This is a genomic window from Pseudomonas wadenswilerensis (assembly GCF_900497695.1).
Classification (GTDB): Bacteria; Pseudomonadota; Gammaproteobacteria; order Pseudomonadales; family Pseudomonadaceae; genus Aquipseudomonas; species Aquipseudomonas wadenswilerensis.
Genome location: NZ_UIDD01000008.1, coordinates 1 through 55,679, shown reverse-complemented (window position 1 = coordinate 55,679; position 55,679 = coordinate 1). Strand labels below are relative to the sequence as shown.

The window sequence follows — 55,679 nt, the reverse complement described above, 5'->3', positions numbered from 1 at the left end:
CCAGCGGGTAGCTGAGCAGGTAGCCGTCCTTGTAGCGCTTGATGATCTTTGGGTCGTTGAGGGCGTCGTGCAGTTGCGCCAGGCTGATGCTGCCGCCGCGCACCATTACCGCTTGCGGGTGATGCGCCTGGTAGCCGGCGATGGCGCGGAACAGGCCGTTGTTGACGAACGGCTCGAACGGCCAGCTGCCAGCCTGGGACGAGAACATCGGTTGCAGGCTGACACTGGCGCGACCCGCTGGGCGCGGGCGTTCGTTGACCTGCAACTGCACGGCCTGGCTGACCTGTTGCTGCAACTGCTGCAGGTCGCGCTGGTGTTCGGCGCTGCTCACGGCGCTCAGCGATTGCTGCAACGGCAAGCTCTGGCTGGCAGCCTGGGCCATCGCGCTGAACAGCAACGCGAGGCAGGAAAGGGTAAGCGGGCGGGCAAGCATGGCCATGACGGTTCGTCCTTGATTACGGCAGTTTGGGATAGAACGGCTTGAGCGGGCCGCCGATCTGGCTGTAGTTGTCGACCTCGCCATCCTCGCTGTCATACAGCTGGCGGGCCAGGCGGTTGCCCGGGGCGCGCTGCAGGAAGGGGATCAGCCAGGCCAGTTTGTACGGGGCGACGTCGGTCTGCGACTTGCCCTTGAGCTCGGGCAGGTTGTCGGGGTCGAGGATGCTGCGGGCGGCGAAGTTGGCCAGCAGTTCCAGGGTCTGCTGATCGTCGCTGCTCCACGGCAGGCCGTTGGCCCGCGCCGACTCGGCCAGCAGCACCAGCGGCACCAGGGCGTACTGGCTGTAGGTGGCGGCCAGCTTGCTGCGCGCCACTTCCAGTGGCAGGTAGGCGTAGCTGCCATCGCTGGCTTTCACTGCTTGCTGCAGGCCACGGCGCAGGTTGCCGTCGGCCCACTGGATGAAGTCGTCGCGCTGCACCAGCATGCCGGTCGCCGCCACGGCCCAGGCCGCCCAGTAGTCATGGTTGTTGAACCAGGTAAAGCCCGGCGTACGGCGCGGCTGGTACTCGGCGATGATGCGTTCGCCCAATTGGTTGAACCAGGCCTTCTGGGCCGGCGACAATTGCAGCTTGGCGTCGCTGGCCGCCTGGGTCATCAGCAGGGTCGAGGCCATGGCCGCTACCGCCCATTTGCGTGCAGCCATGCCGGTGCTGCTGGCGTCGGGGTTGAGCAGCGCACCGGCCTGGGCCCAGCGCTCCAGCCACTGGTCCTGGCAGGCCAGGGCCATGTTCGCCTCCTGCGGATTCTTGGCCCGCTGGAAGCGCTTGCTGGCGTAGATCAGGCCGCCGATGAACTGTTTGACCTGCTTGCCGATCTGTTCGCTGTTGGCGTCCGGGCTGCTGCGCAGGGTCGACTTGCTGGCGTCGCGCTGGTCGTACTTGCTTTGCAACTGCAAGCTGCCGGTGTAGGGCGCGGGCACTTCCTTGCTGCAGCTCAGGGTCCGGTAGTCGGCAATCATCGCCGACTGCGCGGTGCCCCGCGGCGGCCAGATCGAGCTGGCCGCCAGGCTGTCGGCCAACTGCAGGCTGGCGCACAGTCCCAGGCCCAGCGCTGTCCAGGTCTTTACAGGCATACACGGGTTTCCACTTGGGTGGCGGCGGTGCCGGGCTTGGTCGGTTCCATGAACACCGACAGCAGGTTGGCGCCGGCAAACGCCTTGGCCCGGCTCAACTCAAGGTAGTACTGGCCGCCGGTGACCACCGCTTCGCGGCGGAACCAGACTTTGTCGCGGGCACCGTTGTCGTAATAGACGATCACGTAGAAATCCTTGACGTTCTTGTCGCTGATACGGATATCGAGAAAGCCCTGGCCGTTGCTGAGGTTCCTGCGCCCTTCACCGGCGTTGCTGAGCAGCTCGATGCGCTCGTTGACCCGCAGCGGCGGGCGCTGCACACGGTTGGCCAAGACCTCGGTGGACACCGGGCAGCCGCCCTTGATCGCCGGGATCAGCTGGCGGTACATCTGCTCGGACTCCAGCTGGTAGTTGGCCGGCAGCTCCCAGATGATCAGCTTCGGCGGCGCCTTGGGTTTGTAGTTTTCCGACAGCAGGTATTCGAGCAGCGAGCCGTCCTGGCCGACGCCGGGCAGGGCGTAGTTGAGGATGTCGACCTCCAGGTACTGCTTGAGGTAGCCGTCGAAGTTGAACTGCTTGCTTTCGTCTTCACGGGCGGCGGCGTTACTGTCGCCGACCAGGATCACCTCCGGGTCCGGCGCGTCGTCGAACAGCGCGTCGGCGCCGTCGGCTTCGGGGATGGTCTGGTAGCCGCGCACGTACTGGAAACCATAGTTGTTGCCGCAGATATAACTCAGCGCCAGGTTCATCGTGCCGTCCTTGGGCACCATGACGCCGGGTTCGGTGCGGTAGCGCTTTTTGCTCAGCTGGGCATAGAACGGCTGGCGCCGTACTTCTTCGGCGACCAGCCGCGCCGTGGCTTCGGCGCCGGCCGGGGTCCAGTGGTGGTCACGACGAAAGAAGAACTCGCCCTTGGGCGGGGTGTGCACCAGTTGCATCAACGGCGGCACCACCGCGCCAGCGGCGCGCAGTTGCTGCAGGTAGCTCTCCAGGTTGCCGCTGGCGCGGGCAAAGTCGAAGCCGTGCAGCTTGTCGGCGTAGAGCTTGTCGCGGTGCATCAGGCCGCGGGTCGGTTGTACCGCCATGGCCACGTGGATGCCCTGCTGGCGAAAGGCGGCCATCAAGCGGGCGAACTCCGGACGCATGGGCGCCGGGATGCCGAAATCGTTGGTCAGGTCGACCGCCGAACGGAACAGCCAGCGGTCCTTGGCCGGGACGATTTCGCGCATCAGCTTCATGCGCCCTTCGGCGTAGTTCTGCGGGTCGCTCAGGCCCGGGCAGACCATGCACTCAAGGCTGGTGCAGTTGGCCTTGCCTGGTTCGGCGGCCATGCCTGGCGCACTGAGCAGCGGGCCCAGCAATGCGGCCAGGCCAAGGGGAAGAAAGCGCTTCATGGCCATGCGTCACTCGCTCGGGTCGATGCTGTTGGCCAGGCTCATGCTCTGATAGCCGGCGCCCTTGGGCAGCAGCACGTAGCTGTAGGAGCGGCCTTTTTTCAGGAACAGCTCATCGAACCTGGCCACGTTCTGTTCATCGACGTAGGCGGCAAAGCCGATCTTGATCTCGTTGACCATGCGGCTGCCGGTCTGGTCCTTGCCCAGCGGGTCGACGATCACGTGCTTGCCGTCGACGGTCTTCAGCGCCGCCTGGGCCGGGGTCAGGTTATAGAAGGCGACCTGGGCTTTCTTCGGCTCGTTGACATACTTGTCGGCGATCAGGGTCAGCTTGTTGCCATCGTAGACCACGGTGCTGGCGGCGTTGGCCTTGAGCTGCGGCTCGATGGCGGTGCCGCCAACGGCGATCTTGTGCGCACCGGCCGGGGTGAAGCGGTAGCCGCTGAGCTGGCCGGCGGCGACCCGTTGCGGGGTGATCTTGCCGCTCAGGGTCACGTCGATGTTGGCGCCGGACAGGTTGAGCACGCGGACGAAGGCCGAGTCGGCCGGGGCCACGGCGTCATACAGGTCGGCGTTGCCTTCGGCAGCATGAGCGGCGCTGCTGCCCAGCAGCAGGGCGGAAGTGGCGAGCAGGCGTTGCAGTGCAATGTTCATCAGTCTCTCCTTAGAAATGTTGGGTCTGGCCGGGGCGGCTCAGGGAGCCGAGGCGGTGGGCGAGCAGGGTGCGCAGGGGGAATTCCCAGACCACGGTGTCGATCTCGGGGTTGCTCAACTGGTCGCTGGCGAGGAACTGGCTCATGGCTTCGAACGGCCCGCGGGCTTCCACCGAAACACTGAGCAGGTCGCGGTTGAGCGCCTCCTTGAGGAAGCCGACGAAGTTCCAGTCATCGATCTTGCTGTAGCTGGTCCCCACCAGCATCAGGCTCTGTTGTTCGCTGGCGAACAGGTCGCTGGCGCTTTGCTCGGCCTTGAGGGTTTCGTACAGGGCGATCTGGTTGGGGCCGAACTGCGGCGCCAGTTGCGCGTGGTTGAACTGGATATAGTTCATCAGGTCGCCCTTGACCGTCTTGTCGGCGACCTTGTGCGACAGGTAGCGCTCGTCGCCGAGCAGTTCCGGGCGCTGGCGCGCCAGCTCGTAGGCGCTCAGGCGCGCGCCTTCCGGGCTCCAGTGAGTGTCGGACTTGAGGAACAGCCCGGGGCCGGCGAGGTTGGCCAGGAACGCCGAACGCAGCGGCGTGACCGCAATGTTCTGCGCCTGCAGGCGCTCGACGAAGCGGTCGTACAGGCTGATCGCCCGCGGGTCGACAGCGCGCTCGGTGTGGGCGGCATACACGTCGACTTTCATTGGCAGCGGCAGCAGGATCAGGCGCTTGTTGTGGGCCTTGAGGCGTTGCTCGATCTCGGCGATCTGCTTGAGCTGGCTGTCGAGGTTGGCCTCAAGATTGTTCGGTACGCGGTATTCCTGGTTGGTGTAGAGCCAGCCGTCCTTGCCCAGCACCACGCCTTTGGTGCCTTCGTCGAACAGCCGGTACTGGGCATTGGCCCACAGCTGCACCGACGGTTCACGGAGGAAAAAGCGCTTCTCGTAGACCTGCTCGAACTTGCGCAGCAGCTTGCCGTCGACGAACAGGTTCCAGGCGTCGGTCTGGTTGCGGGCAAAACTGAACACTGGCGGCAGCGAGTAGACGAACATGCCCGCCAGCAGGACGCCGAAGGCAATGCCGTTGACCTTGCTGGCCGAATTCATGACCGGGTACATGGCGGTCTCCTAGAACTGAAAGTACAGAAAGGGCGAGAACGAATGCGCCGCCAGGCTGCTCAGCGCCAGGGCGAACCCGGCCCACAGCAGCAGGGCCTTGAGGCCGCCGACATGGCGCATGAAGTACTGCTCCTTGTTGCCGGCGTAAAAACGCACGTTGTTGCTGCCGGCCAGCACCAGCCAGCACAGGGCAATGGCGGCGAACGACATGGCCATCTTCGAGGCGCCGAGCACGTACAGGTCCAGCGAGCCCAGGCCGTTGAGGCCGAACAGCGCCTGGTAGATGTCGATGCTGTGGCGCAGGTCGTTGGTGAAGAACAGCGGCATGCTCAGGATGATCAGCACGAAGGTGCGCAGGTTGCGGCCCAGGTGGTAGGGCGTGGTGACCTTGGTGGCGAGGTTGAACTTGCGCTCGATGACCATGCCGAAACCGAAGAACAGCCCCCAGCAGATAAAGGCGAAACTGGCGCCATGCCACAGGCCCGACAGCAGCATGGTGTAGACCAGCGCCGGCAGCGCCCCGGCGATGCGCTTGCGCACCAGCGGCATGTACACGTAGTCGCGCAGAAAATGCGCCAGGGTCATGTGCCAGCGGGCCCAGAACTCGGTGATGCTCTGCGACACATAGGGTTGGTTGAAGTTTTCCGGAAAACGGAAGCCCATCATCAAGGCCAGGCCCAGGGCCATGTGGCTGTAGCCGGCGAAGTCGAAGTACAGCTGCAGGGTCGAGACCACCAGGCCGAACCAGGCATCGCTCAACTGCAGGGTGCCTTCGCCGATGAACAGCACGTTGATCGGCGCCAGCTGGTCGGCGATCAGCACCTTCATGATGAAGCCGAGCATGAAGCGGCACACGCCCAGGGAGAACAGCTCCAGCGAGTGAGTGCGCTGGCGCAGCTGCGGCGCCAACTGGCTGTAGCGCAGGATCGGCCCGGCCACCAGGTGCGGGAACAGCGCGACGAAGGCGGCGAAGTCGATGAAGTTGTTGGTCGGCGTAGCGTCCTTGCGGTAGATATCGACGATGTAGCTCAGGGCATGGAAGACATAGAAGGAGATGCCCAGCGGCAGGAAAATCGTCTCCAGGGTGAAGGTGTTGATACCCAGCGGCGCGAGCAGGGCGGCCAGCACGTCGGCGCCGAAGTTGGCGTACTTGAAGTAACCCAGGGTCGACAGGTTGCCGATGATGCCGATCCACAGCAGGCGAAAGGCCCAGCGCTTGTCGCCGGCATCCAGGCGTGCCTTGATGCGCAGGCCGAACCAGTAGTTCCAGTAGGTAATGGCCACGAACAGCAGGAGAAAGTCCGGCCGCCACCAGGCATAGAAGATGTAGCTGGCGGCGACGATCACCGTCGAGCGCCACGGCGCCCGGGCGAGGAAGTACACGGCCAGGAACAGCGGCAGGTAGAGGAACAGGAAGACGTTGGAGGCGAAGATCATCTCGGGTTCCGTCCTTAGTAGCTGACCACGACGCCGAAGGTCAGCTGGTAGTCATCACCACTGTCCAGGGCGTTGCCGGCGTTGAGGTAGCTGGCGCTGACCAGGGCGTTGACGTCCAGGTGCTTGCCGTCGATGGCCACCGGAAACATCTTCCAGTAGTAGTTGAGGTCGAGCATCTGCCCGACGTCCTTGCCGCCGCCGTGGGTACCCTGGGCAATGGCGCGGTTGCGCTCGCTGCGCTGGTCGCCTTCGAGGCGGATCGGCAGGGTGCCGTTGGCGTCGCGCAGCTTGAGGTCGGTAACCCGAAAATCCAGGGCGCTGCGCGGCGTCGGGTTGGTTTCCAGGGCGATGCCGTAGTAGCTCAGGTTGCGCAGGTCGAGGCTGACGAAGGAGCTGGCCAGGCGCGTGCTGTAGCTGCCCTGGCGGGTGATGCGATCCGACTGGATGGCATTCAGGCGAAAGCCGTCGTTGTCGTTGCTCGGCTTGTCGGTCAGGCCGCCGCGCAGGGCCACCCGGGGCGTCCACGGCAGGTCGTGGAAGCGTTTGCCGATCTCGCCCAGGGCCGCCCAGCCGCTGGCGTTGTGGCCGCTGCTGGTGACGCCGTTGACGTCGGTGTTGTCGACCTTGCCGTCCAGGCCTGCGAGCTCCAGGTGGTAGTCGCTGAACAGCGGCGTCACGTCGAGGTCGTCAGCCTTGAAGAACAGCCCGTAGCGCATGCCCTTGAAGTCGTAGCGGTCTTCGGCATCGTGGCCGCTGTGGTCGTTCTCGTGCATCAGGCGCACGCCGGCCCAGTTGTGCTCGCTCCAGCGGTAGGCGTATTCGCCCATCAGGTAGGTGGTGCGCTCCTCGCTGTCGGCCAGGCGGTTGACGTCGCTGTTGTAGTTGTAGAACTTCTGCGCCACGGCCACGAAGCCGCGGGAGAAGGTGTCGTTGTAGTTGAAACGCAGCGACTCGATGCTGTCGTCCCACCAGATGCCGTAGTCGTCGAAATAGCGCTGGCGCCCGGCCGACAGCGAGAAGCGCGGGTCGTCGCCGAGCAGGTTGCGTTTCACATACAGCTCGCGCAGTTCGGCGTACCAGCCTTCGGGCTGTTCGCGGTAGAGGTTGTTGGCGTTTTCGTTCTGCACGCTGGCCGACTCGCTGGAGTCGTAGTTCAGCCAGACGCGGCCATAGACCATCCACTTGGCCCAGCGTTTTTCCGGCGAGTACCAGGCGAACGACGGCTCGTAGCGCAAACTGTAGAACATCTCGCGGTTGCGGCCGACTTCGGCGTTCTCCGGGCCGTAGCCGGTCTGCACGGTGAGCTTGTTGAAGAACTCCGAAGTGATCACCGGCTCGCTGCCGTCGGCGACCCGCACCGGTTCGCTGCTGTCGGCCTCGGGGCCGGTGACTTCTTCCAGGGCTTGCGCCGGGTACAGCGGTGCCAGGGTCAGCAGGGCGCCGAACAGGGTGTGGTGGGCTTTCACAGGGTTGCCTCCTTCAACAGATCGTTGCGTGCCGCCAGGGCACGGGCGATGTCATCCTTTTTCAGGGTCTTTTCCAGGCGCTTGACCAGGCTGCGGGCACCGTTCTCGCCCAGCGCCAGGGCCACCTGGGCATAGGTGTAGGCCTTGACCGGGTCATGGCAGATGGCACGGCCGTAAGCGTGCAAGGTGGCCATGCGGTACCAGGCGGCGGTAGAGCCGGCCCGGGCCTGGGCCTGGAAAATCGCCAGGGCCTGGTCCTGGTCGGGCTGGTCGGCCACGCCCTTGCTGTAGTACTCGGCCAGCAGCAGTTCGGCGTCGGGGTAGCGGTTGGCGAGCAGCTCGTCGATCAATGCGCGGGCCTTGTCCGGATCCAGGGTCAGCCAGTTGTTGACCATGTAGAACGAGGCCTGCAGCGCCTTGGCCCGGGTCGCTTCGCGGGCCCGGACCTGGTCGATCAGCGCCTGGGTCTCTTCGGCGTTGTGCTCGGTGGGGTTGGAAATCATGTAGTTGGCCTTGGACACCATCGCCGGCACAAAGCCGCGTTCGACGGCGTTGTCGCGCCAGCGATGGGCTTCGCCGCGGGCCAGGTCCAGGGCATCGCTGCGCTGCTTGTCCGCAGCCAGTTGCGCGGCGTCCGGTTGCACCCGCGCCGGGCCCATGGCGCTGGCCTGGCGCTCGTAGCGGTCGGCTTCCTGCTCGGCGCGCTGCACGCTGTTGATGCTGTCGAGCAACGAGCCGATTCGGTGCACGATCTCCACGGCCAGGGTCGGGCGCAGCGCTTCGAGGCTGCGGGCAAAGGCCGGGAAGGCGCGGTCCTGATCGTCGCCGAGGAAGCGGTAGTAGCGATCGATCGCCCGCACATCCACCCGCACCGCCTGCTGGTACCAGCGCTCGGCGCCGGCGCGGTCACCCTGGCGCTCGGCCAGCACTGCCTGGTACAGCTCGGGGCGGCAGTTGAGCAGGCACGACTGCTGGTACAGCGCCAGCAACTGCGCCGCTTGCTCGGTGGAGACCAGTTGCGGGTACACCAGGAACACCTCCAGGGTGGTGCTGGCATTGCGCGGGTCGAGGGTCGCCGGGTAGCGCGTCAGGGCCTGGGCCATCCACTCGCGCTGACTGTTTTGCAGGCTCGGGGTGCGGTCCAGCAGGCGCGCCAGCGAGGCCAGCGCCGGGACCTGGCCGCGGCCATCGGCAAACGCCTCTTTGTACAGGCCGATGATTTCCGGGCGGCTGGCGCCATCGCTGTTGGCCAGCACATCACCGAGCAACAGCTTGGACGCCAGGTCACCGCGGTCGGCCAGGGCGCGCAGGTCGGCACTGACATTGGCGCCGGGATCTTTGTACAGCGCGTAGCGGATCTGCTCCAGGCTTTGCCCGGCCAGGGCGCTGCTGGCGCAGGCCAGGCCGATGCTGGCCAGCAGCAGGCGGGAGGGCGTCTTCGCATTCATTGCCTATTCCTTCCTTGGTGGGGCTTAGCGCGAAGCCGTGAACGGCAGGCCCAGGTACAGGTCCACCGCCACCGGCTTCTGGTACGCGGCGCGGGGCAGCGGGCTGTCGGGGGCGATGGTCAGGGCCAGGTTCTTGTTGGCTTCATCGACATGGGAGTCGACGACCTTGCCGCTGAAGGTCTCATCCAGGCCGAACACCTTGAGGTCCACCGAGGTCACCCGGCCGATGTCGGCGAGCTTGTCGAACGGCACGTTGGCGGTGACGAACAGGCCTTCATCCCTGGGCAGCAAATGCACCAGTGGCGCCTGCTTGTAGCCGTAGCCGTCCAGTGGCTTGCTCGGGAAGTACACCTCGCAGTCGCACGGGCTGTTGATCACCGTCTCGATGGTGGCGCGCCCGAGCAGGGTCTGCAGGTCGCCGGGCGAGAGGTCGGCCACTGCCTTCATGTCGGCCGGGCTGGTGAAGCTGGTGGCCAGCTGGGTGGAAATGCTCGCCACCGGCGTGCCGGCCTTGACCTCGGTCTGCCCCGGCGCCAGGAGGAACTTCACATAGCCGTTGTCGGGCATGCTGATGACCTGGGCATTGGCCGAAACCTGGGCCTGCACGGCAGGGATGCGGAAGAACAGCAGGTAGCACTTGTAGGCGACAAAGCCCAGCGCGGCGACACCTGCGGCGGCATACAGCAGGGTGCCGAGGGTGGCCTTGAGACGCTCGCCGGAGCTGCGCGCGCTGGCGTACTTGTGCTTGCGTTCCTTGATGTAGTTTTCCCGCTGCATCACGTTGAACAGGCCGTTGATGTCGGCGATCTCGCCCGACAGGTAGGCGCTGATGATGTAGCGCAGGATGTCGCGCTTCTGCGAGTCGAGCTCGACGAACTGGGCGCCGACTTCCTGGCCGCGCTGGGAGACGATCTTGATCTGGCTGTCGATGTTCAGGTCGACCTGGTTCAGGCGCAGCTGGATCGAGGCGTGGTACAGGCTGCCGATCTTCAGCGGCTCGGGGTGGAGCAGGCCGATGCCACCCAGGGAGATGTCCTGCAGGGTGCTGTCGAACGGCGGCTGGCCGGCCGCGCTGAGCTTGACCCGGGCATTGAGTTTGGTGCGCACGTACTGGCGTTCGTCGATGGCTTCGTGGACGACGTTCGCGGGTACTGCGGGTGTGCTTGAACTACTCATGGCAGGCGCCTTTCCTTAACGTTGCGTGAGTTCGAGAAGAACCGAGATGACCCCGAAGAAAATCGCGATGGATGAAAACAGCATCGCCTTGGAAGACCAGCGGTTCAGGGCGGCATCGAAGTTGACGGTGCCGTTGCTTAATGTGGTTTTTTGCCGGGTCCAGCTCTGCTGGTCCATGTGGAACAGGGCGTAGACTTTCATCAGCGAGCCGATGATCTGGTTGTAATAAAGAACGAACGGGTACACCGGGCTGACCGGGTGGCCGGCGAACAGAAACAGCACGGTGACGATGCTGCGCGACAGCAGTACCCAGAACAGGTACACCAGCAGGTACTGGATGCCGAACAAGATGCCGGCGACCACCGAGGCGGTCAGGCCCATCAGGCAAGTCCACATCGACACCCGCTGATCGAGCAGTACGTACAGGGTGAACAGGCCCAGGCGGGCGCGGCCGAGCAGGGCGGTGGCGCGAAAGTTCTGGCGCAGCGAGTTGCCGTACCAGCGGAACATCAGTTGGCGGGTGGCGCGCCAGAAACTGTTGTCTGGCGGATGCTCGACGGTCAGGGTGTTGCTGTCGGGCACGTAGAAGGTGTCCCAGCCGGCGCGCATCAGGCTCAGCCACGACGACTTGTCGTCACCGGTGAGAAACTGAAACCGCCCAAGGCGCCAGTGCTGGAGAAAATCCGCCTCGACGTCGCGGATGAAGTCCGGGTCGGTCATGACACTGGCGCGAAAGAACGACAGCCGCCCGGTCAGGGTCAGCACCCGGTGCGACAAGGCCATCGAGCACATGTTGATGTGCCGCTGGACGAAGCGCATCGAGTGCCACTGGCGCATCAGGTTGCTGCCTTCGACTTCGCAGAACTCGTTGGTGGTCAGGCCGCCGACGTTGGGCAGGTAGGCGAACAGCTTGACCGCGCGCTCGACGCAACCGGGCAGCATCATGGTGTCGCCGTCGACCACGCCGACCACCGAGTCCTGCAGCGGCATCTGCCGCGACAGGGCGCGGAAGGCATGGGCCAGGCCATCACGCTTGCCGGTGCCGCGGGCGCGGACGATCACCAGCTTGATGTCGTCGCGGTCCTTGACCTCGTTGCGCATGATCTCCTTGATGAACTGCTCGTCGCCCTTCTCGACGATCGAGGCGATCACCGTGCACGGCACCTTCAGCCGCTGTACCTCCTGGAACACCGACTGGTAGACCTTGAAGGTGGTGTGGGTGGGGATGCGAAAACTGGTCACCACCATGAACATGTGCGCCGGCAGCGCCGCATCGCCCATGCGCTCGACCGCCTTGCGCATGCGTGGGAACTTCCAGTGCAGGAAGTACATGCCGCGCAGGTAGTGGACGATGGCATTGCCATAGCGCCACATGCCCAGCGCACCGATGATGAAGATGAACTTGTGGTGTGCAGGGTCGAGGTACTGCGGTGCGACCATCTCCGACGCCAGCGCGATCAGGCCGAACAGGCAGGCCCAGGCGCAAAAACGCGCGCCTGCCTGCAGGTAGTCCGGCTGCCCTCGGGGCGGCTGTTGCTGTCGTTCCATGTAGTCGTTGCTCCTGTGTTCGGGCCACGCCCGGCTGAATGACATGCGCACTTTTCGCGCCTGGCCATGACAGGGTCGGCCGGGCAGTTGGCAGGTGTGCAGTCAATCAGGCGGGGTGCCTGGGTGAATCGCCGGGTACTCTCTGGGTGGAGTACTTTCTGGCTGGAGTGCTCTCTGCTGGAGGACGGGGCCTTACCAGCAGATACCCTCACGCTGGGCATCGCTGCCGTGGGCCATGAAGCCCACCAGGTCGATGATCTGCTTGTCGCTGCTGGCATCCAGGGCCTGGGCGAAACGGTCATCGTTGTTGCCCAGCACCACCACGTCGGCTTCGCGGATCACCTGCTGCAGGTCGTTGCACAGCAGCGACGAAACGTGCGGGATCTTCGACTCGATGTACTCGCGGTTGGCGCCGAACACCCGGGCATACTCGACGTTGGCGTCGTAGATGGTGAGGTCGTAGCCTTTGCCGATGAGCATTTCCGCCAGCTCCACCAGCGGGCTTTCGCGCAGGTCATCGCTGCCGGCCTTGAAACTCAGGCCCAGCAGGCCGATACGGCGCTTGTCCTGACGGGTGATCAGCTCGAAGGCGTTCTTCACCTGGTTGCGGTTACTGGCCATGATCGAGGCCAGCAGCGGGTGCTCGACGTCCAGCTGGCCGGCACGGTAGGTGAGGGCGCGCACGTCCTTGGGCAGGCACGAGCCACCGAAGGCGAAGCCGGGGCGCAGGTAGTAGCGCGACAGGTTGAGCTTGTAGTCCTGGCAGACCACATCCATCACCTCGCGGCCATCGACGCCGGAAGCCTTGGCAATGTTGCCGATCTCGTTGGCAAAACTGACCTTGGTCGCGTGCCAGACGTTGCAGGTGTACTTGATCATCTCGGCGACTTCGATCGACTTGCGGATCACCGGCGCGTCCAGGCCCTGGTACAGCGACTGCAGCAGGTCGCCCGATTGCGGGTCCAGCTCGCCGATCACGGTCATGGCCGGGAAGTCGTAGTCCTGGATCGCGGTGCTTTCACGCAGGAATTCGGGGTTGACCGCCACGCCGAAGTCGATGCCGGCGCGCTTGCCCGAGCTTTGCTCGAGGATCGGGATGACCACGTTCTTCACCGTGCCGGGCAGCACGGTACTGCGCACCACCACGGTGTGGCGGCTGGCCTTGTCGCGCATGGCGGTGCCGATTTCGCGGCATACCGCTTCCATGTAGACCAGGTCCAGGTCGCCGTTTTTCTTGCTCGGGGTACCGACGCACAGCAGCGACATCTCGGTGGCCAGCACGGCGGCCTGGACATCCGTAGTGCCGCGCAGGCGGCCGTGGCGCACGCCGTCGAGCAGCAACTGTTCAAGGCCCGGCTCGACAATGGGCGACTTGCCCTGGTTGATCATGTCGATCTTGGCCGGCGAAATATCCACGCCCAGCACCTGGTGCCCACGAGCGGACAAACAACCGGCACAGACAGCGCCCACATAACCCAATCCAAAGATACTGATATTCATAGTTCCCTCTCCCAAGGTTCAGCAAAAGCTGACCGAGATAGTCAGTTAAACGGCATAGTCGACGCGGCAGACGCGCAAGAAAAAGCAGCGCGCTAAAAGGAGGCGATGCAGGCGTTTTTCGTTGTCTTATTACATCCTAAGGGAGTTTTTTTAACTTCGGCAAGCTGTCTCTAACTTTGAGTTGGATAAAGTTTAAAATCGCTGTGTTAAAGTTAAAAAACCGTTATAAATCAACAAGTTAAAGTTTGTTATTAGTTCGGCGTCAAAAATCCGATATCAACATTTTGCCGTGAAAATGGCGTCAGAAAGCCGTTGTCTCAATGGCTTTTGGCGATTTTCATGGTTTTTTTGACGGGCATTTTGCATGTTCTCTTGAGCTTCTTTATTATCCGTAAGCTGTTGTGTTCCAACGCTAATAGTCGCCAGGTGATGGCACTTTAGCTATTAACGGAAGTTGTTTGCTTATTAGTGCGCTGTGTAAGAACTGCGGGCGAGATCCGTAACCGTCTCGGCGGTTGTCCTGACAATCCCGGACAGGTAGAGCGGGCTTCGACTTGTGCAGCGGACCTGATCGCGGCATAGTTCGGGCTTCGTTCGAGGCACGCCATTGAAGGCTGTGTGCTCATCCATCCGGATGCTGGATAAGAGATGTCAGACAGATGAATGGAATCGGTTCGCGTATCAGGGAAGAAAGAGAACGGCTGGGCCTGACCCAGCGCGCCTTTGGCGATATCGGCGGGGTAGAGCCCAACGCCCAGGGCAAATACGAAAGCGGTGAGCGCACCCCCAAGGCCGACTACCTGGCCGCCGTGGCGGCGCGTGGGGTCGATGCGTTGTATGTGTTGAGCGGGGTGCATACCCCGGTTGAGCACAGCAGCCTGAGCGCTGAGGAAGAACAGCTGCTCGGCAGCTTTCGCCTGCTGCAGGCGGCCGACCAGGTTGCCGTCCAGCAATTGCTGGGCAGCCTTGCCGAGCGTGGCCAGCGCCCGCCGGTAAGGGCCGGTGGCTATGAGCGGGAGATGTATGGGCGCCTGTCAGGAAAGTGAAAAAATGACGTCAGGCAAATGACGTGTTCCGTTAGGTCTACGGCTATATTTTTTGCTAAGGTGGCGGGATCCAATTACCGCCGCAGTGCGAGGTGTCTGCTTGATTAGGGTGCTGGTGGTCGATGACCACGATCTGGTGCGTACGGGCATCACGCGCATGCTGGCCGATATCGATGGCTTGCAGGTGGTGGGCGAGGCCGACTCCGGCGAGGCATCGCTGAAGGTCGCGCGCGAGCTCAAGCCCGACGTGGTCCTGATGGATGTGAAAATGCCCGGTATCGGCGGCCTGGAGGCGACGCGCAAACTGCTGCGCAGCCACCCGGACGTGAAAGTGGTGGCGGTGACCGTTTGTGAAGAAGACCCGTTCCCCACCCGCCTGTTGCAGGCCGGCGCCGCCGGTTACCTGACCAAGGGTGCAGGGCTCGATGAAATGGTCCAGGCCATTCGCCTGGTGTTTGCCGGCCAGCGCTATATCAGCCCGCAGATCGCCCAGCAGCTGGCACTCAAGTCGTTCCAGCCGCAAGGCTCGCCGTTCGATGCGTTGTCGGAGCGGGAAATCCAGATCGCGCTGATGATCGTTGGCTGCCAGAAGGTGCAGATCATCTCCGACAAGCTGTGCCTGTCACCGAAAACGGTCAATACTTACCGTTACCGGATCTTCGAAAAACTCTCGGTCACCAGCGACGTCGAGCTGACGCTGCTGGCCGTCCGCCACGGCATGGTTGACGCCAGTCTCTGAGCGCACTCATGACACCTGTGTTCGATTCAAGCGCATTCCTGGCGACCTGCAGCGGTCGCCCGGGCGTCTACCGGATGTTCGACGGTGAGGCCCGGCTGCTGTATGTGGGCAAGGCCAAGAACCTCAAGAAGCGCCTCGCCAGCTATTTTCGCAAGACTGGCCTGGCGCCGAAGACGGCTGCCCTGGTGGCGCGCATCGTCCAGGTCGAGACCACCATCACCGCCAACGAGACCGAGGCGCTGCTGCTCGAGCAGACCCTGATCAAGGAATGGCGCCCGCCGTACAACATCCTGTTGCGCGACGACAAATCCTACCCCTATGTGTTTCTCTCCGATGGCGACTACCCGCGTCTGGGCATCCATCGTGGGGCCAAGAAACAGAAGGGCAAGTATTTCGGGCCGTACCCCAGTGCCGGAGCGATCCGCGAGAGCCTGAGCCTGCTGCAGAAGACCTTCTTCGTCCGCCAGTGCGAAGACAGCTATTACAGCAACCGTACCCGGCCGTGCCTGCAATACCAGATCAAGCGTTGCAAGGCGCCCTGTGTCGGCCTGGTCGAGCCGGAGGAATACGCAGTCGATGTGCGCCACTCAGTGATGTTCCTCGAAGGCCGCAGCCACCAGCTGACCAACGAGCTGAACGCCGAGATGGAGCAGGCGGCCATGTCCCTGGAGTTCGAGAAGGCTGCCGAGCTGCGCGACCAGATCGCCTTGCTGCGCCGGGTCCAGGACCAGCAGAGCATGGAAGGCGGCAGCGGCGATGTCGACGTGGTCGCAGCCTTCGTCAATCCCGGTGGCGCCTGTGTGCACCTGATCAGCGTGCGTGGCGGGCGGGTGCTGGGCAGCAAGAACTTCTTCCCGCAAGTGGGCATCGAGGAGGAGGTGGCCGAGGTCATGGCCGCGTTCCTCTCGCAGTACTACGTGGGCAATGCCGAGCGCGAGCTGCCGGGCGAACTGATCGTCAACGTGGTGCACGAGGATTTCGCCGCGATCAGCGCTGCCATCGAAACCCTGCGCGGCCGTGACCTGACCATCAGCCACCGAGTGCGCGGCACCCGTGCGCGCTGGCAGCAACTGGCGGTGACCAACGCCGAGCAGGCGCTGAGCGCACGCCTGGCCAACCGTCAGCACATGGCTTCACGCTTCGAGGCCCTGGCCCAGGTCCTGGCCCTGGATGAAACCCCGCAACGCCTGGAATGCTACGACATCAGCCATTCCAGCGGCGAAGCCACCGTGGCCTCGTGCGTGGTGTTCGGCCCGGAAGGGCCGCTCAAGTCCGACTACCGGCGCTACAACATCGAAGGCGTGACCCCGGGCGACGACTACGCGGCCATGCACCAGGCCCTGACCCGGCGCTTTGGCCGGCTCAAGGACGGCGAGGGCAAGCTGCCCGACGTGCTGCTGGTGGACGGCGGCAAGGGCCAGCTGAACATGGCCCGTGAGGTGCTGCAGGAACTGGCGGTGCCCGACCTGATCCTGCTCGGGGTGGCCAAGGGCACCACGCGCAAGGCCGGATTCGAAACCCTGTACCTGAATGACGTGGCCCACGAGTTCACGCTCAAGGGCGACTCACCGGCGCTGCACCTGATCCAGCAGATCCGCGACGAAGCCCACCGCTTTGCCATCACCGGTCACCGTGCCCGCCGTGGCAAGACGCGCCGCACCTCGACCCTCGAAGGCGTCGCCGGCGTCGGCCCGAAACGCCGCCGCGACCTGCTCAAGCACTTCGGTGGCCTGCAGGAACTGACCCGCGCGAGCATCGAAGAAATCGCCAAAGCACCGGGAATCAGTAAAAAGCTTGCCGAGTCGATTTATGCCAACCTGCATAGCGAGTAGAATGCCTGCTCACTTTGCAGCCAGTTGTGCCGATGAATATTCCAAATCTGCTTACCGTTCTTCGCGTCCTGCTCATTCCGATCTTCATTTTGCTGTTCTATGTTCCGTATCACTGGAGCTATATCGCAGCGAGCAGTGTCTTCGCCATCGCCGCGGCCACTGACTGGCTGGACGGTTACCTGGCCCGTCGCCTGCAGCAGAGCACGCCGTTCGGCGCCTTCCTCGACCCGGTAGCCGACAAGCTGATGGTCGCCGTGGCCCTGGTATTGCTGGTGCAAGTGCACGCCAACTTCTGGCTGACCCTGCCGGCGGCGGTGATCATCGGCCGCGAGATCGTGGTCTCGGCCCTGCGCGAGTGGATGGCCGAGCTGGGGGCGAGGGCGCACGTCGCGGTGTCGAACCTGGGCAAGTGGAAGACCGCGGCGCAGATGCTCGCCCTGGTGATTTTGCTGGCCAACCCGCCGGTGCTGACGTTCTGGGTGATTTTGGGCTACGCCTTGCTGATGATCTCGGCCGGCCTGACCCTGTGGTCGATGGTGCACTACCTGCGCGCCGCCTGGCCGCACCTGCGCGAAGGCTCGGAGCAGAAATAAAGCTTTTTTGAATCAAGGGCTTGACGAGATTTATTGAATCGTTACAATAGCCCCCATCACGACGCGGGAATAGCTCAGTTGGTAGAGCACGACCTTGCCAAGGTCGGGGTCGCGAGTTCGAGTCTCGTTTCCCGCTCCAAATATGGCGCTTCAGCATTCAGCAGAGTGCTGTAGTGATAGAAAAAAGGCCCTTAGGGGCCTTTTTTCGTTTCTGCGCAAAAGCACTGACATCCAGTGCAGGCCAGTACGTTCAAGTCTCGTTGTTTCAGTTGCATTTCCCTGGCATGGGTACTCATTGCTGGCCACGGTTACGTCGCCCCTTCGGGACGCCACGGCTCAGTGACACCCCGTTGGTTGTCGCCCCATGCGTACTGCAGGCGTACGGTAATGATCGTGTGAACTGACGCCGGGCACGCTGAAACACGTTGGCTTACTCCGCTCGGCATCCAGAGGCGAACGGCCATGCTGGTAGGTTTACTTGTTAATTAACAAGTAGCCCTCGGTCCACCGGATGTCCATGTTTTCAATTTTCTTTAGCGCTGTAATTTGTCCATCTTTCAAGTTTAGGTGGTCGTAGAGGATGTTATAAGCAAATACCCCGTTTGCACATTTGTTTTCTGGCTGGTATTTGTCTTTTGAACTGTCATTCTTGATGGCGTCTTCAATGTATTTGTAACTCTCGCAGCTGTGCGTAATTCCATGTTTTAATGTCTGTCGGGTTGGTGTGTCATTGTTGAAAAAGTTGAGTGTGTAGTAAAGTGCGCTCAAGCCGATGAAGTGGGTGTGACTGAAGTCGTTTGAGTTGACAATGTGTTCGAGCTTCTGGATTTCAGATTTGCCATTAGTCGCAATGGCTTTGTCATAAGTACTGTCGCACGCGGTGAAGTTAAATGAGCCTGGCGTGGATAAGCCCTCGGGGTAGCAACTCTGATCTTGCTGTTGTACCCTGTCCATAGCAAGTCTGGCCTCATTAGCACCCAGGCCAAGCAGGCTTTCACTCACAATATGATAGGTTTGTTTATTCCACTGTACAGTATGGGTGGTGTCAGTCTGCGGATCGTTGCTGGCAAAAGTAATCTGGCTTGAGGCTCCGCCCATCTCAATTATCCCTAGGGTCTTGTCAGACCCTGTAAGTCCTATTAAGTAATTAAGGTGTACCCAAGCGAATGCCCCTTCTTCCCATCCTTCAATCGTACGCACCTGACCTGTCATTAATCCCTTGCCATGGATTGCCTCGTTGACAGACTGATAAATAGATAGTTGCTGAGATGGAGACAACTCGCGCATGCCTGCTGTTCCGAGAACGCTCACGAGGACATTGTTTTTTTCCAGGGTATATCCTTTGTCATCGGCGAGCTTAATCAATGCGTCAAGCAAAGGGCTTATGAGCTGGGTGTCTGCATTTTCAGGAAAATTCACATGGCTGGCCAATGGGTTTTTGGTGCTGTTTTCCACAATGGGGGTAATCGTATCGGAGGATAATTTATAAAGAATTCCGCGGGTCTTGCTACTTCCGGCGTCAACGACAATTTGCCATGTCTCTGAACGCGCTTCTGCGTTAATGTTTTCTACCATCGTGCCGAAAACGCACAGTGCTAGAATAATGTTTTTCAGGGTGCTAACGCGGTAGGGTAAAGACAAGGCAAGTGCTCCATGGATAGTGGGAGTGAAAAAATACAATTCATGGCTTCAGAGGTGGTTGTAATAATTACTCTCTATGCTAAGCGTTACTGACAGCCTGAGGTGACGCCAGCATTGGGATGGGCCTTTGCATTGTTGATCTATAGTGTCGGCAAAGCTACTGGCAAAAATGATAGGTATCGATGATGTGTTGTGTGGTGATAGGGTCATGTATTCAGCATGGGAGTCTCCCCTGTTTTTGGTGAAATACACGACGGGTTCGCTCTGAACAACTGAATGCACTGGTTCGCCAAGGGGGCAGAACCAGGTCTGTACTATCAGCAACTGCACCTGTTGCAGGCAGCGCGACTCACGCTTTCATGCCGACAGAGAACTATCAATTTTGTCAGTAGACAGCTGCTGCTTCGCGTAAGTAGTGTCTATGCCAATGTCGTTGGATCGGAAAATGTGAGCAGGTATGGCTGCGGGTTAACGGGTTGGACGTTTGTTACATTGGGGGCATCAATGGGCGACGATGAAATCAGAGGCTTATACGAACGTCTCAGCCAGAACCGTTCTGGCGTTCCTTCATTTGACGGGGTGCTGGAGGAACTGAAGCAATTTGGATTTCCTTTGCAGGAGATGGATGAAGGTGGCGTAAGGGTGATTCTGTTAAATGCTCTGCAGGCTGCTAGGCGGGTATGCCGCTGTCTTGACTATCAGGAGTAGGTACGGGCGGATAGCAACGTCCAATGGCGTTGGCTCATGAACATATCATCAGGCAGATAGCGTTTACTGGTGCGCTGTCTGGTTCTGAACTTTTGAGCGATGAGGTGAGTAGCGCATGAACAATTTGAACTTGGCTCGCCTGAATCTGTATCGCACTCGTGAGCGCATCCAAATTGAGCTTGAGGTCGGCGAAACGGTGGAAGGGCTGCTCAAGTCGATCGACTGGAAGCACAAGACGATCAGGATCCATCGTCCCAAGCCTGGCGTAGATTGGGTACTCCAGTTCTCTGACGTTCAAACAATAGCGCCGCATTCTTGCGAAGCGACAGAATTGGACGAAGATTATTGGGGGCTTTCCTGTTTGTAGCCTTTGCCAGGCGCAAGCGGCGGTTAATGCCTGCTGATGATCTGACCATCCGTATCTACCGCGATACGGTCCATCTTTCTCTGAATGTCCTTCACGATTTCACCGATCTTGTTCGCTTCCTGCGCGTGTCTTTTGGCTGCCAACAGGGTAAGAGGTGCGACGGGGTGAAATCTGAAGGGGCGAGGGCGTGGGACATCGTGGCTTTGCTTAATGCTTTCAGCCAAGGCTCTGGCGCGTCACTCAACGACATGACACTGGCAAGGCTGGCCGGTCGCCTGGACATATTTTCTTGCGAATTAGGTGCTTGGTAACCTGAAAATCCAGTCGGGCCAAGGCAGCGGTCGATCAACCAATTCAGCGATTCCCGGGATGTCCTTGGCAGAGTGATTAAGCAACTGCTCAATAGCCCGAGCCTGTTGGACATCGAGCTGAAAGCGACGCTGGTCAAGCCTCCCCGGAAGGGGGGGCGAGGATTTGCTCCAGCGTGCGTTGCAGGACGCGCCGGGGCGGGCACTCGGCATCAGCAGGGACCGAAGCTAGGCAGGAACAGAACAAGCCTCGTCATGCGCCGCGCGCGGATTGAGCCGTACCCGCAGGGTTAGGCGACTGTCATTTTTGTCAGTATCGGCAAATCGTTGAGCGCCGTATCGTTCCGGGTGTCACGACAGTTCAGGGTGGTTCCAGAGCTGGACACTTGGAGATGAGACTCGATGGACTTGATTGCTTTGCCCGCCAGCACAAAGGATCGAGTGACTGTCGGTGTTGACTCTATGGTCGAGAGGATGGCGGTCCAGCGTCCCTATTTTGCATTCGACACCCTCTACCAGACGGCAGACGCTGATTGGGACATCTGGGGAAATTTCAAACCTGAGCAGCCCCTCGGTGCTGAGGCGGGACCTCTAACCCTGTCCGAATGCATTCGTCACCTGTCCACGCTCGGCGCTTGCGCGGCAGCCCTGGTCCAACATCCGGATGAGCGTATCCATTATTTGGCTGATCATGCGATCTGGACGATGCACAGGGCTGGGCTGAATACAGATCGAGCCATGCTGTTTGCTGCACGTGCACGGGTGTCAGCACGCTCCGGTAAGCGCGTAGAGGCAAACGCCGAACTGCTCACGGCGGGTGGGGTCAGTGCCGATCTCACCGTCAGCTACCAAGCTTTACCTGCGCAAGTCTTCGATCTCGCATTTGCCGACCATGGCAATGCCGGTTGTTCTCCAGCAACGCGTTCGCCATACCGGCGAATGTTTCCATTGCTCGTGCTTTCGCTCAAGCGTCATGCGATCACTGCTTGCAGCGTGGATTACTCGGCAGAACGTTGTGCCGGCCATTTTCCGGACCACCCGATGTGGCCTGTGTCAGTCGTCCTGTCCGGGCTATGCGAAGTGATGTCGCAGTTGTTGGCCCATGAGTTCCAACGTTCCGTGGAATACACGGTGATGCATGCCGAGATGCGCGCATTACGCCTGGTGGCGGCCTCAGAGCAGTTGCTGTTCAGTGCCACGCTGATGTCCGTGTCGCTTGAAGGACGGGTGTACAGCATGAGCTGTAGCGCCACTCACGGCAGAGCGGTTGTTGTCATGTTGGATGCGGTGGTGGTGATTCGTCGGGATTGAGTTCGCCGGGCGGCGCTAGCAGCACAGAAAGCGGAGGTCGGCAGCCATTATCCAGCAGCTGGAAGCTCCTGCACCAGCAGCTCCATTCTGTACCGCGCGCGGATCGCGATGGACGTTGATGGACAACCATTGATTTTTATGGAATCGAGCACCCCGACAAAACCTTCATCGGCAAGGTCGAGAAAGGCTTTGACTGGATGGGGTTTGTTTTTACGGCTGAGGGGTGCGCCGCCGTGGCACCGCGCGCATTCACCCAGCATGCCCTGAAACTCCGCCGGCTTTACGAGAGCGCGCGACACCCAGATCTCGCCAGAGGGAAGTGTCGCATGGCGGAATATCGCGCACGGTGGGCCGCCTGGGTAAAGTCAGGCGCTCCGTGCGACACGCGAGTTGCGGGATTGGTTACGGCTGCGCGAGATGGTGAGCCGAATACTTGGCACCAGGCACGGCACGCTTCCCTCCTACTGATTCGTATTCACGTTCGTGGGAGTTGCGTTCGCCTTTATAATCTCTGGAGTCGTTGACCCCGCTTGCGCCGGGTCGTTCACCTCAGTGACGGTGACCACGATAGTATCGAATCCCTCGTCCCCATACTGGCGTTCTTTCTCCAGCCAATCGCAGATTGCCTTGCGGATATCCGCCGCCATCGTAGGTACTTGCTTCAATCTGTTCTCGCATTGTACTTTATACTCCGCCTCGTCCAGATCCGTCTTCCTGGAATAAATGCCGTATTTCCAGCCCGCAATGCTCTGCACTAATTTTTCTGTAACATTCCAGTCAATGTAGGGTGGCAGCCCTTTTATCGTAATAGTCAGCATCTTGTCACCTTTGCAGGTTAATGAATGTTCCCGTGTATCAGTACAGTTCACAGTGAACTCATCCAGAACTTACTGGCCGCTGTCAGAAATACTAGTTTTCTAGATCATTACGAAATATAAAATCGCCATTAAAATTCCAATCTCTCTCGGGCACTACGTCGCCGAGAGAAGAAATGGTTTTATCGCGGCGGATGGCTGAGCGCGGTGTATCTGGAGTCGACAGGGTACTGTGGCGATAATGCCTGGAAGGCGATGAAGCGTTTGCGCAAACAAGAGCAACCGCTCAATGAACTGCAGACGAAGCGTTTTCAGCAGGCTGTTCGGGAGGTGTCCGAGGCAGTAAATGCCACGGGCGAAGCGAAGAAGGTGACGGTGTCCTATCTCTTCAAGTCAGGCAGCGGTACGCCTCAGGTGACGATGATCAAAGGTTCGGGCAAGCTGGAGATCCGGGCGCCGATTGAGTTTCCGCTTCTGGACGCTCAAAAGCTGGTTGGGATGTGCGGGTCAAGGCCCTGTAGTTGATGCACCTGTCGATCGCCTGGCTTCGCCAAACGCTCCACGCAGCCTCCCAGCCCGACTCATGAGTCGCAACAGGGATGATCACCAGTTGATTGCAGGCACGCGATCGAAGGTCCCCACGAAAGCTGCTTGCAATGTCACCAGGAATCACCGCGTCGCGACCACCCAGCAGATGGCGCTGGGGCAATGATTTCAGGCGGTCCCGATAGACCATCGGGTCCAGCGAACCGTTCAGGGGCGACAAGCCTTTGAGCTGTACCCATAAGCCTGGATCAAGATTGCCGGCGATGGTCTGGATCTGCGTGACATCGTCCCGTTGCCCGGCCAGCAGCACCGCCAACGCCGCGCCACCTGAATACCCCACCAACTCGAACTCGCGATTGCCAACGCGCTGCTTGAGCCGGTCCAGCGCCTGGCTGAGACTGCTGACCACTTCCTGGGAGAAGCGTCGATCAGTCCACAGCGCAGAGCTACAGCCTGCTGCGGTGACGAACTGGCAAGGCCGTGCGAGGTAGGCATTCGGGGTCGGATCCTCAAGCGCCAGTCGCGCCACCAGCAGGTTGCGCGGGCTTGGGTCGAGGCTCGGCTGGCTGGCCGTGGCCCAGGCATGGCCGTCGCCTTCCAGGTACACCCGCAGACGCTCGGTTGCACGCTGGTCAGGTGGTGCCAGCATGGCGAGCGGGAACGGCTGCCCCGGCACAACCTCCAGGTGTCGACCGTGCTGTTCAGCCAGTTGTTGCAGCGCTTGATAGGGGGATTGGCAGGCACAGAGAAGGGCGCTGGCCAGCAGCGCCCCCACGGTTCGCCAGACGCCGGCCCACGGGCGTGGGCCGGCAAGACGTTTGCTCATCAGAAGTCGTAACGCACTTTCGCCGAGAACACGTCGGCATCGAAGCCGGACTTGCCGATGTAGTCGTAGTTGACGCCCAAGGTCACCGCGCCCAGTTTGTAGTCGGCACCCACGCCGGCTTCATAGCTGTCACGCGCCGCCTTGGCACCGCTGGTCACGAACGGTGTGCTGCCGAGGAGGAAGGTCGAGGTGCTTTTCGCTTCGTCGGCGGCGAAGTCGTGATACGCCATCAGCTTGGCTTGCGGCTCCAGGGTACCGGCGCCCAGGGCCATGCTGCCGGCCACGCGCAGGCCTGCACCCAGTTCGATGGCTTCGTAACGCTGGTCTTCAACTTTCAGCGCTGCCGAAGAGCCTTTTTCACGGTAGCCGTCGATGTTCACCAGGCTGTAGCGGGCCGCCAGGCGCGGCTCGACCAGTACCTGCGGGTTGATGTGGTAGGTGTAGCCACCGATCAGGTTCAGGCCCAGCAGGTCGCTGTCATAGTCGGCCTTGGCTTGCGTGCCGGCAATGCTGCGCTTGCTCTGGTTGTCGTTGAAGCCGTAGGTCAGGCTGGCATCGACGAAGTAGTTGCCGTGCTCGAACCCGCCGTAGAGGGTAAAGGCATGGCTGTCGACTTCGGTCTGGTTGCCGCTTTTGCCGTTCACGTCGGTGTTGATGAAGCTGTACGCCAGGCCCAGGGTCAGGTTGTCGTTGAGCTTGCCATCGGCACCCACGGCGATACCGCGGCTGTAGGCGTTATAACCGGCAACGCCGTCACGCAGGTCCTGGCTGGCGTCGCTGTACAGCGACTGCACCCAGACACCGGCTTCCTTGAAGCCCTCGCCCGAGGAGGCGCCGCGCAGCGAACTGGTGCGGCTGCCGGTGACGTTGCTCACCAGGTTCTGGCTGGTGGTGGCGGCCTGGGTGGCGCCGCCATTGGTTTCCGGGGTCAGTTCCGAGGCCAGCTTGGCGACCTGGGCTTCGTCGGCGTTGAGCAGGGCCTGCTTGAACGGGTCGTTACTGGCCAGCTTGCCGATCATGCCGTCGGCGGTCAGGCTGCCCAGGGCTTTCTGGCTGTTGGCCGAACCACCCTGGTTGGTGATGATCTGCTCGACTTCTTCCTTGCCCTTGCCGGTGACCACGGCCACCACCTGATTGTTGTCGACGGTGAAGCTGTCGACCTTGAGCAGCGCCGAGCTGCTGACCAGGTTGAGTTTGCCGTTCGGGTCGACGCTTTCGCCGTCGGCGGCCAGCAGTTCGATCTGGCCGGCTTCGAGCAGTTTGTAGGTGCTGCCATTGGCGTTGAAGTCTTCGCCTTTGGCCGCCAGTTGCACCTGGGCGCCCTGGCCGAACTGGGTGGTGCCGCTGACCTTGAGCACAGCCGTGTTGGCGTCGGTGGCGCTGCTCAGGTTCAGGCCCAGGGCCGAATTGCCGGCGACGTACAGGTTGCCGTCGATGCTGGTGTGCGGGGCTTCGAAGGTCAGGGTGGTTTTCAGGTTGTCGCTGACGCTGCCGACATCGATCCAGCCGCCGTCCTTCATACGAATGTTGGCGCCGTCAGCGCGGCTGTCGGTACCGGTGAACGAGGTGTCGCCTTCGATTTCGATGTTGCTCAGGTCGATCAGGTTACCGACGATCACGCTGCCTTTGCGCAGGATCAGCTCGACCGGGCGGTTGCTTTCCGAGGCGTCGATGGCCTCGTCGGCAGAAATGATCGAACCGCTGTTGAAGATGTTGAAATCGCCTTCTTCTTTGTACCAGGGCTGGGCGCCCGGGCTGTCGAAGTCGCTGAAGCCGATGGCGATGGCGGCGTCTTCGGCACGGATGGTGCCGGTGTTGACCAGGTGGTTGTTCATACCGGTGAAGCTGGCGCCGTCGATGCGGATGCCCTCGGCATCGTCGCCGCTGGCAATGATGGTGCCGTGGTTCTCGATGCCGGCCAGGTCGACCATGTCGGTGTACGCGCCCGAGCCGCTGGTGGTGGCGTCGATGGCGGTGGCGCCTGCGCCGGTGACTTCGATCAGGCCGCGGTTGATGACCTTGCCGACGATCTCGCCGCCTTCAAGGTTGATGCCTTTGGCATCTTCACCCTTGGCGATGATCTTGCCGCCGGCGGCATTGAGCAGGTCGCCCTTGATCACCGAAGAGCCGGAGAAATCCACGGCGCGGGCGACATCGCGGCCGCCGTCGTCGTTCAGTGGTGCACCTTCTGCGTAGAGCAGGCCTTCGTTGATGACGCTGCCGCCGATCTTCGCCGGGTCGATCATCAGCGCGTTGGCACCACCGCCGATGGCCGAAATGCTGCCCTTGTTGATCACGTCGCCGCCAACGCTGTTGGCGACCCACGGCTGCGTGCCTTCCCACACGTCCATGTCGACGCCGCCGGCGAAGTTGCCGGTGCTGTTGATGGTGGCGTTGAGAATCAGGTCTTTCTCGATGCTCGAGCCATTGAGCTCGATGGCATCTTCGTCGCTGCCGCCGGTATAGGCGCCGTTGATCTCGAGATTGCCGCTGTAGCGCTGGTGCTCGCTTTTAAAACCGGCGTTGGTCAGCTGGACAGTTTCAGCGAGGGCGGGCAAGGCAGTGGCGGTTACGGCCAGGGCGAGCAGGGTCTTGCGGAACATCACGGGGTTCACGGTTCATTCCTTTAACGGTGTTTTGTGTGCTTCGCTTGCGTGCGGGCTGGACCTTGCAGCGACAAAAAAAGGCGGGGCCACGCAGAAGGGCGCGGCGATGGTAAATGAGTTGACATCAAAATGATATCACTGGCGTGTGCAACCGCTATTTGACCCGAAACGGTTGAGCCGCCATGAACGCCACCGGCAGCAGCGGCGCGGCGAGGATCATCAGCACGCCGTCAGCAGTGACGGTGACCGGCGTCAGCAGTACCTGAGTGACCTTGCTCTTTTTTCGGTAGGCCGAAACCTGAAGGGGATAGGTGCTGTTCAGCGTACTGCCCTGAAGGGCGCTGATGTCCTTGCTGGACTTGAAGCGGCTGCCTTGAATTTTGTAGCGATGCAGCAGGGCGTCCTGTTGCGCCGATGCCACGAAGCCCAGCGCTTTTGCCTCGTTGACCTCGCCTGCTGCAAGTTGCCCCAGCCCGGGGATCTTCAGTTCGAATTCGCCGTCCAGGGTTTCATACATGCTGACGTGGACCGGCAGAAACTCGGCCTGCATCTTGGCATGCAGCCCTGAGCGAATCGCCTGCAATAGCTCGGGTTCGACCAGGATGAAGTAGTGGTACTTTTTGCCCAGCACCACAAAGCTCTTCTGGTCAGCCGTCACATAGAGCTGGCCTACCTGCTCTGTATAGACTTCGTCGCTGGCCCGCGGCTCATACAGCTCGCTGGTCAGGCAGCCACTGATGCTGGCGAGGGTCAGTGCAGACACTGCCAGCAGTGTGGCCCTGAGCAATCTTGGCCGGGGCGAGGTCTTTTGCATGTTTGATCCAATCCATGGAGGGGCGGTGGTGGATCATAACCTGCAAGTGGTGTGATAGCGCTGAAGAAGCGGCGTAAGCCGATCAACCCGGCGAGCCCGCTACAACAGCGGGCCCGCCGGACGTGTCAGAGCTTGGGCAGTTGTCCCACACGCCCCATCATTTCCGTTACGACCTGCAGGTCCAGAAGGAACTGCTCCACCGTCTTGAACTCGTTGTCGTTATGCCCGGTGTACTTGACGTCGGGCATGGCCAGGCCGAACTGCACGCCGTTGGGCAGTTCATGCACCGAGGTCGCGCCGGCGGAGGTGCCGAACTCCTGCTTCATCCCCAGGTTTTCGCTGGCGACTGCGAGCAGCGCCTTGACCCATTCACCCTCGGGGTTGCGGTACATCGGTTCGGCGATCGAGTAGTCGAAGGTCGGTGTGATGCGGCTCTGCTTGCTCCACGCGTCCAGCTTGCCGGCGATTTCGCTTTTCAGGGCTTCCGGGCTCTTACCCTTAGGCACACGCAGGTTGACGGCCAGTTTCAAGGCCTTGTCGTCCAGGCCGACGTAGGTCAGCGAGGTGGTCAGCGGGCCCATGAACTTGTCCGAGAAACCGACACCCAGTTTGCCGCCCAGGTAGTCCAGGCCCCAGTTGTCGGCGGCGTAGCGGGCGGCGTCGGTGATGTGGTTGTGCTTGAGCGCGACCTTGCCGTCGAGGCTGTTGATAAAGTCGAGCATCCGCGCCACCGGGTTGACCCCGGACTCAGGTTCAGAGGAGTGCGCCGAGACGCCGGTGACGGTCAGTTTGACGTCCTTGCCATCGACCTTGGCGCTGACCTCGAAGTTGCCGCCATTGGCCTTGGCATACTCAGCGCCGGCTTTTTGCAGGGTGGCAGCCAGCTCGGCGGGCTTGTCGGTCACCAGGGTCGCCACCGAGGTCGAAGGGATCTGGTTGGTGGCCAGGCCGCCGGTCAGGGTGGTGATTTCAGCGCCTTGGCCATCGCCTGCGCGCCGGGCAAAGCTGGCCATGACCGTGCCGTAGCCTTTCTCGGCAATCACCACCGGGTAGCCACCGTCCAGTGCCAGGTTGTAATTAGGCGTCGGGTTGCGCTCGAAGTAGTAGGGGATGGCGTCGCCGGTGGTCTCTTCGGTGGTGTCGACCAGCAGCTTGAAGTTGCGTGCCAGCGGCAGCTTCTCTTCCTTGATGATTTTCATGGCGTACATCGCCACGACGATACCGTTCTTGTCGTCTTCGGTGCCGCGACCGTACATGCGGTCGCCAACCAGGGTGACCTTGAACGGGTCGAGACGGGTGCCGTCCTTGAGTACCCAGTTCTCCGGCGTCACCGGCACCACGTCGGCGTGGGCGTGAATACCGACCACTTCATCGCCTTGGCCTTCCAGGGAAATTTCATAGACACGGTTGTCGATGTTGCGAAAGTTCAGGTTGAAGGCCTGGGCCAGGCTCTTGATCTTCTCGGCGATCTTGATGAATTCGGGGTTGTCGTGCTGATCGACGCCGTCGACGCGGAAGGTCGGAATAGCCACCAGTTCACGCAGGGTCTGGGTGGCCGCATCGCCGTACTTCAGCCGGGCATAGATCCCCAGCAGGCGATGGATTTCGTTCTGCTGTTCAGCCGTCAGCTGCTTGTTGGCCAGGAAGGCGGCGATGCTCTGGTCGAGCTTGTCGGCCTTGCCGAGTTCGCTTTTCGCCACACTGGCCAGGAACTGGCGGAAATCCTTGACCGAAGCGTCGCTGAAGCTCTTGAGAATGGCCGCGCTCTGCTGTGGGGTGATGTTGGCATAGGCAGGCGAGGTGATCGATGCCAGGCCAGCGAGCATCAGGGTGGCCGCAGCCAGTTTTTTCAGGGCGAAGTTCATTGCGGGGGGCATTCCTTTGCAGGCAAATGATGAGAAAGGATGGGTGCAACAAAACATTTCCAAGCTACCACTTAGAGGGGCTGGTACGGGAGTACCTGAAGTGGGATGTGTCGCACAGAACTGCAAAAGCGGCGCAGAAACGAAAAAGCCCCGGGAGAGGCTGGCTTGCAGTTTTCAGCTAAGGGGGCACGGGGCGAAATCGAAGCAGGCTTCCAGTGCGCAAATGTCGTCCGGGCGGGGCAGGCTGATCCGGTGAGTCAACGACAAGGTCATGGCATCGGTATCGATATGCAGGGTGTCGGTGAATAGCGGCAGCGGCAGCAACTCGCCACTGTGCAGGCGCATCAGCACAAAGGGCCGGTGCTCGGGCAGTTCCACGCAGAGTTGGCCGTTGTGGCTGAGTGCAGGCGGGGTAAGGTTGAACAGTTCGATGCGAAGGTTCGCGGGCAGAAAGGCGATTTGCTGGTCGACGGGGGCAGCGTTCCAGTAGGCAAAGTCGAAGTCGGCGGGTAACCCCGGCCAGGGTTTTTTCTGCCAGGCTTTGTCGTAGGTGCCGGCCAGGGCCAGGCGAGGCGCCCAGGCCCGGCCCACCACCCCAAACCCTGCCGGGCAGTAGCCGTAGGTGGCGGACAGCTGGGCCATGTCGGCGGCGCTGATGTCGCCGTCCGGATGGTGGGTGACGTGCAGGTGGGTGACCGGCCTGTCGAGCGCCTCGATTTGCGGGGCCGCCAGGCGCTGGAGTGGCGCGTCCATGGACCAGGCGTGTTTCTCATGGCGTTTTTCGATCCAGCCCCGGCCCAATGGATTGCTGTAGCAGACCTGATGGAGCAGGTACGGCTCGGCGCAATTGTCCGGATAGTCGGGGTTGGGCAGCACACTGCTGCCGCCGAAGGCGTACTCCCAGCGCAAGGGCACGCGGATGGCCGGCTCGGCAGCAGACAAGCGCCAGCCGCTGAACAGACCATGCTCAAAGTGTCGAGGGCCGCTGAAGCGCAGGTGCTTGTCGAGCAGAATGCCCCGCGCCTCATGGTGTTTTTTACGGGAAATGCTCGGCAGTGATCGCTTCACAACCCCGGCCCTGGTGCGCGGGGTGTATTTCTCATCGGTCTATCAGCAGGGCACGCTGATCAACGCCTTCGTCAACGAAGCCGGCAAGTCCTATCAACTGCTGCCACCGGCCGCCGAGGTCAAGCCCGCCGGTGGCGAGGCCGTCTATTTTGCCCAGCAGTTGTTCCAGCGCGTGATCTACCCGGAGGCGGGTCTGGCTGGCGACAACATCAAGGTTGCGCGCAGCAAGCGCCGGCTGTTGATCGCCGGGTTTGCCGTCGCTTCCGTGGGCTGCTTGCTGGCGGTCGGGCTGTGGCAGCTGTACTTCACCATCAACCGTGACAAGGCTGCCAGTGTCCTGGCCAAGAGCCAGGAGTTCAGTGCTCGGGATATCGATGCCCGTGTCGATACCACAGGCCGCAACTTGCTGGCGCCACTGGATCAGATCCGCGAGGCGGTCGCGGTGTATGGCGACTATCGCGAGGCCTGGCCGCTGTTGTCCGACATGGGGCTGTACCAAGGTAAAAAGATCGGCCCGACGGTGGACGAAGCCTACTTGAACCTGCTGTCCAAACGCTTTTTACCAGCCATTGCCAACCGCGCCCTGGACGCAATCAATGCGGCGCCTCCTGGCAGCGATGAGCAGCTGGCAGCGTTGCGTGTGTACCGTATGATCGAAGATCGTGGCAACCGCCAACCGGCCATTGTCGAAGAGTGGGCCGCCAGGCAATGGCAGCGCGCCTATCCGGGGCAGGGGCAGGTACAAGCCGACTTGATGCGTCACCTCGACTACGCGCTGAAATATGCCGACGCCGACTTGCCGCAGCACCACGAACAGATCGCCCAGGTGCAACAGGCCTTGCGCCAGCGCCCCATGGCCGAGCGGGTCTATCTTGCCCTCAAGCGCCAGGCGCATGCACGCCTGCAGCCGGCGCTGGACCTGCGCAGCGAAGTGGGTGCGGCCTTCGACATCATCTACCAGGTGCCCTCGGTCAGTGAAGGAGAAAGCCTGGTGCTGGCTCCGCTGCTCACGGCCAAAGGCTACAAGGCATACTTCGAGTCGGGTAGCCGTAACCTCATCGAGCTGGCAATGATCGATCAATGGGTACTCGGCGAACGCCAGCGGCTGGATTTCTCCGAGCATGACCGCGAGGTGCTGGGCCAGCGCATTCGAGCCCTGTACCACGCCGACTATGTGGACAGTTGGCGACGGGCACTGAACCAGATTTCGGTTGTCGATTTTCGCGACCTGGGCCATGGCGTCGCGGTGCTGGAACAGGTGACCGGGCCGGGTGCACCGATACGCCGCCTGCTGGAGACCCTGCGCGACAATACGGTGATCTATCCGTCGCTGCCGGTGGCCGAGGTTCAAGCCACAAGCGGCTCGGAACAAGCGGCGGACGGTCCGCTCCAGGCAATGGCGATCCGCCGGGCATTCTCCGGCCTGTCGGAGTTGCTCACTGCCCAGGCTGATCGACCGTCTTACTATGAAGAAACCCTGCGTGCGGTCAGTGCGGTCTACGACTACAGCAAAACCGTGCACGACAGCCCCGACCCGGGCAAAGCTGCATTGAAAGCCGTGCTGCAGCGCTTTTCGCTGGGCGGCGCCGACCCGATTGCCAACTTGCAACGTATCGCCGCCGGCTTGCCCGAGCCGCTCAACCAGCAGGCCAGCAAGCTCGCCGACCAGACCGCCCAGGTGTTGATGATTGCTGCCCTGGGCGAGCTGGAAAAGCGCTGGGACAGCGAGGTCTACAGTTTCTACCATGAGCGTCTGGCCAATCGTTACCCGTTCAGGCCCGCTGGCGAGGATGCCTCGCTGGAAGACTTCGAAACTTTCTTCGGGCCGAAGGGGCGCTTGCAACAGTTTCAGGAGCAGTACCTGAGCGTGTTCCTCAAGGACAACCTCGACGCGCTGTACTCCGATGCCCTCGGCGGCTACCTGGTACGCAGCGACGTGCTGGAGCAACTGAACCATGCCGAGCGCATCCGTGACACGTTTTTCAACAACCGCGGCCACCTGGCGGTGCAACTGAGCATCGAGCCCCTGGCCTTGAGCAGCAGTCGCCTGAGCAGCCTGCTGAGCATCGATGGCCAGTTGGTGCCTTACCGGCATGGCGCGCCACAGCGCACCGGCTTGGTCTGGCCCAATGACCTGAACAGTGCCAGCGCCAGCCAGCTGACGCTGGTGCACAGCAGCGGCAACACCGCCAGTCTCAGTTATCGTGGGCCCTGGTCGCTGTTTCGCCTGCTCAGCCGCGCCCAGCTCAACGGCCGGACCGACACCAGCGTCGACCTGACCTTTGCCGTGGCTGATGGCCTGATGCGCTACCGCGTCGGTGTGCACAAGGCCAACAACCCGGTCACCCAGCGCAGTTTTGAAGGGTTTGCCTTGCCCAGGACGTTGCTGGAAGCACGTCGCGGCCCGCCCATCGATGACGAGTCATAGGTGCGCACCTGCCTGGAGTGGGTGGGAGCGGGCTTGCCCCGCGATGAGGCCAGTACAACCAGCACATCATGCGGCGCCTGGATTACGACCGCTGCGCGCTCGATCGCCGGCAAGTCCGGCTCCCACAGGATTGGCTGTGCTCCCAGGGGCAGTGCAAGACCTGTGGGAGCTGGCTTGCCAGCGATGAGGCCAGTCCAGCCAACACATCATGCGGCGCCTGGATTACGACCGCTGCGCGCTCGATCGCCGGCAAGTCCGGCTCCCACAGGATTGGCTGTGCTCCCAGGGGCAGTGCAAGACCTGTGGGAGCTGGCTTGCCAGCGATGAGGCCAGTCCAGCCAACACATCATGCGGCGCCTGGATTACGACCGCTGCGCGCTCGATCGCCGGCAAGTCCGGCTCCCACAGGATTGGCTGTGGTCCCAGGGGCAGTGCAAGACCTGTGGGAGCTGGCTTGCCAGCGATGAGGCCAGTCCAGCCAACACATCATGCGGCGTCTGGATTACGACCGCTGCGCGCTCGATCGCCGGCAAGTCCGGCTCCCACAGGATTGGCTGTGCTCCCAGGGGCAGTGCAAGACCTGTGGGAGCTGGCTTGCCAGCGATGAGGCCAGTCCAGCCAACACATCATGCGGCGTCTGGATTACGACCGCTGCGCGCTCGATCGCCGGCAAGTCCGGCTCCCACAGGATTGGCTGTGCTCCCAGGGGCAGTGCAAGACCTGTGGGAGCTGGCTTGCCAGCGATGAGGCCAGTACAGCCAACACATCATGCGGCGCCTGGATTACGACCGCTGCGCGCTCTATCGCCGGCAAGCCCGCTCCCACAGGGCCGGCGTACACAAACCCACTGTGGGATCGGGCTTTGTTGATTGCCGTCAACCACCACACCCCGCCATCGCGCTAGTCTCGAGCCCAGTGCCAGACTCACGCCGAGGCCCCGATGCTCTACCCGCTGCTGTTATCCCTGCACCTGTTCGCCGCGGTGATCTTCATCGGTACGGTGTTCTTCGAGGTGCTGTTCCTTGAACACATCCGCAAGCAGTTGCCGGCCAAGCTCATGCTGCTACTGGAACAGGCCATCGGCCAGCGCGCCCGGCAGTTGATGCCCTGGGTGCTGCTGGTGCTGTTCGGGGCCGGGGTAGGGATGGTCTGGCTGCGCTATGTGCCGCTGCTGGAGACGCCCCTGCGCTCGTCGTTCGGCACCTTGTTGCTGGTGAAAATCATGCTTGCCGCCAGCGTGCTGGGGCATTTTCTCGTGGCCATGCTGTGGTTTCGCAACGGGCAGATGAACAGCGGCCGGGTGAAGTTCATTCATCACAGTGTGTTCGTTCATCTGCTACTGATCCTGCTGCTGGCCAAGGCCATGTTCTACCTGACATGGTAGCCAGCCGCGCCGCGCTTGATGCAAATCAAGGCCCCTGGGCCGCTCCGGGCGGACACTGATGCTCCGTAGCCCGTCTCGGAGCCCCGCCATGCTTGACTCACTCCATCGCCACCGGCAGCAGATCACCCCGCACGGGCAGTGGCCGGGAGAGCCCGGCAGGCATGCCGATACCCGCAGGTTTCATGCCGGCATCGGCTCGCTGGATGTGTTGCGCGCCCTGCGCGCCAGCCGTCAGCAGCACCGGCCGTTGTCCTTGGGCGTGCAGCTGCCGGCCGGGCTCGACAGTCAGGAGCAAGACGCCTATCTGCGCGGCCTGCAACGGGAGATCGCGCTGGTCGGCTGCCACCTGGGAGCCGACCAGAGCATTGAGCAGTTCCAGTTGAGCGGCGCTACCCCAGGGCCCGAGGTGCTGCAGCAGTTGATGGGGCAACTGCGCCAACGCTTCAATTTTCTGCAACACGAACTGGGTGACTACGGCGTTGAAGTCGATCTGCATCACACCGACTGGGCGACCATGGGCCTGTTGCGTGACCAGGGGTTCAACCATGTCAGCATCGGTGTGCCCGATGGCGGCCAGGGTGGTGTGCCGTCGGCAGCCCGTTGCCAGAACCCGGCGCCGATTCATTCGCTGATCGATGCTGCGCGCACCTTCGATTTTCGCTCGGTGAGTGTCGACCTTGGCTATGGCCACGCCTGGCAGACCCCGGACAGCTTCGCCCGCAAGCTTGCCACCCTGATCGAGCTCGAGCCCGACCGCCTGCAGGTGTTCGATTATGCCCAGGCGCCGGCGCGCTACGCCCACAGCGCCCGGCAAGCGCCCTGCAGCGAGCAGGACAAGGCGCTGATGCGGCGCATCTGTTTTGAGCAACTGCCGGCAGCGGGGTACCAGCACATCGGCCTGGGCCAGTTCGTGCGCGCCGACGACGATCTGGCCATCGCCCAGGAACGCGGGCGCCTGCGCCGCAATTGCCAGGGTTTTACCCGGCACGGCTACTGCGACCATGTCGGCTTGGGCCTGGGCGCGATCAGCCAGTTCGACGAACTCTATGCGCAGAATGCCCTGAGCCTCGCGCACTACCTGCAACAGCTGGGCAACGACCAGTTGGCCACCTGCCGAGGCTGGCGCTGCGAGGCGGATGACCAGTTGCGCCAGCGGGTAACCGAGCGCCTGGCCTGTGACCTGGAGCTGGATATCCAGGCCATCGAGGCCCGTTACGGCGTGGATTTTCGCCAGTACTTTGCAAGCGCCTGGCGCCAGCTGGAGGCCATGAGTCGGGCCGGGCTGGTCGAGTTGTCAGCGCGTTACATCAGCATATTGCCCGCCGGCCGGGTGGAAGTGGATGCCATCTGCCAGCTGTTCGAACAGAGCAGCCCGGGGCTTTCCCTCCATCAGCAATGGGTCGATCACGATGCCAGCCTTTGAATTCAACCGCGCCCTGGTGAAAAAGTACGACCGTCCAGGGCCGCGCTATACCTCGTACCCGACCGCGCCGCAGTTTCACCCGGCCTTCGCCGTCGATGACTACCTGCAGGCCGTGCAGGCCAGCAACCAGGCGCCGAGGCCCAAGCCGCTGTCGGCCTATATCCATATCCCGTTCTGCCAGAGCCTTTGCTATTACTGCGCCTGCAACAAGATCATCACCCGCAAGACCCATCGCGCGGCCGAGTACCTGGGCTACCTGAAGCGTGAGATTGCCCTGCAGGGCGCGCTGTTCGAGCGCAGTCGCAAGCTGACCCAGCTGCACCTGGGGGGCGGCACGCCGACCTACCTGAGCAACGCGCAACTGGCCGAACTGATGGACTGCCTGCACCAGGCGTTCAACCTCGATGACAGCGACGATCACGAGTTTTCCATCGAGGTCGATCCGCGCACCGTCAGTACCGGGCAAATCCAGATGCTGCGCGGCCTGGGCTTCAATCGCCTGAGTTTCGGCGTGCAGGATTTCGACGCCGCTGTGCAGGCGGCGGTCAATCGCCGGCAAAGCGAAGAACAGATCTACGCGTTGGTGGCCGCAGCACGCGAGGCGCGCTTCAAGTCGGTCAGCGTCGATCTGATTTACGGCCTGCCGCTGCAAACGGTGCAGAGCTTCGACGTGACCTTGGGCAAGATCATCGCCCTGCGCCCGGACCGCATCGCCGCCTACAGCTATGCCCACCTGCCCGAGCAAGTGCGGGCGCAGCGGATGATCCGCCGCGAAGACATGCCGCCGCCGGAGCGCAAGCTGGAGCTGCTGGAGCTGACCATCCAGCGCCTGACCGACGCCGGTTACGTGTACATCGGCATGGATCACTTCGCCTTGCCGGACGACGAATTGGCCCTGGCCCGGGCCAATGGCACCCTGCAGCGCAACTTTCAGGGCTACTCGACCCATGCCGACTGCGACCTGATCGGCCTGGGCGTGTCGGCCATCGGCAAGGTAGGTGACAGCTACAGCCAGAGCGTCAAGCTGCTGTCCCAGTACTATGCGTGGCTCGATCAGGGCCTGCTGCCGATCCAGCGTGGCTACCGCCTGAATGCCGACGACCTGCTGCGCCGCGAGGTGATCAACCAGCTGATGTGCCATGGCCGCATCGATTTTGACCGGTTCCAGGCCGCGCACGGTATCTGCTTCAACGACTACTTCGCCGAAGCCCTGGAGCAGTTGGCCGAGCAGGTGGATGACCAGTTGCTGGCGCTTGATCAACACGCCTTGCAGTTGCTGCCCCAGGGCCACTTGATGATGCGCAACACCGCCATGGCCTTTGACGCCTACCTGGGCGGTGGGCGTAAAGGCCAGTTTTCGCGCACCGTTTAGTGCGAAGTGCCCTCGGCAAACTCGATCTTGTTGCCGACGTTGTACTTGCCCGAGGGCTTGTTCATGGGAATGCGCTTGACCTCCTCGAGGGTCTGGCTGTCGTAGACGATCAGCGCGCCGTCGTTGGCCCAGATGCTCAGCAGCAAATAGCGGCCGTCGTGGCTGAACTCGACATGGGCAGCGGTCTTGCCCGGCATCGGCCGCAGGGTGTGGGCGATTTCCAGGGTCTGCTTGTCGATCAGGTGGATGGCGTCGTTGTCGGGGCCGAAGAACACATCGGTCCAGGCATAGGCCGAGTTGGCGTGGCTGCGCATGAAAAAGCCCGGGCCCAGGGTGGGGATCTCCTTGATCAGGCGCCAGGTCTTGAGGTCGATCACCGAGATCAGGCCCTGGCTGATGTTCGGTGTGGCGAACACCCAGTCGCCGTTGCGCCGCCACCAGGTGCCGGAGCCCAGGTGCGGCATGCCGGGCAGGGCAATGCGGCTGAGCACCTGGCCGCTGTCGAGGTCAATCACCTGGCCGCCGTTGGCCTTGCGGGAGGTGGCCAGCAGTTGCCGGTAGTCCGGCGAGAAGGAGAAATCGTCGAGAAAATCCTCGGCCGCAATCCTTCGCGGCACGAAGTCGGGCTGGCCGGCGCTGGACAGTTCCCAGACCTCTTTCACGTCCTTGAGCGCCACGATGAAACTGTCCCGTGGCGGTGCCGTGTACACCGCGCTGACCCGCGACGGCGTGCCGTCCTGGCCAACCGCAGCGATGGTTTTCACTGGCGTCAGGTCGCGGGCATCGAGCAGCACCAGGTTGCCTGGCAGGTAGTTGCCCACCAGCACCCAGCGCCCGTCCTTGCTCACCGCCAGGTTGCGGGTATTGAGCCCGGCGCGCACCTCGGCGATCAGTTTCAGGTTGTGCAAGTCGTACTGGCTGACCCAGCCGTCGCGGGAGGCAAAGTAGACGAAGCGGCCATCGGGAGAGAACTTCGGACCGCCGTGCACGGCAAAATGCGAGGCAAAGCGTGCCAGCACGGTGAAGCGGTCGCCGTCGAGGATATTGATGTGGTGATCGCCGGCTTCAACGACCACGAACAGGTTCAGGGGGTCGGCAGCGTGCTGGGGTGTGCCTGGAAGACTGTCGACGGCATTGAGCACCTGGTGGCTGGCGCGGATCTCGGCATCGCTCCAGGTCGGTGGTATGGCCGGGGGCTGTTGCAGGTAGGTCACCAGGCCGTCGATCCGGGCTGAGCTCAATACCTTGGCAAAGCCGCTCATCTGGCTGGCCGGGCGGCCGGAGGCGATCACCTGGCGAATCTCGGCGGGCTTGATCCGGCTCAGGCTTTCCGGCAGCAGGGCCGGGCCGCTGGCACCGAAACGATTGGCGCCATGGCACTGCTGGCAATGCTGCTGATAGTCCAGGGCGGCCTGGTCGAGGGCCGCGCTGCCCTGCGCCGAAGCCATCCATAACAGCGGGACAAGGGCCAGGGCTTTCATGGTGCGACCTCGGCGGCAAGCGCGGCACCGGCAAAGTGCGCCGGGTGGCGCAGCGCCTGTTCGGCGAACAACCCGACCACCTTGCCGATCACCGTCAGCGTCGGCGTGGCGGCGGGGCATTGCCGCGCCAGCATTGGCAAGTGTGCGAGGGTGCCGCGCAGCACCTGCTGGTCGGCGCAAGTGCCGCGGCTGATCAGGGCCGCCGGGGTATCGGCGGCAAGCCCGGCAGCGATCAACTGCTCGGTGATCAGCCGCAGATTGGCCAGGCCCATATAGAACACCAGGGTCTGGCTGCTGTCGGCCAGGCTCTGCCAGGGCAGGTTGAGCGCGCCGTCGTGTTGCAGGTGGCCGGTGATGAAACGGCAGGAGTTGACCAGGTCGCGGTGGGTCAGGGGGATCCCGGCATAGGCGCTGCAGCCGGCGGCGGCAGTGATGCCCGGTACCACCTGACAATCGATGCCGTGCTGCAGGAGGAAGTCGAGTTCTTCGGCGCCCCGGCCGAAGATGAACGGGTCGCCGCCCTTGAGCCGCACCACCCGCTGGCCCTGGGCCGCCAGGTCGACCAGCAACTGGTTGATCTGTGCCTGGGGCAGGCTGTGGTAGCCGCTGATCTTGCCAACGTAATGGCGGCGGCAAGCGGGCGGGATCAGGGCCAGCAGTTCACTGCTGATCAAGCGGTCATAGACCACGGCATCGGCCTGCATCAGCAGGCTCCAGGCGCGCAGGGTGAGCAGGCGCGGATCGCCGGGCCCGGCACCGACCAGGGCGACTTCGCCGGGGCTGAAGGGCGAGTGCAGGGCGGCAGGTAGAACGGAGGCACAATGCATGAGGGCGTTCCTTGTTCCATCATCAGGGGCGCCGGGTCGCCGCCTGTGTCGGCGGCTTGCCCGGTCAGGTTGTCAATGCGTGACGCAAGGAATGCGCGCCGATGGCGGCAGGCCGATTTCTTCATCGCTCAGGTGGCAGCCGGGGTCCTGGCCCCAGAGGTCACCGGCGGCCCAGGCGCGGGTGCGGGTGTTGCCGTTGCAGATGCTCAGCCAATGGCAGGCGGCGCAGCGCCCGGTCACGGCCCGGGGATGCTCGCGCAGGCGCAACAGCAGAGGATCGGGCTGCTCCAGCCACAGGGTGCGGAACGGCGTGCGGCGCACGTTGCCTACCGAGTGCTGCCACCAGTAGGTGTCGGGGTGCACTTCGCCGGTGTTGTCGATATTGGCGATGGCGCAGCCCGAGGCATTGCCGCCCCAGGCGCGCAGCATCTGCTCCAGTTGCGGGTAGTGCTCGGGTAGATGACGCGCAGTCCACTGCAGCAACAGGATGGCATCGGCATCGTTGTTACCGCTGACGAAGTCGCTGTCGCGGCCGTGCTGGATATCATCCCAGGCTTGATCAAACAGCAGGTTCATCGCCTCACGGCTCATCTGCTGCAGCGCGTCGAGCTTGCGGCTGCGCTTGCCGCGGCCGCTGTAGTTCAGGTGCGAGAGGTAGAACTTGCCCACGTCACAGTCGCGCATCAGCGCCAGTAAAGCCGGCAGCTGGGCGTGGTTGTCCTGGGTCAGGGTGGTGCGCATGCCGACGCGAATGCCCTGTTCGCGGCACAGGCGCATGGCCTTCAGCGAACTGGCGAAGCTGCCTTTGAGCTGGCGAAAGGCATCGTGGGTGGCCTCAAGGCCATCGATGCTGATGCCGACGTAGTCGAAGCGGGCCGCGCGAACCTGGGCGATGTTGCGCTCATCGATCAGCGTGCCGTTGCTCGACAGGGCGACGAACATGCCTTGGTCGCGGGCATGGGCACTGAGCAGGAACAGGTCGCCGCGCAGCAGCGGCTCGCCGCCGGAGAGAATCAGCACCTTGACCCCGGCATCGGCCAGGTCATCGATCACTTGCAGGGCCGCTTCGGTATCCAGCTCGTCACGAAACACGCTGTCGGCCGAGGTGGCGTAGCAGTGCTTGCAGGTCAGGTTGCAACGCCTGAGCAGGTTCCAGATCACCACCGGCGGGCGCGGGCTGCCCGGTGGGCTGGTGCGCGGGGCAGGGCCGTGGCCGGCCAGGGCGCGCAGGTACTGGCTGATTCTCAACATGCGACGCTCCTTGCTCAGTGGCTGGTGGGCAGGCGTAAACCGGTTTTCTTCAGGATGCGGCTGCTGACCAGCATGTCGTCGGCCCGGCAGGCATCACCCAGCAGGTAGCGCAGGTGTTCGCGGTAGCTGTCGATTTCGGTGGCGCTGCGGCCATGGACCATGGCGAACAGGTTGTAGCGCCAACTGCCGTTGCGCGGGCGCCGGTAGCAGTGGCTGACGAAGGGCTGGGCGCCGATAAGCCGGCCCAGGCGGGGCATCTGCGCGTCGTCGACATCCCAGACGGTCATGCCGTTGAAGCGATAGCCCAGGCGGTAATGGTTGGGCACGGCAGCGATGCGGCGAATGGCGCCGTCAGCCTGCAGGCGCTTGAGCAGGGCCAGGGTTGCCTCGACGCTCAGGTGCAGCTGCCCGGCCAGCCAGCCCCAGGGATCGTCCACCAGCGGCAGGCCGGCCTGGGTCAGTTGTACCAGGCGCAGGGCCAGGGCCTGTTCAGACCGGGAAGTACAAACCGACATGGTAGGTCTCCTCCTTGGGCAGGTTGAGCGGGGTCAGGCCGGTGCGCTGCTGGATGCGCTGCAGGGTTTGGTCCAGGTGCTCGAGGCTGGCGCAGCCGAGGACGAACCACATGTTGAAGGGGTGTTCGCGGCGGTAGTTGTGAGCGACTTCGGGCATCGCCGCAAGCTCGGCGGCAACGGCCTCGAAGCGTGCTTCAGGCACCGTCAGCGCCGCCAAGGTAAAGGCGCCGCCCAGCCGTTCGATGTCGAACATTGGCCCGAAGCGGGTCAGGGTGCCGTCGTCGAGCAGGCGTTGCAGGCGTTCACGCAGTTGCTGGCTGCTGCTGCCCAATTCCTCGGCCAGCACCTGCCAGGGCTGGGGCACCAGCGGCAGGCCCAATTGCAGGCGGTTGATCAGGCGGCGGTCGAGTTCATCCATGGGCGCTTGCTCCGCTGCTGGCGGGGGCGAAGCGGCCACCGCACTGTTTGAAAGCCTGGGTGCTGAACAAGACCTGGTAGGGCAGGTCGCTGAGCAGGTGCTGCTCGAGCAACGCCGCGATCTGCGCCTCGACCCGCTCGCGCTGGCGGCCATGGACCATGCAGAACAGGTTGTAGCGCCATTGCGGCAAGCGCCGTGGCCGCTGGTAGCAGAGGCTGACCAGCGGCTCACGGCCCAGGCGCTGGCCGACTTCGTCGATCAGGGCGTCGGGGATGTCCAGCACCAGCATGGCGTTGGCAGTAAAGCCCAGGGCGCGGTGGTTGAGCACCAGGCCCAGGCGGCGGAACAGGCCTTGCTGCTGCCATTGGTTGATCTGTGCCAGCACCTGCTGTTCTTCGGCGCCGATCTGCCGGGCGAGGTGCTGGTAGGGGCGCGCAAGCAGGGGCAGGCCGCTTTCAAGCAAGCGCCGCAGGGCCAGGCTTTGCGCGGGATCGAGAATACAGCTCATGGCGCGTCTCCCAGGGCAAAGCCGAGGTCGATGCGGTAGGCGGTGAGCATCGGCAGGTCGAGCGGGGTCAGGCCGGTATCGGCTTGCAGTTCGTCGAGGATGCGCTGCAGGTGCGGGCGGTCGGGCCCGGTCAGTACGAACCAGAGGTTGTAGTGGTGCTCGCGGGCATAGTTGTGGTTGACCTCGGGGTACTGGCTGATGCGCTCGGCCACCTGTTGCAGGCGCTCGGCGGGCACGGCCAGGGCGGCGAGGGTGCTGGCGCCGGCGCGGCGGTGTTCGAACACCGGGCCGATGCGCGACAGGCGGCCATGCCCGGCCATCCGCTGCAGGCAGGCGATGACCTGATCCTCGCTGCAGCCGAGCGCCTGGGCCATCTCCAGGTAGGGTTCGGCGCAGATCGGCATGCCATGTTGGTAGTGTTGGATGAGGCGCCGTTCGAGAGTGTCTAGCGGCATCTCAGTACCCCATCTGCTGGGCGCGGCTGCTGAAGAAGATGCCGCTGGGGGCGGTGGCCGGCAGGGTGGCGAGCCGCTTGAGGCTGTACGGGTCCCAGACCTGCACCTGGTTGGCGTCACGCACCGACAGCCACAACTGGTCGCCACGGGCGGTGAACTCCATGTGCAGCACGGCGGGGCCTGGCTTGAGGTCGGCAATGACGTTGTGGGTTTCGGTATCGATGACCTGCACCCGGTCATTGTCCGGGTAGGCGAAGTTGACCCACAGCTGGCGCCCGTCCGGACGGGCGCTGACGAACACCGGTTGCCCGGCGACGGCGATGGCGTCGGTCTGCTGCCAGGTGCGCGCATCCATCACCAGTACCTGATGGCGCCCGACCGCCGGCACGAAAGCCTGGTTATCGGCCACCGCCCAGCCTTCCAGGTGCGGCATCTTGTACACCGGCAACTTGGCCTGGCCGCGACCGTAGTCGCCGAGCACGCGCTTGACCCCATGCTCCGGGTGCCAGAGGTCGAGCTGGGCCATGCCGTCTTCGCCGAACAGCCCGGCCATGTAATAGCGGCCATCGGCGGTGATGAACGCGTCGTAGGGTTGCTGGCCGATACCTGTAAACCGGGTGATCTGCGGCGTATTGCCGTGGCTGAAGTCGGCGCTCCAGATCTCGCCGCTGTCGAACAGGCTGAACACGAAGCGCTGGCCGGGCGCGTCAACCAGGCCGACCACCCGCGAGCGCTTGGTGCCGTCGGCGAGCAGGGTGGCGGGGATGTCGGCGACCAGCTCAAGGCTGTGCGCATCGAAGACCTTGACCCCGCCAGGCACGTAGTTGGACACCGCGATCAGCTTGCCGTCCTGGCTGATCGCACCACCGATGCTGTTGCCGCCCTGGATCAGGCGTTTGTCGATGCGCTGCTGGAGCAGATCGACCTTGGTCAGGCCGCCGTCACGGCCGAACACATAGGCGTAGCGCTGGTCGCGGGAAAACACCGCCGAGGCATGGGACAGATCGCCCAGCCCGTCGATGCGCGCCAGGGCTTTGCCGGCGCTGCTGTCGATGATCTGCACGCTGGCGCTGGCGCGTTCCACCACCAGGCCCAGGTCGCCAGTGCCGCGCAGCGGTGCCTGGGTACAGGCGGACAACAGCAGCGCGCAGGTGGCGGGTAACAGTACGTGTCGGATCATGGGGCAGATGCTCCTTGCAAAAGATGATCGACCAGCCAGCCGATGTCGTCGGCGCTCAGCAGCGCCTCCCAGGCGGGCATCGCGGTGCCGGGGCGGCCCAGGCGCACGGTGGCGAGCAGACCATCGCGGGGTTTGCCGGCAAGGGCCGCCGGCGTCAGTTCCGGGCCCAGGCCGCCGGTCAGGTGCAGGCCATGGCAGGCGCCGCAGTCCTGGGCCAGCAGGTGTTCGAGCTGCGCCTGGCGCTGGGCGTCAGGCGCGGCGAAAGCAGGGGGAACAAGCAGGAGGGACGCCAGGCTTACAACACAGCGGTAAGTATTCATGACGCCCTCCGTGGGTGGGTTACTTGAGGCTCAAGACCCAGTTGGCCAACTGTTTTGCTTCTTCATCACTGACCGCATTGGCCGGCATCGGGATCGGCCCCCAGTTGCCTTGGGTACCGTTCTTGATATGGCTGGCCAGCGTATCGGCGGCGCCACTGATGCCGGCATTCTTTGCTGCCACCTCCTTGAGCGCCGGGCCTACCAGCTTGGCGTCGACGGCATGGCAGGCCACACAGGACTTGCTCTGGAACAACGCCAGTGCGTCATCGGCCAGGGCCGGTTGCAGGCTCAACGCAGTGGCCAGGGTGCAGAGTGAAAGCAGGGTATTTTTCATGACGACTCCTTGCGTTGATGAAGCTCAATAAATGTCGTGTTGGGTGTTGTAGACATTGAACTTGCCGGTCGGGGTGATCAGCCGCTTGTCCTTGATCACCTGCTTGAGCGCCAGGGTCTTGTCGTCGATCACCACCAGTGCCGACTCCTCGGTCTGGCCGTTCCACACCGAGAACCACACCTCGTCACCGGCCTTGTTGTACTCGGGCTGGACCACGCGCAGGGCGCCTTGCTTGATCCCCGAATACTCGGCAATCGGCAGCACCTTGTAGCCGGCATCGAGCTTGTCGATGTCGAACACCGCCACCGACTGGCTGAGCTTGGTGTCCGGGTTCAGGGTGGTGTCAACGTACAGGTGGCGCGAGTCGGGGTGGGTCTTGATGAACAGCGAGCCGCCGCCCTGGCCCTTGAGCGAGCCGACCTGTTTCCAGGCGTACTGCGGGTACTTCAGTGGGTCGGTACCGATCATCGAGATGCCGGCATCGCCCAGGTGGCTGGTGGCCCACACCGGGCCGAACTGCGGGTGCACGAAGTTGGCGCCACGGCCGGGGTGCGGGGTCTTGCCGACGTCGACCAGGGCGGTCAGGCGGCGCTCTTTGGAGTCGATCACCGCCACCTTGTTGGCGTTGTTGGCCGCGGTCATGAAGTAGCGATGGCTGCTGTCCCAGCCACCGTCATGCAGGAACGGCGCGGCGTCGATGCTGGTGATGGTGAGGTTCTTGATGTCTTCGTAGTTGACCAGCATGACCTTGCCGGTTTCCTTGACGTTGACGATGAACTCCGGCCATTCGTGGGAGGCGATGATCGCCGCCACCCGTGGCTCGGGGTGGTACTCCTGCTTGTCGACGGTCATGCCGCGGGTCGAGACGATCTGCTTGGGCTCCAGGGTCTCGCCGTCCATGATGGTGAACTGCGGCGGCCAGTAGGAGCCGGCGATGGTGTACTTGTCTTCGAAGCCCTTGAACTTGGAGGTTTCCACCGAGCGCGCCTCGATGCCGACCTTGATTTCGGCCACCTTGGTCGGCTCTTTGGGCCACAGGTCGATCATGTCGATGCGCGCATCGCGGCCGATCACCAGCAGATAGCGGCCGGACGCCGAGATCCGCGAGATGTGCACGGCGTAGCCGGTCTCGATGAGCTTGACGATCTGCTTGCTGTCGCCGTCGATCAGGGCGATCTTGCCGTCGTCGCGCAGGGTCACCGAGAACAGGTTCTGCAGGTTGAGCTTGTTCAACTGGTGAGTGGGGCGGTCTTCGGGTTTGACCAGCAGCTTCCAGGTGTTGCGGGTTTCGGCCATGCCCCATTCCGGCGGGGTGGGCGGGGTGTGCTGGATGAAGTGGGCCATGCTGGTGATCTGCGCCTTGGTCAGCGCATTGGAGGTGCCCCAGTTCGGCATGCCGGCCGGCGAGCCGTAGCTGATCAGCGCTTCCAGGTAGGCCTGGCCACGGGCCTGGGTGATGTCCGGGGTCAGCGGCTTGCCGGTGGCGCCCTTGCGCAGCACGCCGTGGCAACCGGCGCAGCGCTGGAAGTAGATCTCCTTGGCGGCATCGAAATCGGCCTGGGTCATGTCCGGCGCGCCGGCCGTGGTGACCATGGCCGGTTGCGCGGCAGCGCTTTTCTGCTCGGCGCCGACGCTGGTGGGCAACGCCAGCGCCAGCGCCGAACAGAGGCTGGCGAGGCTCAGGGCAAAGGTTTTTCGGTTACTGATCAGCATTCCTTCTCTCCTCAGGCTAGACCTTTGCGATGTGCTGGAATGCCAGGACAGAGCGCAGGTTCTTGGTGCCTGGAAAGGCTATGCCGGAGCAGGCCGCGGACCGCTTGACGGCGATCAAGTTTGCCGGCCATGGCGCTTGCCAGGTTGTCGCAGGGGCTCTTAGCGTGGTCGTCGAACCCGCTGTCTATCCAGGTAAGCCATGGACCTCACAGAACCCCGCTGCGAACCCTTCTACCAAGCGCAAGGCAACGAACTGGCATTGTTCGAACAGGCCTGGCGCCACGGCATGCCGGTGCTGATCAAAGGCCCCACCGGTTGTGGCAAGACCCGCTTTGTCCAGCACATGGCCCATCGCCTGAAACTGCCCCTGCACACCGTGGCCTGCCACGACGACCTCAGCGCTGCCGACCTGATCGGCCGACACCTGATCGGCGCCCAGGGCACCTGGTGGCAGGACGGGCCATTGACCCGGGCAGTGCGCGAGGGCGGCATCTGCTACCTCGACGAAGTGGTCGAAGCACGCCAGGACACCGTGGTGGTGCTGCACCCGCTGGCCGATGGCCGCCGCGAGCTGTTTCTCGAACGCACCGGCGAAGTGCTGCAGGCGCCGCCGTCGTTCATGCTGGTGGTGTCCTATAACCCCGGTTACCAGAACCTGCTCAAGGGCATGAAGCCCAGCACCCGCCAGCGTTTCGTGGCCCTGCGGTTCGACTATCCGCCCGCCGCCGAAGAAGCGCGCATCGTGCGCCGCGAGGCCGGGGTCGATGGCGCCCTGGCCAACCAGATCGTCAAGCTCGGCCAGGCCTTGCGGCGCCTGGACCAGCATGACCTGGAAGAGGTGGCCTCGACCCGCCTGCTGATTTTCACCGCACGGATGATCGGCGCCGGCATGAACCCGAGGCAGGCCTGCCTGGCTTGCCTGGCCGAGCCGCTCAGCGATGACCCGGTGACGGTGGCGGCGTTGATGGACGTGGTCGATGTCCACTTCGGCTGAGCAACTGCCCCGGCAGTTGCCGGGCGACCTGGCGATGTGGCTGTTCATCCTCGCCGAGCTGTCGGTGTTCGCCATCCTGATCCTGGCCTTTGCCGTGACCCATCACCTCAAGCCGCAGCTGTTTGCCGCCAGCCGCGCCTTGCTCGACGCCTCCACGGGCCTGGCCATGACCCTGAGCCTGCTCAGTGCCGGGGCGCTGGCGGCGCTGGCCCAGGTGCAGGTGCGCCAGGGGCAGCCGAGGCGGGCGGCATTGTTGCTGCTCGCCGCCTTACTGGTCGCCTGCGTCTACGTGTGGCTCAAGCTCGGCGAATACCGCCACCTGCTCGGCGCTGGGCTGGGTATCGAGCGCAACACCTTCTTCACCTTGTACTGGATTCTCACGGGCTTTCATTTTCTCCATGTGCTGCTCGGCATGCTGATCCTGGCCTGGCTGGCGCTGACGGCCTGGCATCGCGGCTATGGCCCTGGCCAGTGCAGCGGCTTCGAATCCGGGGTGCTGTACTGGCACATGGTCGATCTGGTCTGGGTGCTGCTGTTCCCGCTGGTTTACCTGCTGGGTTGAGGAGGGCGCATGCCCACATCGATAGTTCTTTTGCTGTGCTGGCTTGCCCTGGCGTGCCTGAGCCTGGGCACGGTGATGCTCGGCCAGGGCACGGTCATCCTGCTACTGGCGGCGGCCAAGGCCTGGCTGATCACCGACGGCTTCATGGAACTGCGCCACGGCCCGCAGCGTTGGCGCTGGCTGTTGCTGAGCTGGGCCCTGGTGCTGGCGGCGCTGGTGGGCCTTGGCCTGCACCTGCGCGGCTAATACCTGAGTAAAACCATCGGCGTTTCTTGATCGCCATCAAGCAGGTTTTTGCCCCGCGCTTTCTATCATGGCCAGGCCAAGCAATGAGGAAGCGACCATGTCAGAGACCTTCACCAAGGGCATGGCCAGGAACATCTATTTCGGGGGAAGCGTGTTCTTCTTCCTGATATTCCTGGCTTTGACCTACCACACCGAACAGACCTTTCCCGAACGCAGCAACGTCGCGCAATTGACCGACGCGGTGGTGCGCGGCAAGACGGTCTGGGAGCAGAACAACTGCGTCGGCTGCCACACCCTGTTGGGCGAGGGCGCGTACTTTGCGCCGGAGCTGGGCAACGTGTTCAAGCGCCGCGGCGGCGAGGAGGGCTTCAAGCCGTTCATGCATGCCTGGATGAAAATGCAGCCGCTGGGCGTGCCCGGCCGCCGGGCCATGCCGCAGTTCAACCTGAGCGAACAGGAAGTCGACGACATCGCCGAATTCCTCAAATGGAGCTCGAACATCAATACCAATGGCTGGCCGCCAAACCAGGAGGGCTGAGTGATGAACGTTGCCAATCCGCATCTTAAATTTGCCTCCCAGGCCGTTGCCAAACCCTACTTCGTGTTCGCCCTGATCCTGTTCCTCGGCCAGGTGCTGTTCGGTTTGATCATGGGCCTGCAATACGTGATCGGGGACTTCCTGTTCCCGGCCATTCCGTTCAACGTGGCGCGCATGGTGCACACCAACCTGCTGATCGTCTGGCTGCTGTTCGGCTTCATGGGCGCCGCCTACTACCTGGTGCCGGAGGAGGCCGACCGCGAGCTGCACAGCCCGAAGCTGGCGATTTTGCTGTTCTGGGTGTTCGCCGCCGCCGGGGTGCTGACTATCCTCGGCTACCTGCTGGTGCCCTATGCCGGCCTTGCGCGGCTGACTCACAACGAGCTGCTGCCGACCATGGGGCGCGAGTTCCTCGAGCAGCCGACCATCACCAAGCTGGGCATCGTCGTGGTCTGCCTGGGCTTTCTCTACAACATCGGCATGACCCTGCTCAAGGGCCGCAAGACCACCGTGAGCATGGTGATGATGACCGGCCTGATTGGCCTGGCGGTGTTCTTCCTGTTCTCCTTCTACAACCCGGGGAACCTTGCCCGCGACAAGTTCTACTGGTGGTGGGTGGTGCATCTTTGGGTCGAGGGCGTGTGGGAACTGATCATGGGCTCGATGCTGGCCTTCGTGCTGATCAAGATCACCGGGGTCGACCGCGAAGTGGTGGAAAAATGGCTGTATGTGATCATCGCCATGGCGCTGATTACCGGCATCATCGGTACCGGCCACCACTTCTTCTGGATCGGTGCGCCCGAGGTGTGGCTGTGGGTCGGTTCGATCTTCTCGGCGCTGGAGCCGCTGCCGTTCCTGGCCATGGTCATGTTCGCCTTCAGCATGGTGAAAAACCGCCGCCGCCAGCACCCCAACCGCGCCGCCACATTGTGGGCCAAAGGCACCACGGTGACCGCGTTCTTCGGTGCCGGGGTCTGGGGTTTCCTGCACACCCTGGCCCCGGTCAACTTTTACACCCATGGCACGCAACTGACCGCCGCCCACGGCCACCTGGCCTTCTACGGTGCCTACGCGATGATCGTCATGACCCTGATCAGCTACGCCATGCCGCGCCTGCGCGGGCTCGGCGAGGCCGCCGATGAGCGTTCGCAGACCCTTGAAGTGTGGGGCTTCTGGCTGATGACCCTGTCGATGGTGATGATCACCTTGCTGCTCACCGCCGCCGGCGTGGTCCAGGTGCTGTTGCAGCGCTGGGCCGAAGACGGCACGGCCTTGCCGTTCATGTCCACCACCGATCAGTTGCGCGGGCTGTTCTGGGCGCGGCTGGTCAGCGGCGTGGGCTTTCTCGCGGGCCTGTTGTGCTACCTGCTGAGCTTTCGTCAGCGCGGGCGTGCAGCGCTGCGCGCGCCAGCCAGGGTAGTGCCGTCATGACCCCGGCGGTTGCTTGATCATGTGCGGCCCGGCTGATCCAGCGGGCCGCTTTCTGCTTTGTGCAAAGGAGGCAACATGGCCTTCACGGTTGAAATGGAAGAGTGGGTTGGCAGTGTCTGGCATCGTTTCATCACCCGCCGGGCGAGTGCCGATTTCCCCGCGGCGCAAGTAGCGCTGGCGCCGCGACAACGGGCCCTGGCCCTGTTGTTCAGGGCCATGGGCGGGGCGGGCGGCATGGGGGTGGAGGCGGCCAGCGAGCGTGACCTGCTGCTGCGCCGCAGCCTGTTGCAGCAGATCGCCGGCACCTGCAAGCAGGCGCCGCTGGCCTGGTGTGACGGGCATAATCTGCGCTTGCCGGCGCAGCTTGCGGTGTTCGCGGATGCTGCCTTGAACCAGGAGCTGTACCGCTGGCTGGCCATGCTCGCGGCGCAATCGGGGCCGATGCGTCATTGGGGGCGGGACAATCAGCGCTGGACGCGCGAGCTGCTGCAACGCTTTCCGGGGTTGGTGGGCCGTTACCAACGGCTGGTCGATGCCCACCTGCAACTGCGTCCGGATCCGGCCGCGCTGAGCGCCGATGAAGCGCGGCTTGAGCGCGCCTTGCGCCAGGCCCTGCGCGAGCCGGGCAGCGTCGAGGATTTTCCGCGCAGCGAACGGGCGGCCTGGCCACTGCCGCTGTGGCTGTATCCACCCCTGCAGCTTGCCAGCGCCCAGGCTGGCGACCTTGAAGACGCCCAAAACGAGCTGCCCAATACCCCCGGCGAGCAGCAGGGCGGACGCAAGCGCGCCACCCGCATCGAGGAGCGCCCGGCCAAGGGCGGCCTGTTGATCGTGCGCCTGGAGAACCTGTTCAGCTGGACCGAACACGTCGACCTCGACCGCTGGGCAGATGACAGCCAGGACCCGGATGCCGCCCGGGTGGCCGAGGACCTCGATCAGCTGACCTTGTCGCGCACCCGTATCCGCAAGGGCGGCGGCCTGAAACTGCACCTGGACCTGCCGCCGGCCCAGGTCGACGACATTCCCCTGGGCGACGGCATCAAGCTGCCGGAGTGGGACTATCGCCAGGGGCGCTTGCAGGCCAACTTCGTCAACCTGCAACTGCTTGAGCCCCGCGACTGCGAGCCCCAGCCACTGCCAGCACGGCTGCAAACCTCGGCACGGCGCTTGCGCCGGCAGTTCGAGCAACTGCGCACCGATCGCCAATGGTTGCGCCAGCAGCCTCAGGGCAGCGAGCTGGATTTGCAGGCCTGGCTGGATTTTCATGTCGAGCGCGTGCATGGCCAGTGTGCCGAGCGCGGCTTGTTCATGGAACAGCGCCACACGCGCCGGGACCTCGCCTGCCTGCTGCTGGCGGATGTGTCGATGTCCACCGATGCGCACCTGAACGATGAACAGCGGGTGATCGAAGTGATCCGCGACAGCTTGCTGCTGTTCGGCGAAACCTTGTCAGCAGTGGGGGATGACTTTGCCTTGTACGGCTTCTCGTCGCTGCGTCGCCAACAGGTGCGCCTGCAGCAACTGAAAGCCTTCGAGCAACGCTACAACGATGTCACGCGCGGCAAGATTCAGGGCCTCAAACCCGGTTACTACACCCGCATGGGCGCGGCGATTCGCCAGGCCAGCCAGTTGCTCGGCGGCTGCAAACGGCGGCGCAAGCTGTTGCTGCTGCTCACCGATGGCAAGCCCAATGACCTGGACCTCTATGAAGGGCGTTATGGCGTTGAAGACACCCGCGAAGCCGTGCACGAAGCCCGGCGCATGGGCTTGACGCCCTTTTGCATCACCATCGACCGCCAAGCCGGTGCTTATTTGCCGTACATGTTCGGCAGCAACGGCTACGCGCTGATTCGCCAGCCTGAGCAACTGCCGCTGCGTTTGCCGCAGCTGTATCGGCAGTTGACCCAGCCTTAGCGCGGTAACCAGAACACCATCGCCACGCAGAACAGCGTCAGGCCGATGCAAATCCACAGAAAGCGCAGTTGCTGGCGTGCCCCGGCCAACGCCGCGGTGGCCGGCAGCGGCATGCCGCAGTGCTCGCAAGTGCTGGCCCGGGCCGGGTTGGTGTGTTCGCAATACAGGCATACGGGCAGGGCGTTCATTCGATTTGCTCCAGCCGTGGCCGATCGAGAATGACGATGCGCCGCCCCTCCTGGGTGATGATCTTTTCATCGATCAGGCGGCGGATGATTCTTGAGAAGGTTTCCGGCTGGATCGACAAATGCCCGGCGATCAGCTGCTTGGCCATCGGCAGTTCGAACTGGCGTTCCACCGGCTGCGCGTGCATCAGTTGCGTCAGCAGGTAGCGCACCACCCGGTGGGTGGCATTCTTCAGCGACAGCGTTTCGATTTCATTGACCCGTTGGTGCAGGCGTACGCACAGCTTGCCGAGCAGGGCGAAGGTCAGCCGGCTGTTGCTCTGCAGCAGGCGCATGTAGGTGCTGGTCGACAGCCGATACAATTGCGATTGCCCGACCGCTTCGGCCGATGCCACATAGTTGGGGGTGTCCATCAGCATCATCGCTTCGGCAAAGGTCTGCCGCGGGCCGATGACTTCGAAGACCTTCTCCTGGCCGTCCGGGGTCAAACGGTAGATTTTCACCGCGCCGGCGATCACGAAGTAGAACGCCTCGGCCGGCTCACCCTGGCGGAACAGCGGCTCGCCCTTGTCGACGCTCAGCAGCTGGCTGTTGCCCATCAGTTCGTCGAGCTGCTCGTCGTTCAACGGCTCGAACAAGTGGTGGCTGCGCAGGATCTGGTGGTGGACGCGGTGAAGCACCATGGCGATTCATCCTCAAGCGGGAAAGGGGCACGGACCAGGAGGTTCTGATCGAGCAAGAGCCGGGCCAGGCGACGAGCCCCGGGGTTTCTGACGCGCTGATGCTGGTGGGTGAAAAATACCCTGGGCAAATGGGTTGAATTGACCATTCAAGGGTCATTTCTACCCTTGTTCTATCGACTTCAGCCTGCAATCACGTCAGGGCACAACCCTTGCACTAGCGTATTCAACAGCGATTGGCAGCCTACGCCGTTACACGTCGCGCGCCTTGACGTGCGACAAGGGCGGCAGCCTGCCGATGGCAGATGATGACGCCGGTTCAGTACCACCCGGCAACAAGGTAAGGAGAGGCTTGATGCAAGTACTTGATCGCCGTAAAGCGCTGGCCATCGTGCCGCTCTTGCGCCTGGCGTTCCGGCCGATGTTCCTCGCGGGCTGTGCGCTGGCGGTGCTGGCGATACCGCTGTGGCTGGCGGCCCTGAACGGCGCCCTGGGCAACTGGCAGCCGGCCGGCGGCTGGCTGGCCTGGCACCGCCATGAACTGGTGTTCGGTTTTGGCCTGGCGATCATTGCCGGCTTTCTGCTCACGGCGGTGCAGACCTGGACCGGGCAGCCGGGCCTGAGCGGCAAGCCGCTGGCGGGCCTGGCGTTGTTGTGGCTGGCGGGGCGAGTGGCGTGGCTGGCGAATGTGCCCTGGCCGTTGCTGGCGCTGCTGGAGCTGGGTTTCCCGTTGCTGGTGGCCGTATTGATGGGCCGCACCCTGTGGCGGGTGCGGCAGAAGCGCAATTACCCGATAGTGATGGTCTTGCTGCTGCTGACGGCGGTCGATGGCCTGGCGGTGTATGGCCTGGTGCAAGGCCACGATGGCTGGCAGCGCCAGGGCGTGCTCGGCGGCATCTGGCTGGTGGCGGCGATGATGGGCCTGATTGGCGGGCGGGTGATTCCATTCTTCACCCAGCGCGGGTTGGGGCGGACCGAGGCAGTCGTGCCCTGGCCCTGGCTCGACTGGCTGTTGCTGGCAGGGTCGGCGCTGGTGGCGGTGTTGTATGCGGTGGGGCCTGCCTTGACGGCGAATGCCGGGATCGGCCTGTTGTTTGCCGCCCTGGCGCTCGGGCATGTAGTGCGCCTGTGGCGCTGGCATGACCGCGGGATTTGGCAAGTGCCGCTGCTGTGGTCGTTGCACCTGGCCTACGCTTGGTTGGCCCTGGCCTGCCTGGGCATGGCCCTGTGGCATTTCGGCGTGCCATTGAACCCGAGCCTGGCGGTGCATTGCCTGACTATCGGCGCCATGGCCGGGTTGATCCTGGCGATGATTGCCCGCGTCAGCCTTGGCCATACCGGGCGGGCGTTGCTGCCACCGACGGGGATGACCCTGGCGTTCGTTCTGCTCAACCTGGCGGCTGTCAGCCGGGTGGTGCTGGTGCTGTGGATGCCGCTGGGCGGCTTGTGGCTGGCGGGTATGTGCTGGGTACTGGCGTTTGCCTTGTATGCCTGGCGCTATGCACCGATGCTGCTGCGCGCCCGGGTTGACGGGCACCCTGGTTAAGCGCCTGGAGGCGAAGTATGTGGTATCCGTATTTACTGGTGATTCATCTACTGGCGGCGATTGCCTTTATCGGCACGCTGTTTTTTGAAGTCGTCATCTGGCAGACGGCGCGGCGGCAAGTGCCGGCTGCGGCGCAGGCCGGGGTCGACCAGGCGCTGTCGGTGCGTTCGCGCAAGGTGCTGCATGGCGTGGTGTTGCTGCTGTATGGCGCCGGTGTTGGCCTTGCCTGGCATCACCGCGCGGCCTTGAGCCAGCCGTTGGCCAGCAGCTTTGCCAGCCTGCTGAGCCTGAAGATCGTCCTGGCCCTGAGCATCATTGGTCATTACCTGTTGCTGGCGTTCTGGCTCAAACGCGGACGCTTGAGCGAGGGGCGTGCGCGTTGGATTCGCTGCAGCATTCTTGGCCATATGTTGGTGATCGTGGTACTGGCCAAGGCGATGTTCTATTGGCATTAGCCCGCGCCGTACTCAGGCGGGCCCTACTTGTAGGAGCGGGCTTGACCCGCGATGAGGCCAGTACAGCCAGTACATCAGGTGTCGTCTGGATTGCGACCTCTGTGGGAGCTGGCTTGCCAGCGATGAGGCCAGTACAGCCAGCACATCAAGTGTTGTCTGGATTACGACCTCTGCGCGCTCGATCGCTGGCAAGACCAGCTCCCACAAGTCCGGCGTACACAGATCCACTGTGGGAGCTGGCTTGAACTGGTCAACAGATTTTGGACACCGGTTTAGGTTCATGCCGCAACCTTGAGCTTTTTCTCCATGGCTACCGGGGTTTCATAGCCGTTGTAGCTGTGGAGACGCTTAAGGTTGTAACGCATCAGATAAGCCTGGATGTCTAACTGTGCTTGCGCTTCGGTTTCGTAACCCTCTGCTGGTATCCACTCAGACTTCAATGCACCGAAGAAGCGCTCCATGACGGCGTTATCCCAGCACTGGCCTCGGTGACTCATGCTCTGTTCCAGACCGTACTCCTCAAGAGCAGCCCTGAATTTATGGCTGGTGTACTGACAGCCCTGATCCGAGTGGAACATCACTCCAGCCGGTCTACCTCTAGATTCGGCCGCCATTCGTAGCGCCTCGCAGGCAAGCCGGGCATCGGCGATCATTGAGAAAGCCCAGCCCACCACTCGGCGAGCATACAAGTCGATCACAGCCGCCAAGTACAGCCAACGCTTGCCTACCTGGATGTAGGTGACATCGCCGCACCACACCTGGTTGACCGTCGAGACGTTGAAGTTTCGCTTGAGCTGGTTACTCGCGATCAATGCTTCTGTGCCCGATGATCGGTAACGATGCGGCCTGCGTTGCTTGCATTGCAGACCGGCTTCCTTCATCAGCATACGTACCTTGTATCGCCCGGCTTTATGGCCAGCACGACGCAATTCCCGAACCAGCGTTCGCGACCCAGCAGAGCTACGAGAGGCCTTGAAAAGGCTGGCCATCGTTGAACGCAGATCCTCTCTGACCGGATCCTTTCGTCCCTGGCGTTTTCGCCATGCGTAGAAACTGCTGCGCCGAACTCCAAGGACGCGACAGCAGTCGAAAACACCAAATTGCTCACTCAGTTCGTTGATCAACGAGAACGATC

Annotated in this window: 51 protein-coding genes, 1 tRNA gene and 2 pseudogenes (1 of these 54 running past the window's edge); 21 read left to right on the top strand and 33 right to left on the bottom strand. The window is 62.8% G+C overall.

All coding sequences use genetic code 11. The features are described from left to right. The 11 genes and pseudogenes from CCOS864_RS28470 to CCOS864_RS15615 form a co-directional block, all read right to left on the bottom strand. Nucleotides 1-106, bottom strand: a pseudogene (locus tag CCOS864_RS28470) (right-handed parallel beta-helix repeat-containing protein); its annotated part reaches 740 nt to the left of the window's first position; the annotation flags it as partial. Nucleotides 107-455: 349 nt separating this feature from the next. Then, complete coding sequence (locus CCOS864_RS15660) at nt 456-1,571, bottom strand: polysaccharide lyase (protein WP_115087180.1); 1,116 nt, start codon at nt 1,569-1,571, stop codon at nt 456-458. Then, entirely contained in the window at nt 1,562-2,971 is a 1,410-nt protein-coding gene (locus CCOS864_RS15655) for an alginate O-acetyltransferase AlgX-related protein (RefSeq protein ID WP_115087179.1), read from the bottom strand. Before CCOS864_RS15655 ends, CCOS864_RS15660 begins: the two co-directional genes overlap by 10 nt. A gap of 3 nt (nt 2,972-2,974) precedes the next feature. Beyond that, a complete protein-coding gene (locus CCOS864_RS15650; RefSeq protein WP_115087178.1) occupies nt 2,975-3,619 on the bottom strand; it encodes an alginate O-acetyltransferase AlgF in 645 nt (214 codons plus the stop codon). A gap of 10 nt (nt 3,620-3,629) precedes the next feature. After that, the gene (locus tag CCOS864_RS15645; RefSeq protein ID WP_115087177.1) at nt 3,630-4,724 is read right to left on the bottom strand and encodes an alginate O-acetyltransferase; all 1,095 of its coding nucleotides are present in this window, start codon (nt 4,722-4,724) and stop codon (nt 3,630-3,632) included. 9 nt (nt 4,725-4,733) lie between these two features. Continuing rightward, complete coding sequence (locus CCOS864_RS15640; RefSeq protein ID WP_115087176.1) at nt 4,734-6,161, bottom strand: MBOAT family O-acyltransferase; 1,428 nt, start codon at nt 6,159-6,161, stop codon at nt 4,734-4,736. Between the two features lie 14 nt (nt 6,162-6,175). After that, on the bottom strand, nt 6,176-7,627 hold the full coding sequence (locus CCOS864_RS15635; protein ID WP_115087175.1) for an alginate export family protein: 1,452 nt from the start codon (nt 7,625-7,627) through the stop codon (nt 6,176-6,178). Continuing rightward, nucleotides 7,624-9,075 (bottom strand): SEL1-like repeat protein, encoded by a 1,452-nt coding sequence (locus CCOS864_RS15630; protein ID WP_115087174.1) that lies wholly within the window; start codon nt 9,073-9,075, stop codon nt 7,624-7,626. The genes CCOS864_RS15635 and CCOS864_RS15630 overlap by 4 nt, the downstream gene beginning before the upstream one ends. Before the next feature lie 24 nt (nt 9,076-9,099). Beyond that, the gene (locus tag CCOS864_RS15625; protein WP_115087173.1) at nt 9,100-10,251 is read right to left on the bottom strand and encodes a PilZ domain-containing protein; all 1,152 of its coding nucleotides are present in this window, start codon (nt 10,249-10,251) and stop codon (nt 9,100-9,102) included. A gap of 15 nt (nt 10,252-10,266) precedes the next feature. After that, entirely contained in the window at nt 10,267-11,799 is a 1,533-nt protein-coding gene (locus CCOS864_RS15620) for a glycosyltransferase (RefSeq protein ID WP_115087172.1), read from the bottom strand. Nucleotides 11,800-11,991: 192 nt separating this feature from the next. Further along, complete coding sequence (locus tag CCOS864_RS15615) at nt 11,992-13,299, bottom strand: nucleotide sugar dehydrogenase (protein WP_115087171.1); 1,308 nt, start codon at nt 13,297-13,299, stop codon at nt 11,992-11,994. Nucleotides 13,300-13,958: 659 nt separating this feature from the next. On the opposite strand from CCOS864_RS15615, the gene CCOS864_RS15610 reads away from it, so the two are divergent. The 5 genes from CCOS864_RS15610 (at nt 13,959) to CCOS864_RS15590 (ending at nt 17,648) form a co-directional block, all read left to right on the top strand. Further along, complete coding sequence (locus CCOS864_RS15610) at nt 13,959-14,345, top strand: helix-turn-helix domain-containing protein (RefSeq protein ID WP_115087170.1); 387 nt, start codon at nt 13,959-13,961, stop codon at nt 14,343-14,345. 100 nt (nt 14,346-14,445) lie between these two features. After that, on the top strand, nt 14,446-15,084 hold the full coding sequence (gene gacA, locus CCOS864_RS15605) for a response regulator transcription factor GacA (RefSeq protein WP_010221877.1): 639 nt from the start codon (nt 14,446-14,448) through the stop codon (nt 15,082-15,084). Between the two features lie 8 nt (nt 15,085-15,092). After that, entirely contained in the window at nt 15,093-16,916 is a 1,824-nt protein-coding gene (uvrC, locus tag CCOS864_RS15600; protein ID WP_115087169.1) for an excinuclease ABC subunit UvrC, read from the top strand. A gap of 32 nt (nt 16,917-16,948) precedes the next feature. Beyond that, on the top strand, nt 16,949-17,509 hold the full coding sequence (gene pgsA / locus CCOS864_RS15595) for a CDP-diacylglycerol--glycerol-3-phosphate 3-phosphatidyltransferase (RefSeq protein WP_010221879.1): 561 nt from the start codon (nt 16,949-16,951) through the stop codon (nt 17,507-17,509). A 63-nt stretch (nt 17,510-17,572) separates the two neighbouring features. Next, nucleotides 17,573-17,648: transfer RNA gene (locus CCOS864_RS15590), tRNA-Gly, on the top strand. Between the two features lie 335 nt (nt 17,649-17,983). Here CCOS864_RS15590 and CCOS864_RS15585 read toward each other — a convergent pair. Continuing rightward, entirely contained in the window at nt 17,984-19,150 is a 1,167-nt protein-coding gene (locus CCOS864_RS15585) for an acetate and sugar kinases/Hsc70/actin family protein (protein ID WP_244211928.1), read from the bottom strand. A 276-nt stretch (nt 19,151-19,426) separates the two neighbouring features. Between CCOS864_RS15585 and CCOS864_RS28325 the strand changes: the two genes are divergently transcribed. The 4 genes from CCOS864_RS28325 (at nt 19,427) to CCOS864_RS15570 (ending at nt 21,844) form a co-directional block, all read left to right on the top strand. Beyond that, the gene (locus tag CCOS864_RS28325; protein ID WP_208644383.1) at nt 19,427-19,858 is read left to right on the top strand and encodes a hypothetical protein; all 432 of its coding nucleotides are present in this window, start codon (nt 19,427-19,429) and stop codon (nt 19,856-19,858) included. A 115-nt stretch (nt 19,859-19,973) separates the two neighbouring features. Further along, entirely contained in the window at nt 19,974-20,225 is a 252-nt protein-coding gene (locus CCOS864_RS15580) for a hypothetical protein (protein WP_115087168.1), read from the top strand. Nucleotides 20,226-20,251: 26 nt separating this feature from the next. Further along, entirely contained in the window at nt 20,252-20,536 is a 285-nt protein-coding gene (locus tag CCOS864_RS15575) for a hypothetical protein (protein ID WP_115087167.1), read from the top strand. Between the two features lie 399 nt (nt 20,537-20,935). After that, the gene (locus tag CCOS864_RS15570) at nt 20,936-21,844 is read left to right on the top strand and encodes a hypothetical protein (protein ID WP_115087166.1); all 909 of its coding nucleotides are present in this window, start codon (nt 20,936-20,938) and stop codon (nt 21,842-21,844) included. Between the two features lie 47 nt (nt 21,845-21,891). Here the strand turns inward: CCOS864_RS15570 and CCOS864_RS28055 are convergent, their stop codons facing one another. From CCOS864_RS28055 to CCOS864_RS15540, 7 genes are all read right to left on the bottom strand, one after another. Beyond that, nucleotides 21,892-22,104, bottom strand: a complete 213-nt coding sequence (locus tag CCOS864_RS28055) for a hypothetical protein (protein ID WP_134063097.1) — start codon at nt 22,102-22,104, stop codon at nt 21,892-21,894. Nucleotides 22,105-22,305: 201 nt separating this feature from the next. Beyond that, entirely contained in the window at nt 22,306-22,662 is a 357-nt protein-coding gene (locus CCOS864_RS15565; RefSeq protein ID WP_115087165.1) for a hypothetical protein, read from the bottom strand. A 421-nt stretch (nt 22,663-23,083) separates the two neighbouring features. After that, complete coding sequence (locus CCOS864_RS15560; RefSeq protein ID WP_415842534.1) at nt 23,084-24,034, bottom strand: alpha/beta hydrolase; 951 nt, start codon at nt 24,032-24,034, stop codon at nt 23,084-23,086. Next, nucleotides 24,031-26,634, bottom strand: coding sequence for an autotransporter family protein (locus tag CCOS864_RS15555; protein ID WP_115087164.1), 2,604 nt, complete (start codon nt 26,632-26,634; stop codon nt 24,031-24,033). Before CCOS864_RS15555 ends, CCOS864_RS15560 begins: the two co-directional genes overlap by 4 nt. 157 nt (nt 26,635-26,791) lie before the next feature. Beyond that, the gene (locus tag CCOS864_RS15550) at nt 26,792-27,451 is read right to left on the bottom strand and encodes a hypothetical protein (RefSeq protein ID WP_233674288.1); all 660 of its coding nucleotides are present in this window, start codon (nt 27,449-27,451) and stop codon (nt 26,792-26,794) included. 125 nt (nt 27,452-27,576) lie between these two features. Further along, on the bottom strand, nt 27,577-29,316 hold the full coding sequence (locus CCOS864_RS15545; RefSeq protein ID WP_115087163.1) for a dipeptidase: 1,740 nt from the start codon (nt 29,314-29,316) through the stop codon (nt 27,577-27,579). Between the two features lie 174 nt (nt 29,317-29,490). Next, entirely contained in the window at nt 29,491-30,384 is an 894-nt protein-coding gene (locus tag CCOS864_RS15540; protein ID WP_115087162.1) for a DUF2169 family type VI secretion system accessory protein, read from the bottom strand. On the opposite strand from CCOS864_RS15540, the pseudogene tssM reads away from it, so the two are divergent. From tssM to hemN, 4 genes and pseudogenes are all read left to right on the top strand, one after another. Then, a pseudogene (tssM, locus tag CCOS864_RS15535) lies at nt 30,350-32,812 on the top strand (type VI secretion system membrane subunit TssM); the annotation flags it as partial. The gene CCOS864_RS15540 and the pseudogene tssM overlap by 35 nt on opposite strands. Before the next feature lie 940 nt (nt 32,813-33,752). After that, nucleotides 33,753-34,196 (top strand): CopD family copper resistance protein, encoded by a 444-nt coding sequence (locus CCOS864_RS15530; protein WP_115087160.1) that lies wholly within the window; start codon nt 33,753-33,755, stop codon nt 34,194-34,196. 88 nt (nt 34,197-34,284) lie between these two features. After that, a complete protein-coding gene (locus tag CCOS864_RS15525) occupies nt 34,285-35,619 on the top strand; it encodes an oxygen-independent coproporphyrinogen III oxidase (protein ID WP_115087159.1) in 1,335 nt (444 codons plus the stop codon). Continuing rightward, nucleotides 35,606-36,991, top strand: coding sequence for an oxygen-independent coproporphyrinogen III oxidase (gene hemN, locus CCOS864_RS15520; protein WP_115087158.1), 1,386 nt, complete (start codon nt 35,606-35,608; stop codon nt 36,989-36,991). The genes CCOS864_RS15525 and hemN overlap by 14 nt, the downstream gene beginning before the upstream one ends. Here the strand turns inward: hemN and CCOS864_RS15515 are convergent. The 11 genes from CCOS864_RS15515 to CCOS864_RS15465 all read right to left on the bottom strand — a co-directional run bounded on the left by CCOS864_RS15515 (nt 36,988) and on the right by CCOS864_RS15465 (nt 45,993). Next, the gene (locus tag CCOS864_RS15515; protein WP_115087157.1) at nt 36,988-38,472 is read right to left on the bottom strand and encodes a cytochrome D1 domain-containing protein; all 1,485 of its coding nucleotides are present in this window, start codon (nt 38,470-38,472) and stop codon (nt 36,988-36,990) included. The genes hemN and CCOS864_RS15515 overlap by 4 nt on opposite strands. Further along, the gene (gene cobA / locus CCOS864_RS15510; protein ID WP_115087156.1) at nt 38,469-39,299 is read right to left on the bottom strand and encodes a uroporphyrinogen-III C-methyltransferase; all 831 of its coding nucleotides are present in this window, start codon (nt 39,297-39,299) and stop codon (nt 38,469-38,471) included. The genes CCOS864_RS15515 and cobA overlap by 4 nt, the downstream gene beginning before the upstream one ends. A 72-nt stretch (nt 39,300-39,371) precedes the next feature. Then, nucleotides 39,372-40,550 carry a heme d1 biosynthesis radical SAM protein NirJ gene (gene nirJ, locus CCOS864_RS15505; RefSeq protein ID WP_115087155.1) on the bottom strand — a complete coding sequence of 393 codons (1,179 nt, stop codon included), beginning with the start codon at nt 40,548-40,550 and terminating at the stop codon, nt 39,372-39,374. Between the two features lie 14 nt (nt 40,551-40,564). Beyond that, nucleotides 40,565-41,065: a siroheme decarboxylase subunit beta gene (gene ahbB / locus CCOS864_RS15500; protein WP_115087154.1), complete on the bottom strand. Its 501-nt coding sequence runs from the start codon at nt 41,063-41,065 to the stop codon at nt 40,565-40,567. Further along, the gene (locus CCOS864_RS15495) at nt 41,040-41,483 is read right to left on the bottom strand and encodes an Lrp/AsnC family transcriptional regulator (protein WP_115087153.1); all 444 of its coding nucleotides are present in this window, start codon (nt 41,481-41,483) and stop codon (nt 41,040-41,042) included. Before CCOS864_RS15495 ends, ahbB (CCOS864_RS15500) begins: the two co-directional genes overlap by 26 nt. After that, nucleotides 41,476-41,991 carry a siroheme decarboxylase subunit beta gene (gene ahbB, locus CCOS864_RS15490; protein ID WP_115087152.1) on the bottom strand — a complete coding sequence of 172 codons (516 nt, stop codon included), beginning with the start codon at nt 41,989-41,991 and terminating at the stop codon, nt 41,476-41,478. The genes CCOS864_RS15495 and ahbB (CCOS864_RS15490) overlap by 8 nt, the downstream gene beginning before the upstream one ends. Continuing rightward, nucleotides 41,988-42,446, bottom strand: a complete 459-nt coding sequence (locus CCOS864_RS15485) for an Lrp/AsnC family transcriptional regulator (protein WP_115087151.1) — start codon at nt 42,444-42,446, stop codon at nt 41,988-41,990. The genes ahbB (CCOS864_RS15490) and CCOS864_RS15485 overlap by 4 nt, the downstream gene beginning before the upstream one ends. A 1-nt stretch (nt 42,447) precedes the next feature. Next, a complete protein-coding gene (locus CCOS864_RS15480; protein WP_115087150.1) occupies nt 42,448-43,626 on the bottom strand; it encodes a cytochrome D1 domain-containing protein in 1,179 nt (392 codons plus the stop codon). Next, nucleotides 43,623-43,946 carry a c-type cytochrome gene (locus tag CCOS864_RS15475; RefSeq protein ID WP_115087149.1) on the bottom strand — a complete coding sequence of 108 codons (324 nt, stop codon included), beginning with the start codon at nt 43,944-43,946 and terminating at the stop codon, nt 43,623-43,625. Before CCOS864_RS15475 ends, CCOS864_RS15480 begins: the two co-directional genes overlap by 4 nt. 19 nt (nt 43,947-43,965) lie before the next feature. Continuing rightward, the gene (locus CCOS864_RS15470; protein ID WP_115087148.1) at nt 43,966-44,280 is read right to left on the bottom strand and encodes a c-type cytochrome; all 315 of its coding nucleotides are present in this window, start codon (nt 44,278-44,280) and stop codon (nt 43,966-43,968) included. A 24-nt stretch (nt 44,281-44,304) separates the two neighbouring features. Continuing rightward, a complete protein-coding gene (locus tag CCOS864_RS15465) occupies nt 44,305-45,993 on the bottom strand; it encodes a nitrite reductase (protein WP_115087147.1) in 1,689 nt (562 codons plus the stop codon). 199 nt (nt 45,994-46,192) lie between these two features. Between CCOS864_RS15465 and CCOS864_RS15460 the strand changes: the two genes are divergently transcribed. The 6 genes from CCOS864_RS15460 to CCOS864_RS15435 all read left to right on the top strand — a co-directional run bounded on the left by CCOS864_RS15460 (nt 46,193) and on the right by CCOS864_RS15435 (nt 51,678). Then, on the top strand, nt 46,193-46,987 hold the full coding sequence (locus tag CCOS864_RS15460) for a CbbQ/NirQ/NorQ/GpvN family protein (protein WP_115087146.1): 795 nt from the start codon (nt 46,193-46,195) through the stop codon (nt 46,985-46,987). After that, nucleotides 46,971-47,549 carry a cytochrome c oxidase subunit 3 gene (locus CCOS864_RS15455; protein ID WP_115087145.1) on the top strand — a complete coding sequence of 193 codons (579 nt, stop codon included), beginning with the start codon at nt 46,971-46,973 and terminating at the stop codon, nt 47,547-47,549. The genes CCOS864_RS15460 and CCOS864_RS15455 overlap by 17 nt, the downstream gene beginning before the upstream one ends. A 9-nt stretch (nt 47,550-47,558) precedes the next feature. After that, nucleotides 47,559-47,795, top strand: coding sequence for a cytochrome C oxidase subunit IV family protein (locus CCOS864_RS15450; RefSeq protein ID WP_115087144.1), 237 nt, complete (start codon nt 47,559-47,561; stop codon nt 47,793-47,795). A gap of 97 nt (nt 47,796-47,892) precedes the next feature. Beyond that, nucleotides 47,893-48,333: a c-type cytochrome gene (locus CCOS864_RS15445; protein ID WP_115087143.1), complete on the top strand. Its 441-nt coding sequence runs from the start codon at nt 47,893-47,895 to the stop codon at nt 48,331-48,333. A 3-nt stretch (nt 48,334-48,336) separates the two neighbouring features. Then, a complete protein-coding gene (locus CCOS864_RS15440) occupies nt 48,337-49,764 on the top strand; it encodes a cbb3-type cytochrome c oxidase subunit I (protein ID WP_115087142.1) in 1,428 nt (475 codons plus the stop codon). A gap of 75 nt (nt 49,765-49,839) precedes the next feature. Then, the gene (locus CCOS864_RS15435) at nt 49,840-51,678 is read left to right on the top strand and encodes a nitric oxide reductase activation protein NorD (RefSeq protein WP_115087141.1); all 1,839 of its coding nucleotides are present in this window, start codon (nt 49,840-49,842) and stop codon (nt 51,676-51,678) included. Here the strand turns inward: CCOS864_RS15435 and CCOS864_RS15430 are convergent. Then, nucleotides 51,675-51,866, bottom strand: coding sequence for a protein DnrP (locus CCOS864_RS15430; protein WP_115087140.1), 192 nt, complete (start codon nt 51,864-51,866; stop codon nt 51,675-51,677). The two genes, CCOS864_RS15435 and CCOS864_RS15430, sit on opposite strands and share 4 nt — an antisense overlap. Next, on the bottom strand, nt 51,863-52,546 hold the full coding sequence (locus CCOS864_RS15425) for a Crp/Fnr family transcriptional regulator (protein WP_115087139.1): 684 nt from the start codon (nt 52,544-52,546) through the stop codon (nt 51,863-51,865). The genes CCOS864_RS15430 and CCOS864_RS15425 overlap by 4 nt, the downstream gene beginning before the upstream one ends. 352 nt (nt 52,547-52,898) lie before the next feature. On the opposite strand from CCOS864_RS15425, the gene CCOS864_RS15420 reads away from it, so the two are divergent. Together CCOS864_RS15420 and CCOS864_RS15415 are read left to right on the top strand one after the other, a co-directional pair. Beyond that, on the top strand, nt 52,899-54,089 hold the full coding sequence (locus tag CCOS864_RS15420; protein WP_115087138.1) for an NnrS family protein: 1,191 nt from the start codon (nt 52,899-52,901) through the stop codon (nt 54,087-54,089). A 17-nt stretch (nt 54,090-54,106) separates the two neighbouring features. Further along, on the top strand, nt 54,107-54,544 hold the full coding sequence (locus CCOS864_RS15415) for a CopD family copper resistance protein (RefSeq protein ID WP_115087137.1): 438 nt from the start codon (nt 54,107-54,109) through the stop codon (nt 54,542-54,544). 278 nt (nt 54,545-54,822) lie between these two features. Here CCOS864_RS15415 and CCOS864_RS15410 read toward each other — a convergent pair whose 3' ends face one another. After that, nucleotides 54,823-55,668 carry an IS3 family transposase gene (locus tag CCOS864_RS15410; protein ID WP_115089623.1) on the bottom strand — a complete coding sequence of 282 codons (846 nt, stop codon included), beginning with the start codon at nt 55,666-55,668 and terminating at the stop codon, nt 54,823-54,825. Between the last annotated feature and the right edge of the window lie 11 nt (nt 55,669-55,679).

Excerpts from the sequence above, each read along its gene's own strand:
- CCOS864_RS15660 (WP_115087180.1), bottom strand. The coding sequence starts at position 1,571 with ATGCCTGTAAAGACCTGGACAGCGCTGGGCCTGGGACTGTGCGCCAGC.
- CCOS864_RS15655 (WP_115087179.1), bottom strand. The coding sequence starts at position 2,971 with ATGGCCATGAAGCGCTTTCTTCCCCTTGGCCTGGCCGCATTGCTGGGC.
- CCOS864_RS15650 (WP_115087178.1), bottom strand. The coding sequence starts at position 3,619 with ATGAACATTGCACTGCAACGCCTGCTCGCCACTTCCGCCCTGCTGCTG.
- CCOS864_RS15645 (WP_115087177.1), bottom strand. The coding sequence starts at position 4,724 with ATGTACCCGGTCATGAATTCGGCCAGCAAGGTCAACGGCATTGCCTTC.
- CCOS864_RS15640 (WP_115087176.1), bottom strand. The coding sequence starts at position 6,161 with ATGATCTTCGCCTCCAACGTCTTCCTGTTCCTCTACCTGCCGCTGTTC.
- CCOS864_RS15630 (WP_115087174.1), bottom strand. The coding sequence starts at position 9,075 with ATGAATGCGAAGACGCCCTCCCGCCTGCTGCTGGCCAGCATCGGCCTG.
- CCOS864_RS15625 (WP_115087173.1), bottom strand. The coding sequence starts at position 10,251 with ATGAGTAGTTCAAGCACACCCGCAGTACCCGCGAACGTCGTCCACGAA.
- CCOS864_RS15620 (WP_115087172.1), bottom strand. The coding sequence starts at position 11,799 with ATGGAACGACAGCAACAGCCGCCCCGAGGGCAGCCGGACTACCTGCAG.
- CCOS864_RS15615 (WP_115087171.1), bottom strand. The coding sequence starts at position 13,299 with ATGAATATCAGTATCTTTGGATTGGGTTATGTGGGCGCTGTCTGTGCC.
- CCOS864_RS15610 (WP_115087170.1), top strand. The coding sequence starts at position 13,959 with ATGAATGGAATCGGTTCGCGTATCAGGGAAGAAAGAGAACGGCTGGGC.
- uvrC (WP_115087169.1), top strand. The coding sequence starts at position 15,093 with ATGACACCTGTGTTCGATTCAAGCGCATTCCTGGCGACCTGCAGCGGT.
- pgsA (WP_010221879.1), top strand. The coding sequence starts at position 16,949 with ATGAATATTCCAAATCTGCTTACCGTTCTTCGCGTCCTGCTCATTCCG.
- CCOS864_RS28325 (WP_208644383.1), top strand. The coding sequence starts at position 19,427 with ATGCACTGGTTCGCCAAGGGGGCAGAACCAGGTCTGTACTATCAGCAA.
- CCOS864_RS15580 (WP_115087168.1), top strand. The coding sequence starts at position 19,974 with ATGAACAATTTGAACTTGGCTCGCCTGAATCTGTATCGCACTCGTGAG.
- CCOS864_RS15575 (WP_115087167.1), top strand. The coding sequence starts at position 20,252 with ATGCCTGCTGATGATCTGACCATCCGTATCTACCGCGATACGGTCCAT.
- CCOS864_RS15570 (WP_115087166.1), top strand. The coding sequence starts at position 20,936 with ATGGACTTGATTGCTTTGCCCGCCAGCACAAAGGATCGAGTGACTGTC.
- CCOS864_RS28055 (WP_134063097.1), bottom strand. The coding sequence starts at position 22,104 with ATGCTGGGTGAATGCGCGCGGTGCCACGGCGGCGCACCCCTCAGCCGT.
- CCOS864_RS15565 (WP_115087165.1), bottom strand. The coding sequence starts at position 22,662 with ATGCTGACTATTACGATAAAAGGGCTGCCACCCTACATTGACTGGAAT.
- CCOS864_RS15555 (WP_115087164.1), bottom strand. The coding sequence starts at position 26,634 with ATGTTCCGCAAGACCCTGCTCGCCCTGGCCGTAACCGCCACTGCCTTG.
- CCOS864_RS15550 (WP_233674288.1), bottom strand. The coding sequence starts at position 27,451 with ATGCAAAAGACCTCGCCCCGGCCAAGATTGCTCAGGGCCACACTGCTG.
- CCOS864_RS15545 (WP_115087163.1), bottom strand. The coding sequence starts at position 29,316 with ATGAACTTCGCCCTGAAAAAACTGGCTGCGGCCACCCTGATGCTCGCT.
- CCOS864_RS15530 (WP_115087160.1), top strand. The coding sequence starts at position 33,753 with ATGCTCTACCCGCTGCTGTTATCCCTGCACCTGTTCGCCGCGGTGATC.
- CCOS864_RS15525 (WP_115087159.1), top strand. The coding sequence starts at position 34,285 with ATGCTTGACTCACTCCATCGCCACCGGCAGCAGATCACCCCGCACGGG.
- hemN (WP_115087158.1), top strand. The coding sequence starts at position 35,606 with ATGCCAGCCTTTGAATTCAACCGCGCCCTGGTGAAAAAGTACGACCGT.
- CCOS864_RS15515 (WP_115087157.1), bottom strand. The coding sequence starts at position 38,472 with ATGAAAGCCCTGGCCCTTGTCCCGCTGTTATGGATGGCTTCGGCGCAG.
- cobA (WP_115087156.1), bottom strand. The coding sequence starts at position 39,299 with ATGCATTGTGCCTCCGTTCTACCTGCCGCCCTGCACTCGCCCTTCAGC.
- nirJ (WP_115087155.1), bottom strand. The coding sequence starts at position 40,550 with ATGTTGAGAATCAGCCAGTACCTGCGCGCCCTGGCCGGCCACGGCCCT.
- ahbB (WP_115087154.1), bottom strand. The coding sequence starts at position 41,065 with ATGTCGGTTTGTACTTCCCGGTCTGAACAGGCCCTGGCCCTGCGCCTG.
- CCOS864_RS15495 (WP_115087153.1), bottom strand. The coding sequence starts at position 41,483 with ATGGATGAACTCGACCGCCGCCTGATCAACCGCCTGCAATTGGGCCTG.
- ahbB (WP_115087152.1), bottom strand. The coding sequence starts at position 41,991 with ATGAGCTGTATTCTCGATCCCGCGCAAAGCCTGGCCCTGCGGCGCTTG.
- CCOS864_RS15485 (WP_115087151.1), bottom strand. The coding sequence starts at position 42,446 with ATGCCGCTAGACACTCTCGAACGGCGCCTCATCCAACACTACCAACAT.
- CCOS864_RS15480 (WP_115087150.1), bottom strand. The coding sequence starts at position 43,626 with ATGATCCGACACGTACTGTTACCCGCCACCTGCGCGCTGCTGTTGTCC.
- CCOS864_RS15475 (WP_115087149.1), bottom strand. The coding sequence starts at position 43,946 with ATGAATACTTACCGCTGTGTTGTAAGCCTGGCGTCCCTCCTGCTTGTT.
- CCOS864_RS15470 (WP_115087148.1), bottom strand. The coding sequence starts at position 44,280 with ATGAAAAATACCCTGCTTTCACTCTGCACCCTGGCCACTGCGTTGAGC.
- CCOS864_RS15465 (WP_115087147.1), bottom strand. The coding sequence starts at position 45,993 with ATGCTGATCAGTAACCGAAAAACCTTTGCCCTGAGCCTCGCCAGCCTC.
- CCOS864_RS15460 (WP_115087146.1), top strand. The coding sequence starts at position 46,193 with ATGGACCTCACAGAACCCCGCTGCGAACCCTTCTACCAAGCGCAAGGC.
- CCOS864_RS15455 (WP_115087145.1), top strand. The coding sequence starts at position 46,971 with ATGTCCACTTCGGCTGAGCAACTGCCCCGGCAGTTGCCGGGCGACCTG.
- CCOS864_RS15450 (WP_115087144.1), top strand. The coding sequence starts at position 47,559 with ATGCCCACATCGATAGTTCTTTTGCTGTGCTGGCTTGCCCTGGCGTGC.
- CCOS864_RS15445 (WP_115087143.1), top strand. The coding sequence starts at position 47,893 with ATGTCAGAGACCTTCACCAAGGGCATGGCCAGGAACATCTATTTCGGG.
- CCOS864_RS15440 (WP_115087142.1), top strand. The coding sequence starts at position 48,337 with ATGAACGTTGCCAATCCGCATCTTAAATTTGCCTCCCAGGCCGTTGCC.
- CCOS864_RS15435 (WP_115087141.1), top strand. The coding sequence starts at position 49,840 with ATGGCCTTCACGGTTGAAATGGAAGAGTGGGTTGGCAGTGTCTGGCAT.
- CCOS864_RS15430 (WP_115087140.1), bottom strand. The coding sequence starts at position 51,866 with ATGAACGCCCTGCCCGTATGCCTGTATTGCGAACACACCAACCCGGCC.
- CCOS864_RS15425 (WP_115087139.1), bottom strand. The coding sequence starts at position 52,546 with ATGGTGCTTCACCGCGTCCACCACCAGATCCTGCGCAGCCACCACTTG.
- CCOS864_RS15420 (WP_115087138.1), top strand. The coding sequence starts at position 52,899 with ATGCAAGTACTTGATCGCCGTAAAGCGCTGGCCATCGTGCCGCTCTTG.
- CCOS864_RS15415 (WP_115087137.1), top strand. The coding sequence starts at position 54,107 with ATGTGGTATCCGTATTTACTGGTGATTCATCTACTGGCGGCGATTGCC.